General features: G+C 67.2%; 47 protein-coding genes and 1 pseudogene (2 of these 48 running past the window's edge). 27 read left to right on the top strand and 21 right to left on the bottom strand.

The features are described from left to right. From G1H11_RS20800 to G1H11_RS20820, 5 genes are all read right to left on the bottom strand, one after another. On the bottom strand, window positions 1–363 hold the 5' end (the start) of the coding sequence (locus tag G1H11_RS20800) for an ABC transporter ATP-binding protein (protein ID WP_163820517.1). The gene continues 711 nt to the left of window position 1, outside the view; the window shows 363 of its 1,074 coding nt (coding positions 1–363); its start codon is at window positions 361–363; the stop codon falls past the left edge of the window. Continuing rightward, window positions 360–1,454, bottom strand: coding sequence for an ABC transporter ATP-binding protein (locus tag G1H11_RS20805; RefSeq protein WP_216843989.1), 1,095 nt, complete (start codon window positions 1,452–1,454; stop codon window positions 360–362). Before G1H11_RS20805 ends, G1H11_RS20800 begins: the two co-directional genes overlap by 4 nt. A 17-nt stretch (window positions 1,455–1,471) precedes the next feature. After that, window positions 1,472–2,710: an ABC transporter permease gene (locus G1H11_RS20810; protein WP_163820518.1), complete on the bottom strand. Its 1,239-nt coding sequence runs from the start codon at window positions 2,708–2,710 to the stop codon at window positions 1,472–1,474. Next, complete coding sequence (locus G1H11_RS20815; RefSeq protein ID WP_163820519.1) at window positions 2,707–3,708, bottom strand: ABC transporter permease; 1,002 nt, start codon at window positions 3,706–3,708, stop codon at window positions 2,707–2,709. Before G1H11_RS20815 ends, G1H11_RS20810 begins: the two co-directional genes overlap by 4 nt. 102 nt (window positions 3,709–3,810) lie before the next feature. Next, the gene (locus G1H11_RS20820) at window positions 3,811–5,790 is read right to left on the bottom strand and encodes an ABC transporter substrate-binding protein (RefSeq protein WP_163820520.1); all 1,980 of its coding nucleotides are present in this window, start codon (window positions 5,788–5,790) and stop codon (window positions 3,811–3,813) included. 311 nt (window positions 5,791–6,101) lie between these two features. Here G1H11_RS20820 and G1H11_RS20825 point away from each other — a divergent pair, with 311 nt between their 5' ends. The 7 genes from G1H11_RS20825 to G1H11_RS20855 all read left to right on the top strand — a co-directional run bounded on the left by G1H11_RS20825 (window position 6,102) and on the right by G1H11_RS20855 (window position 15,458). Further along, entirely contained in the window at window positions 6,102–7,568 is a 1,467-nt protein-coding gene (locus G1H11_RS20825) for a discoidin domain-containing protein (RefSeq protein WP_163820521.1), read from the top strand. Between the two features lie 207 nt (window positions 7,569–7,775). Continuing rightward, window positions 7,776–9,644, top strand: a complete 1,869-nt coding sequence (locus G1H11_RS20830) for a glycerophosphodiester phosphodiesterase family protein (protein WP_163820522.1) — start codon at window positions 7,776–7,778, stop codon at window positions 9,642–9,644. A 109-nt stretch (window positions 9,645–9,753) separates the two neighbouring features. Then, the gene (locus G1H11_RS20835) at window positions 9,754–10,788 is read left to right on the top strand and encodes an extracellular solute-binding protein (protein ID WP_174257846.1); all 1,035 of its coding nucleotides are present in this window, start codon (window positions 9,754–9,756) and stop codon (window positions 10,786–10,788) included. Next, window positions 10,778–12,010 (top strand): ABC transporter ATP-binding protein, encoded by a 1,233-nt coding sequence (locus tag G1H11_RS20840; RefSeq protein WP_163820523.1) that lies wholly within the window; start codon window positions 10,778–10,780, stop codon window positions 12,008–12,010. The genes G1H11_RS20835 and G1H11_RS20840 overlap by 11 nt, the downstream gene beginning before the upstream one ends. After that, entirely contained in the window at window positions 12,007–13,785 is a 1,779-nt protein-coding gene (locus tag G1H11_RS20845) for an ABC transporter permease (RefSeq protein WP_216843990.1), read from the top strand. Before G1H11_RS20840 ends, G1H11_RS20845 begins: the two co-directional genes overlap by 4 nt. Before the next feature lie 44 nt (window positions 13,786–13,829). Beyond that, window positions 13,830–14,636, top strand: a complete 807-nt coding sequence (locus G1H11_RS20850; protein ID WP_163820524.1) for an HAD-IIA family hydrolase — start codon at window positions 13,830–13,832, stop codon at window positions 14,634–14,636. A gap of 9 nt (window positions 14,637–14,645) precedes the next feature. Further along, window positions 14,646–15,458 (top strand): DeoR/GlpR family DNA-binding transcription regulator, encoded by an 813-nt coding sequence (locus G1H11_RS20855; protein ID WP_163820525.1) that lies wholly within the window; start codon window positions 14,646–14,648, stop codon window positions 15,456–15,458. 89 nt (window positions 15,459–15,547) lie between these two features. On the opposite strand, the gene G1H11_RS20860 is transcribed toward G1H11_RS20855, so the two are convergent. Then, on the bottom strand, window positions 15,548–16,411 hold the full coding sequence (locus G1H11_RS20860) for a LysR substrate-binding domain-containing protein (RefSeq protein ID WP_163820526.1): 864 nt from the start codon (window positions 16,409–16,411) through the stop codon (window positions 15,548–15,550). 135 nt (window positions 16,412–16,546) lie between these two features. On the opposite strand from G1H11_RS20860, the gene G1H11_RS20865 reads away from it, so the two are divergent. Continuing rightward, a complete protein-coding gene (locus G1H11_RS20865; protein WP_216843991.1) occupies window positions 16,547–18,175 on the top strand; it encodes an MFS transporter in 1,629 nt (542 codons plus the stop codon). A 98-nt stretch (window positions 18,176–18,273) separates the two neighbouring features. Continuing rightward, complete coding sequence (locus tag G1H11_RS20870; protein WP_163820527.1) at window positions 18,274–18,690, top strand: nitroreductase family deazaflavin-dependent oxidoreductase; 417 nt, start codon at window positions 18,274–18,276, stop codon at window positions 18,688–18,690. Between the two features lie 4 nt (window positions 18,691–18,694). On the opposite strand, the pseudogene G1H11_RS20875 reads toward G1H11_RS20870, so the two are convergent. Then, window positions 18,695–19,539 (bottom strand): annotated as a pseudogene (locus G1H11_RS20875) (SDR family oxidoreductase). Between the two features lie 119 nt (window positions 19,540–19,658). Between G1H11_RS20875 and soxR the strand changes: the two are divergent. Further along, a complete protein-coding gene (soxR, locus tag G1H11_RS20880) occupies window positions 19,659–20,114 on the top strand; it encodes a redox-sensitive transcriptional activator SoxR (RefSeq protein WP_163820528.1) in 456 nt (151 codons plus the stop codon). Window positions 20,115–20,144: 30 nt separating this feature from the next. On the opposite strand, the gene G1H11_RS20885 is transcribed toward soxR, so the two are convergent. From G1H11_RS20885 to G1H11_RS20900, 4 genes are read right to left on the bottom strand one after another with little or no spacing between them, the layout of a single operon-like run. After that, window positions 20,145–21,146, bottom strand: coding sequence for an ABC transporter substrate-binding protein (locus tag G1H11_RS20885; protein WP_163820529.1), 1,002 nt, complete (start codon window positions 21,144–21,146; stop codon window positions 20,145–20,147). Further along, the gene (locus G1H11_RS20890) at window positions 21,143–21,997 is read right to left on the bottom strand and encodes an ABC transporter ATP-binding protein (RefSeq protein ID WP_163820530.1); all 855 of its coding nucleotides are present in this window, start codon (window positions 21,995–21,997) and stop codon (window positions 21,143–21,145) included. Before G1H11_RS20890 ends, G1H11_RS20885 begins: the two co-directional genes overlap by 4 nt. Next, the gene (locus G1H11_RS20895) at window positions 21,997–23,049 is read right to left on the bottom strand and encodes a FecCD family ABC transporter permease (RefSeq protein WP_216843993.1); all 1,053 of its coding nucleotides are present in this window, start codon (window positions 23,047–23,049) and stop codon (window positions 21,997–21,999) included. Before G1H11_RS20895 ends, G1H11_RS20890 begins: the two co-directional genes overlap by 1 nt. 30 nt (window positions 23,050–23,079) lie before the next feature. Then, window positions 23,080–23,658 carry a putative glycolipid-binding domain-containing protein gene (locus G1H11_RS20900; RefSeq protein ID WP_343074895.1) on the bottom strand — a complete coding sequence of 193 codons (579 nt, stop codon included), beginning with the start codon at window positions 23,656–23,658 and terminating at the stop codon, window positions 23,080–23,082. A 137-nt stretch (window positions 23,659–23,795) separates the two neighbouring features. On the opposite strand from G1H11_RS20900, the gene G1H11_RS20905 reads away from it, so the two are divergent. Beyond that, window positions 23,796–24,332: a CGNR zinc finger domain-containing protein gene (locus G1H11_RS20905; RefSeq protein ID WP_163820532.1), complete on the top strand. Its 537-nt coding sequence runs from the start codon at window positions 23,796–23,798 to the stop codon at window positions 24,330–24,332. 17 nt (window positions 24,333–24,349) lie between these two features. On the opposite strand, the gene G1H11_RS20910 is transcribed toward G1H11_RS20905, so the two are convergent. From G1H11_RS20910 to G1H11_RS20920, 3 genes are read right to left on the bottom strand one after another with little or no spacing between them, the layout of a single operon-like run. Continuing rightward, window positions 24,350–25,519, bottom strand: coding sequence for an aminotransferase class V-fold PLP-dependent enzyme (locus G1H11_RS20910; protein WP_163820533.1), 1,170 nt, complete (start codon window positions 25,517–25,519; stop codon window positions 24,350–24,352). A 52-nt stretch (window positions 25,520–25,571) separates the two neighbouring features. Then, window positions 25,572–26,054 carry an anthrone oxygenase family protein gene (locus G1H11_RS20915; RefSeq protein ID WP_163820534.1) on the bottom strand — a complete coding sequence of 161 codons (483 nt, stop codon included), beginning with the start codon at window positions 26,052–26,054 and terminating at the stop codon, window positions 25,572–25,574. A 20-nt stretch (window positions 26,055–26,074) separates the two neighbouring features. Continuing rightward, the gene (locus G1H11_RS20920; protein WP_163820535.1) at window positions 26,075–28,147 is read right to left on the bottom strand and encodes an MMPL family transporter; all 2,073 of its coding nucleotides are present in this window, start codon (window positions 28,145–28,147) and stop codon (window positions 26,075–26,077) included. 199 nt (window positions 28,148–28,346) lie between these two features. Between G1H11_RS20920 and G1H11_RS20925 the strand changes: the two genes are divergently transcribed. From G1H11_RS20925 to G1H11_RS20965, 9 genes are all read left to right on the top strand, one after another. Next, on the top strand, window positions 28,347–29,531 hold the full coding sequence (locus tag G1H11_RS20925; RefSeq protein ID WP_425501266.1) for an ROK family transcriptional regulator: 1,185 nt from the start codon (window positions 28,347–28,349) through the stop codon (window positions 29,529–29,531). Window positions 29,532–29,799: 268 nt separating this feature from the next. Then, a complete protein-coding gene (locus G1H11_RS20930) occupies window positions 29,800–30,753 on the top strand; it encodes a sugar phosphate isomerase/epimerase family protein (RefSeq protein ID WP_163820537.1) in 954 nt (317 codons plus the stop codon). Between the two features lie 170 nt (window positions 30,754–30,923). After that, the gene (locus tag G1H11_RS20935; RefSeq protein ID WP_216843994.1) at window positions 30,924–34,244 is read left to right on the top strand and encodes a PQQ-dependent sugar dehydrogenase; all 3,321 of its coding nucleotides are present in this window, start codon (window positions 30,924–30,926) and stop codon (window positions 34,242–34,244) included. 201 nt (window positions 34,245–34,445) lie between these two features. Then, on the top strand, window positions 34,446–35,681 hold the full coding sequence (locus G1H11_RS20940; protein ID WP_216843995.1) for an ROK family transcriptional regulator: 1,236 nt from the start codon (window positions 34,446–34,448) through the stop codon (window positions 35,679–35,681). Continuing rightward, window positions 35,678–37,198 carry a sugar ABC transporter ATP-binding protein gene (locus tag G1H11_RS20945; protein ID WP_216843996.1) on the top strand — a complete coding sequence of 507 codons (1,521 nt, stop codon included), beginning with the start codon at window positions 35,678–35,680 and terminating at the stop codon, window positions 37,196–37,198. The genes G1H11_RS20940 and G1H11_RS20945 overlap by 4 nt, the downstream gene beginning before the upstream one ends. Then, complete coding sequence (locus G1H11_RS20950) at window positions 37,195–38,277, top strand: ABC transporter permease (protein WP_216843997.1); 1,083 nt, start codon at window positions 37,195–37,197, stop codon at window positions 38,275–38,277. Before G1H11_RS20945 ends, G1H11_RS20950 begins: the two co-directional genes overlap by 4 nt. A gap of 54 nt (window positions 38,278–38,331) precedes the next feature. After that, window positions 38,332–39,423, top strand: a complete 1,092-nt coding sequence (locus G1H11_RS20955) for a substrate-binding domain-containing protein (protein ID WP_163820539.1) — start codon at window positions 38,332–38,334, stop codon at window positions 39,421–39,423. 107 nt (window positions 39,424–39,530) lie between these two features. Continuing rightward, on the top strand, window positions 39,531–40,745 hold the full coding sequence (locus G1H11_RS20960; RefSeq protein ID WP_163820540.1) for a Gfo/Idh/MocA family protein: 1,215 nt from the start codon (window positions 39,531–39,533) through the stop codon (window positions 40,743–40,745). 268 nt (window positions 40,746–41,013) lie between these two features. Beyond that, window positions 41,014–42,117 (top strand): fatty acid desaturase family protein, encoded by a 1,104-nt coding sequence (locus G1H11_RS20965; RefSeq protein WP_163820541.1) that lies wholly within the window; start codon window positions 41,014–41,016, stop codon window positions 42,115–42,117. On the opposite strand, the gene G1H11_RS20970 is transcribed toward G1H11_RS20965, so the two are convergent. Then, window positions 42,044–43,471 carry an acyltransferase family protein gene (locus tag G1H11_RS20970; protein ID WP_163820542.1) on the bottom strand — a complete coding sequence of 476 codons (1,428 nt, stop codon included), beginning with the start codon at window positions 43,469–43,471 and terminating at the stop codon, window positions 42,044–42,046. The two genes, G1H11_RS20965 and G1H11_RS20970, sit on opposite strands and share 74 nt — an antisense overlap. A gap of 218 nt (window positions 43,472–43,689) precedes the next feature. On the opposite strand from G1H11_RS20970, the gene G1H11_RS20975 reads away from it, so the two are divergent. The 7 genes from G1H11_RS20975 to G1H11_RS21005 are packed head-to-tail and all read left to right on the top strand — an operon-like array spanning window position 43,690 to window position 51,860. Beyond that, window positions 43,690–45,078: an ABC transporter substrate-binding protein gene (locus G1H11_RS20975; RefSeq protein WP_163820543.1), complete on the top strand. Its 1,389-nt coding sequence runs from the start codon at window positions 43,690–43,692 to the stop codon at window positions 45,076–45,078. A 9-nt stretch (window positions 45,079–45,087) separates the two neighbouring features. Beyond that, entirely contained in the window at window positions 45,088–46,020 is a 933-nt protein-coding gene (locus G1H11_RS20980) for a carbohydrate ABC transporter permease (RefSeq protein ID WP_163820544.1), read from the top strand. A 7-nt stretch (window positions 46,021–46,027) separates the two neighbouring features. Then, window positions 46,028–46,981 (top strand): ABC transporter permease subunit, encoded by a 954-nt coding sequence (locus G1H11_RS27240; RefSeq protein ID WP_163820545.1) that lies wholly within the window; start codon window positions 46,028–46,030, stop codon window positions 46,979–46,981. A 23-nt stretch (window positions 46,982–47,004) separates the two neighbouring features. After that, on the top strand, window positions 47,005–48,108 hold the full coding sequence (locus tag G1H11_RS20990; protein WP_163820546.1) for an arabinan endo-1,5-alpha-L-arabinosidase: 1,104 nt from the start codon (window positions 47,005–47,007) through the stop codon (window positions 48,106–48,108). Window positions 48,109–48,133: 25 nt separating this feature from the next. Continuing rightward, a complete protein-coding gene (locus tag G1H11_RS20995) occupies window positions 48,134–50,059 on the top strand; it encodes a family 43 glycosylhydrolase (RefSeq protein ID WP_163820547.1) in 1,926 nt (641 codons plus the stop codon). 44 nt (window positions 50,060–50,103) lie between these two features. Continuing rightward, a complete protein-coding gene (locus G1H11_RS21000; protein ID WP_216843998.1) occupies window positions 50,104–50,955 on the top strand; it encodes an IclR family transcriptional regulator in 852 nt (283 codons plus the stop codon). Window positions 50,956–50,966: 11 nt separating this feature from the next. Then, window positions 50,967–51,860 (top strand): U32 family peptidase, encoded by an 894-nt coding sequence (locus tag G1H11_RS21005; protein WP_163820548.1) that lies wholly within the window; start codon window positions 50,967–50,969, stop codon window positions 51,858–51,860. Between the two features lie 136 nt (window positions 51,861–51,996). Here the strand turns inward: G1H11_RS21005 and G1H11_RS21010 are convergent, their stop codons facing one another. From G1H11_RS21010 to G1H11_RS21035, 6 genes are all read right to left on the bottom strand, one after another. Beyond that, window positions 51,997–52,725, bottom strand: coding sequence for an anti-sigma factor domain-containing protein (locus tag G1H11_RS21010; RefSeq protein WP_163820549.1), 729 nt, complete (start codon window positions 52,723–52,725; stop codon window positions 51,997–51,999). Then, window positions 52,712–53,293 carry a sigma-70 family RNA polymerase sigma factor gene (locus G1H11_RS21015; protein ID WP_163820550.1) on the bottom strand — a complete coding sequence of 194 codons (582 nt, stop codon included), beginning with the start codon at window positions 53,291–53,293 and terminating at the stop codon, window positions 52,712–52,714. The genes G1H11_RS21010 and G1H11_RS21015 overlap by 14 nt, the downstream gene beginning before the upstream one ends. A gap of 7 nt (window positions 53,294–53,300) precedes the next feature. Further along, entirely contained in the window at window positions 53,301–53,975 is a 675-nt protein-coding gene (locus G1H11_RS26080) for a sortase domain-containing protein (RefSeq protein WP_163820551.1), read from the bottom strand. Further along, on the bottom strand, window positions 53,972–54,802 hold the full coding sequence (locus G1H11_RS21025) for a DUF4397 domain-containing protein (RefSeq protein WP_163820552.1): 831 nt from the start codon (window positions 54,800–54,802) through the stop codon (window positions 53,972–53,974). The genes G1H11_RS26080 and G1H11_RS21025 overlap by 4 nt, the downstream gene beginning before the upstream one ends. 144 nt (window positions 54,803–54,946) lie before the next feature. Further along, window positions 54,947–57,124, bottom strand: coding sequence for a DUF6351 family protein (locus G1H11_RS21030; protein WP_163820553.1), 2,178 nt, complete (start codon window positions 57,122–57,124; stop codon window positions 54,947–54,949). A gap of 49 nt (window positions 57,125–57,173) precedes the next feature. Beyond that, window positions 57,174–57,671 carry the end of an SLC13 family permease gene (locus tag G1H11_RS21035; RefSeq protein ID WP_163820554.1) on the bottom strand. The gene runs 1,035 nt beyond the window's last position, so the window shows 498 of its 1,533 coding nt (coding positions 1,036–1,533); its start codon lies beyond the right edge, outside the window; the stop codon is at window positions 57,174–57,176.

The following is a 57,671-nucleotide window of genomic DNA, read 5'->3' on the forward strand; positions in this document are numbered from 1 at the left end:
CGGGTCCTGGAAGATCATCCGGATGTCGCGCCGGTACCGCTTGAGGTCGCTACCTTCGACCGTGGCGATGTCCACGGGATCGGAACCCTTCGCGTGGTACGCGATCCGGCCGCCAGTAGGCTGGTGGGACCGGACAATGCACCGCCCGGTGGAGGTCTTCCCGCAGCCGGACTCGCCGACAAGACCCAATGTCTCGCCCTCGCGAATGAAGAAGCTCACGCCGTCGACGGCGCGCACGTGACCCGTGGTACGGCGGAGAAACCCTTCCTTGATAGGGAAGTGCAGCTGAAGCTCCTCCACGTTCAGCAGCACCCGGTCCTGTGGCCCGGCCAGCGAACCGGTGGGGAGAGTCTCGGTGCTCATCGGGTGTCCTCCTCGGCGCCGCCGTGCAGCAGGCAGCGCACCTCGCGCCGGTCGCCGAACTGGATCGGCGGCGGTACGATCCGGTCGCAGGTGCCGGGCATGAACTCGTCGCAGCGGTTGTGGAACGGGCAGCCGGCGGGCCGGTTGTAGGGATCGGGGACCATTCCCCGGATCGTGTCCAGCCGGGTCCGCGGGCCCGTGCGGGCACCGAGTCCGAGCTTGGGTATCGAGCGCAGCAGCGCCCGGGTGTACGGGTGTTGCGGGTTGTGGAAGATCGACCTCACGTCGCCCCGTTCCACCGCCAGCCCCAGATACATCACGACGACGTCGTCGGCCATCTCGGCGACCACCCCGAGGTCGTGAGTGATGAACATGATGGCCATGCCGTAGTCCGCTTGCAGCTCGTGCATCAGCTCCAGGATCTGCGCCTGGGTGGTGACGTCGAGAGCCGTGGTCGGCTCGTCGGCGATGAGGAGGACGGGGTTGCAGACCAGCGCCATCGCGATCATGGCACGCTGCCGCAGGCCGCCGCTGAGCTGGAACGGGTAGGAGTCGAAGCGCTGCTTCGGCTTCGGCACCCCGACGCGCTGGAGAACGTCGACGGCGCGGTCCTTCGCCTCGGCCTTGGAGAGGTTCTCGTGCACGTGTACGGCCTCGACGATCTGGTCACCGATGGTGTGCACCGGGCTGAGCGACGTCATCGGCTCCTGGAAGATCATCGCGATGTCGCGGCCCCGGATGTCGCGGATCTCGGCACCCTTCGGGTCCAGCTTGGCCAGATCGACGATCTCCTCCTCACCGGTGAGGGCGGAACCGTTGCGCAGCCGGCGGCGGAACAGCATCTCACCGCCGACGACGCGGCCCGGCCGGTCGACGATCTGCAGGATGGACCGGGCCGTGACACTCTTTCCGCACCCGCTCTCGCCGACGACGCACAGGGTCGACCCGCGGCGGATCTCGAAGCTGGCTCCGTCCACGGCCTTCACCAGCCCCTGGTCGACCGGGAACTGCGTCTTCAATGACCGGACCGACAGCAGCGAGTCCTGCGCGAGATCCGCTCCGACGGCGGCTTGCATGCTCTTCGTCCCCACTGGTTCACCCGAGCCCATCACTTGTTGTAGGGGTCTGCGGCGTCCCGCAGCCCGTCGCCGAGGAAGTTCAACGCCAGCACCGTGCTCACGACCGCCGTCGCGGGCACGATCAGCACCCAAGGGGTGTGCGCTATGGACGGGATGTTTTGCGCCTCTCTGAGCAGCACGCCCCAGCTCACCGTCGGTTCGGTGAGTCCCAGCCCGAGGAAGCTCAGCGCGGTCTCGGCCAGGATCATCGCCGGGATCGCCAGCGTCACCGCCGCCACGATGTGGCTGGTGAACGACGGCAGCATGTGCCGGAAGATGATCCTGGGCCGGCTCGCGCCGTCGAGGACGGCCGCCGTGACGAAATCCTCCTCACGCAGTGAGAAGAACCGGCCGCGCACGACCCGCGCCAGGGTTGTCCAGCCGACGATCGAGAGGATCACCGTGATCGCGAAGTACACCTGAACCTGTGACCATGACCGAGGCAGGGCGGCAGTCAGTGCCATCCAGAGTGGTATCTCCGGAATCGAGCGCAGGAACTCGATGACCCGCTGGATCGCCGAGTCGATCCATCCGCCGAAGTAGCCGGAGATCCCGCCGAGAATCACGCCGAGAACCAGTGCCATGACCACGCCGATCAAGCCGATGGACATGGAGATCCTGGTGCCGTAGATGACCCGGCTCAGCACGTCACGCCCCAGCCGGTCGGCGCCGAGCAGATACATAGGCGCCTCCGGATCGGTGGTCCCGAAGAGGTGGATGTCCGTGGTGAACAATCCGAACAGTTCGTACTCGTGCCCGCGTACGAAGAACCGCACCGGGTAGACCTGCTCCTCGTCGGGGCTGAACGATCGCCGCCAGGTCTCCTCGTCAGTCTCATACTCCAGGCCCTTGACGTGCGGATTGAACCGCGATCCGTCGGGGGTCTCCTCGAACAGGTGCAGCCGCTGCGGCGGCGCGTGCTGGTAGGCGGCGTTGTGGTCGGACGAGTGGTACGGCGCGATGAACTCCGCGAAGACGAGCAGCACGTAGACCAGGAGAATGAAGATCCCGCTGGCCATCGCGAGCTTGTGCTTGCGGAACCGCCACCACATCAGCCGCCACTGGGAGGCGGTGTACAGGTTCCCACCGGACCCCGCGTTGCCGGCCTCGGCGATGCCCTTCCCGGGGCCGGTGGGCGATCCCACCGGCGAGCTCGCCGGCGGCGCGGCGCCGAGCGGCGTCGTCTCCGCGAGCGGATCGGTCTGGGAAGAGGGTTCGATGTGCGTCATCGGCTCCCCACCTTGTCGTACTGAATGCGCGGATCAAGCCAGGCCAGCAGGATGTCGGAGAGCAACGTTCCGATCAGCGTCAGCACGCCGAGCATCAGGATGAAGCTGCCCGCCAGGTACATGTCTTGGCTGCGCAGGGCCCGCAGGAGCAACGGCCCAGTGGTTGGCAGGTCCAGCACCACGGACACGATGATCTCACCGGAGATCAACGTAGGGAGGGTCCAGCCGACCGTGCTGATGAACGGGTTCAGTGCCAGCCGCACCGGGTACTTGGCGATCAGCCGCCATTCCTGCATCCCCTTCGCCCGGGCCGTCGTCGTGTACGGCCGGTGCAGCTCGTCGAGCAGGTTGGCTCGCATGATGCGGATGGTGCCCGCGGCACCCGCGGTGGCGATCACGATCACCGGAATCCACATGTGCTGGAACAGGTCCCACAGCTTGCCGATACTCCATGGGGCGTTCTGGTATTCGGGAGAGAACAGCCCGCCCACACTCTGCCCGAAGTACCGGAACGAGATGTACATCAGGACCAGCGCGAGCAGGAAGTTCGGGATGGCCAGCCCCACGAACCCGACGAAGGTCCAGAAGTAGTCGCCGATCGAGTACTGCCGGACCGCCGTGTAGGTGCCGATCAGGAACGCAACGAACCACATGAACAGGGTGGACACGACGGCCAGGAGCATGGTCAGGGTCAGCCGGTCCCAGATGAGGCTGGACACCGGGCGGCGCCACTCGAAGGACTGCCCGAAATCGCCGCAGCACACGATGTTGGAGATCCATTGCCAGTACTGCACGTGGAACGGCTGGTTGAGACCGTAGCGCTCCTCCAGCGCGGCCAGATGCTCTCGCGCAACAATCGCATCCTGCGCGCCCATGCCGGCCGCGTAGGTCGTCAGGAAGTCTCCCGGTGGGAGCTGGATGATGAAGAATGACGCCAGCGAGATCAGGAACAGCGTCGGGAGCATCACCAGCACGCGCCGGGCGATGTATCTGAGCATCTGGTGCCCGTCTCCTTACTCCAGGTAGACCGCTGCGAGGCGCTGAGACGGCGCCTCGCAGCGGTTCCGGCCGTGGTGCGGGCCGGTGGGTGGACTCGCCGTCTACTCCTCGATGAAGTACTGGATGGTGTTGGACGGGCCCGGCGTCGGCCAGGACGTGGAGTTGAACATCTGGTCCGGGACGTTGTGCATCTTGTTCGTCACCACGCCGATGCCCTCCGGCGGGGAGCTGATCCCGATCGAGTAGAACTCGTCCTTGAGGATGTCCAGCAGGTCCCGCATCAACTCGACCTGCTGGTCCGGGTCCGCGGTGACCAGGATCTCGTCGTACAGCTCCATCTGCCGGCGCGGGCCCTCGGGCGGCTCCTCGGCCTTGGGGTTGTCCGGGTTCAGGTACCACTCGCCCCACGCGGAGGCGAAGTCGGCAGCCTGAGTCGACGGGAAGTACCAGTGGGTCTGCATGAACGGCACCAGCCCGCCGCTGCCGGTCCACACCGTGGCCTCATGCTCGCCGTTCTCCCGCACGATCTCGGTGTGCAGCGAGCGGCTGATCCCGTTGAGCTCCATCCGCACGCCGACCTCGTCCCAGTAGCCCTGCACGAGCTCGAGGGCGTCCGTCCAGTCGTCGTTCACGTCATTGGCGAAATCCATGGTGATGGTGATCGGCTCGCCGTCGGGACCGATCCGGCGGCCGTTGGAGTCCATCTCGTAGCCGGCATCGTCGAGGTACTGATTGGCGAGGTCGACGTCGTACTCGGTGTACTGCTTGGCCAGCTCCTCGTCGTAGAAGAGCTCGGACGAGGGCGACATCTGGTAGGGCTCACCCTGACCGTAGAAGACGAGATCGATGATCTCCTGCCGGTTGATCGCGTGCGAAAGGCCGATCCGGAAGTCCTTGTTCCGGAAGATCTCCCGCTTGGTCTCGTCCGGCGTGGTCTGATTGAGGTGGATCGCCATCGTGTTCATGTGGTCGGGCTGCATGGTGACGACGTGGTAGTCGTTCTGCTCCGCGTTCTCCATCACCAGTGCCCGGTCCGCGGGGCCACCCACGGTGCGCTGGAAGTCCAGCTCGCCACTCATCGCCTGCAGCTTGATCAGCTCACTGTCTTCCACCAGCTGGACGACGTGCTGGTCGATGTAAGGCAGCTGGTTGCCCTCCGGATCGACCTTCCAGTAGTACGGGTTGCGCTCGAACACCACGTCAGTGCCCTGGCCGAACGGCTGGGTGACTTTCCACGCGTAGATGACCGGCAGGTCTGGGTTGCGCATCGGGTCGGACTTGTCGACGAACAGGTCCACCCAGCTGCCGAGGCTGGACTCGGCGACCAGGTCGTCGAGATCGTCGTCGTTGTAGTCGGCATGGAACTGTTCCATGTAATGGCGGGGCATGGCGGTGAGCTTCTGGGTCGCCCACTCGGCGACACTCTGCAGGAACAGGCCGTGCGGCCGGCTGAAGGTGAACTTCACCGTGTAGTCGTCGATCGCCTCCACCTCGGGGGGCCCGCCGCTCACCAGGAGCCGTGGGTCCGCGTCCGCGGTGAGGTCCTCATGGAAGTAGTAGTCCTCCACCGCGAAGACGATGTCGTCCGCGGTGAACGGTTCGCCGTCCGACCAGCGGATGCCCTCGCGCAGGAAGAATGTGTACTCGGTGCCCTCGTCATTGACCTCGACGTCGGTGGCGATGTTCGGCGTCGTTTCGGACCCGCCTTCCCACTCCGGTGTCCAGTTGAACAGCCGCTCGTAGCCGATGTGCCGGCGCTCGGTGACCTCGAGCTCGTACACCTCGGACTCGGCGCGGCGCCAGGTGCCGCCGTAGACGCCGATGCGATCGACGACGTCGACCACCAGCGGGTCTGTGGGCAGCCGTTCTTCCAGGGGCGGAAGCTCGCCGTCCTCGACCATCTGGGCGAGTTCCGGTGCTTCGTGCTGCCCCTCGGCGACGGCGTCGTCTTGCTCAAGAGGAGGCAGGCTGTCGTCGCCGTCCCCGCCCGTACCCGGACTGCAGGCGGCGGCGAGAAGCGCTGCGGCCGGTATCAGCGCCAGGACGCGATACCAGCGTTTCGTGAAGGTCGTGGTCGTCATGGGCGTGCTCCTTGCCGATATGCGTCGGGGACGAGTTGAAGAAACCGGACGACTCTGACGACATCGTCCTGTCGATCATGCTAGATGTCAATCGTTTGGAGAGATTTTCACGCAAAAACGCTCACCCGGTGATCAGGAAGTGGTCGGTCGATGGCCGCCGCGTTAACCGTGGATGACATGCGTTGACGCATGTTGTTTACGGGATGTCCGGTGGTGGGGCGCGTACGTGCGCCGTACTGGTCGAAGTGATCACTATCGTGCATACTGTGGGCGAACGGTGACCGTTTCGAGACGTGCCGCAGGAGGCTCTCATGATCACTGGAACCGTCCTCGATGTGATGGCCTTCAACATCTGGCACGGAGGCAATCTCGACAAGCTGCACGCGCACGGTTTCGCGGAACAGAACAAGAGCGAGCTGCTGGACTTCCTGGCACACGAGCGGCCCGACCTGATCTTTCTGGTCGAGACGTACGGGCTCGGGGAGCGCATCGAGAAGGCACTCAACCGCGACACCGGGGACGGCCGGGTCTTCACCGGCGTACCGATCACCCGCGAGGCCGGCCAGGCGGCTGATCGAGACAATCTCTGGCTGTTCACCTGGCTGCCGGTCGAGGAGGTCTACCCGGTGATCAGCCAGCCTCCGGTGACCTCGTTCAATTTCGGGGGCGCCCGGCTCGTGCTTCCTGGCGGCGGCCACCTCCACGCGTTCACGACGTGGATCTCGCATCTCGCCAACTCCTGGGGGCCGCTGAACCAGACCGCGCTCGAAGCCGCCATGGGGCTGGAGCGCACGTACACCGACGCCGACCTCGCCGCCAGTGACGACGAGCGCCGGCGGGAGATGGCCAGGATCATCCTGGAGGACCGGTTGCCGCGCTACGTTCGCGACGACGCTCCGGTGCTGCTCGGCGGTGACTTCAACACGCAGACGTCCCTGGACTGGACCGAGGCGCATGCCGGCGCGCCGCGCCACGAGGGTCTCGTCCTGCGCTGGCCGGTGATGGAGATGTTCGCCGAGGCGGGCTTCGCCGACACCTACCGGACGGCGCATCCCGACGCTGCGCGGTATCCGGGGCGCACCTGGACGGCCGGCCACTCGTTCATGTACGCGCCCATGCGGCTTGACTACCTGCTGGCCCGCGGTGACGTGGACGTGCTGGCGTCGTGGACCCGGACTCGCCGCCTGCCCGGGCACCGCGGTGGCGACCTCGACGAGCTGTATCCCTTCTACTCCGATCACGGCGCCGTGGTCTCGCGCCTGCGCTTCGGCGGCGACCGGCAGGGCTACGAGCCGTCGCGTGAGCCGCTCGTCGAGCCGCCGGCACCGGAGATGGAGGCGATTCCCGCGCCGCCCGCCGGTACTCCGGTGCCCGTCACGGAGATGTCCGCCGAGGCGTCGAGCGCCGCGCGCGAGCATTCGGCAGCACTGGCCGTCGACGGTGACCCGAGGACCTACTGGCATTCCGGCGCAGGCCCCGAGACGCCGGAGCCGCACCCACACCACCTGACGCTGGATCTCGGGCGTGAGCGGACCATCGCGGCCGTGCGGTACCGCCCGCCGATGAGCACATACGAAGGGATCGTAACCCGGTACCAGTACCTGGTGAGCACGGACGGCACGACCTTCGAGCCGGTGGCGTCGGGTTCGTGGGCTCGTGACTCACTCCCGAAGGACGTGACCGTGGCCGGCGGTGTGCGGGCTCGCTACCTGCGTCTGTCCGCGCACGCGGGAGTCGCAGGATTCACCGCGGTGGCCGAACTCACCACGTATGAATGACTGGTGGTCACGCGTCACTTGGACATTCGTTGACAGGTAGTGAGTGGTTTCGCTCGCTTACGCTCATCCAACCCTTGACCGATCAGAAAACCGCTCGTAGACTCCCGAGCCAACACCCGAAAGTGAGTGTTTCTGCTCAGTAGCGACTGGATTCCGTCGCCGATCGACCCTGTGCGGAAAGCGCTCCACCGGTACGAGGAGGTACCCGTGCGGCTGCTTCGCGTTACGCTCCCCGCCCTCGCTGTCGTACCGCTGGCCGCGGCATTCGTCGCCGTCGCGCCAGCACCGGCAGTCACCGAAGATCTGGAGAAGCCAGAGGTGATCCTCGAGGAGGACTTCTCCGGCGACGGCATCCCAGAAGGCTGGAACCCAGTAGAAGGCGACTGGGAGGTGGTCGACGGGCGCCTGGTGGGGCACAGTCAATCATCCTCCCAGCAATCCCGGATCACGTTCGGATCGCACGAGCGGAACTTCCGCGTGGACGTGACGGTCCGCTTCGAGCAAGTGGTGAACGCTGCGCGCTGGACCGCCGTGGCGCTAGACATCGCGCCAGACGGCTCGACACCGTGGTGGATCGCGACCATGCGCAGCGGGACGTCGGCGCACAACGGCCTGGAGTTCGGCCAGCGCACCACGTCGGACTCGTGGAATGTGACCAACACGGCGCCAGCCCCCTTTGACGCGGGAGTGGGACAGGATGTCCAGGTGGCTGTCGAGGTACGTGGTAGCCGTGCCACCTGGATCTTCGATGGCGTCCCGGTGATGAACACCTCGGCACTCCGACGATCGGAGGACGGCGTGCTGGGACTGATAGCGAACGGAGCAACAGTGTCCTTCGACGACGTGGTCGTGACCCAACTGGACGACGAGCCGATCACTCGCCCCATCGGACCGGACTCCGTGCCGGCGGTTGTGGCCCATCGCGGCTACTCCGGCGTCAGTCCGGAGAACACGCTCGCGGCGATCGAGTCCGCGCTGCGCACGGGTGCCGAGTATGTGGAGATCGATGTCCACAGCAGCGCCGACGGAGTGCCTCTGCTCCTGCACGATGCCACGTTGGACCGCACGACCGACGGTAGCGGAGTGCTGGCCGAGGTGGACTCGGAGTACGTGTCCGGTCTGGACGCCGGTTCCTGGTTCTCCTCCGCGTTCGAGGGCCAGCCGGTCCCGACCTTCGCCGATGTCCTCGACTTGATGCGGGGCCGGGCGCCGACCCTGCTTCTGGAGATCAAGGGCCCTGAGACCTACGACGAGCTGGTCACCATCATCGACGTCATCCGGGAACGGGACCAGCTCGACCAGGTGATCCTGCAGAGCTTCGACGAGCAGGTGCTGCGGGACTCCAGGGACATCGAGCCGGAGCTACGCCTTGCCCTGCTGCGCTCCACGCTGGACGCCGACCCCGTGGCGGTTGCCGAGGACTTCGGCGTGGTGGCCTACAACCCGTCGTGGGCGCGGCTGCAGGAGCGGCCCGAGGTGATCGCTGATCTGCGTGAGGCGGGCATCGCGGTCATGCCGTACACGATCAACGATCCACACCAGTGGGAGATCCTGCGCGACCTCGGGGTCGACGGTGTCATCACCGATCATCCGGGCCGCCTGGTCGGCTGGAACGCGCGCCATGTGCAGACCGTTCCCGACGAGCCGTCAGTTCAGATCGCCTCTCCGGCGGACGGAGCCACCCTGACCAGAGGTGACGTCATCGTTCCGGCGGTGATTGCCGAGCGCGCCGACCACGTCGAGATCACTCTTGGCGGCGAACCGGTCACCGAAGGCGCGGCCGTGGACGTCAACACTCTGGATCTGGGGGAACTCGTCGTCGCTGCCGAAGCGCGAGGCGTCGGTGGAGTGGCCGAGAGTTCGTCCTCGGTCACCATCGAGGCGTCGCCCGCTGGCCTGGTGCACCTTGTCACGGGCCCGGACATCCCCGCGCAGCTGCGTGACCAGCTCCTGCGAGCGATCGATCGTGAGGACTGGGCGCGGGTCGCGACATTGGCCGAGAACGGTCAGGGCGGCCATCGGCTGCCAGAGGACATCGCGGAACTCGTCGCCGGCGACGCCCGCGCACTCGGCTGAGTCTGGCGATCGTCGCCGCGTAGAGCGCCCTGAGCCACATGCCCAACGCGGCAACGACCACCAGAACACGTGACTTTCCGGCTGACGATTACCAAGAGGTAGGAGCCCCATGAAGATCACACGTACGCTGCCGGCCGCGGCCGTCGCAGCAACCATGGGCCTGCTGCTCGCCGCCTGTGGCGGCTCGGGCGGCGGCGACGACGACATCGGCACCATCAGTTTCTACTCGCCCGAGACCGCGGACATGACCGAGGAGATCGCTGCCGCATTCGAGGATCAGGTCGGCGGGAACGTGACGGTCACGTCGGGGGGAACGAACGAGATAGTCAACCGGATGCTGGCCGAGCAGGACAGCCCGCGCGGCGACGTCTGGTACGGCGGCGGCGGGTTCATGCCGTTCGAGTTCGCCAAGGAGAACGGCCTGCTGGAGCCGTTCACTCCCGATGTCGTCGGGGATCTGGAGTTGTTCGACGGTCCGATCCAGATGCGCGAAGACGAGTGGCATTGGATCGGTGCCGACATCTTCGTGCTCGGGCTCGCCTACAACACCGAACTGGTGAGCGCGGACGAGTTGCCTCAGACCTGGGAGGAGCTTGCGGACCCGCGGTGGAACGGCGAGATCCAGCTGCCGAACCCGGCAGCCTCGGGCACGGCCACGCTCTTCGTGCTCAGTCAAGTGATGTCGCAGGGCGAGGACGCGGCATGGGACTACTTCGACAGCGTCGTGGAGAACGCCAGCGCTATCCCGGACTCCGGAGCCGGTCCTACCCAGGCCGTGGCGCAGGGTGAGGCCTCGCTCGGGGTTGCCTTCGAGTTCATGCCGTACCAACTGCAGGAGCAGCAGGGCGCGCCGGTGGATTTTCACATCCCCGAGAACACTCCCGTCCTGGTCAACCCCATCGCGCTGATCGCCGACGGGCCGAACCCCGAAGGCGCCCAGCAGTTCGTTGAATGGTTCCTCAGCACTGAGGGGCAGCAGATCCGGGCAGACTGGCATTACCTCGTCGCCAATGACGAGGTCGATATGCGCATCCCGCTGACTCCGGCGGATGTCGCAGGACATGCGATGGATCTCGACGTCGACTGGGTGTCGGAGAACTACGACAGCATCCGCAACGCCTGGGCGGACCGGTATGGCGGCTGATCGCGCGCTAGCCGTGGAGCCGGTCGGGGACATGAGCGCAGCGGACGCCGAAGGCTTCCTCGACTTGCGGAGGCTGACCAAGAAGTTCGACGACACGCTGGCCGTGGACGACGTGAGCGTCAGCATTCGGCGGGGTGAGTTCTTCGCGCTGCTCGGTCCATCTGGCTGCGGAAAGACAACCACGATGCGCTGTGTGGCCGGCTTCGAGGAGCCGACGTCGGGTGAGGTGCGCATCGCCGGGCGCGGTGTCACGGGCCTCTCGCCAGCGGAGCGGGACACCGGCATGGTGTTCCAGAACTATGCGTTGTTCCCGCACTACGACGTCTACCGCAACGTCGCGTACGGCTTGCTCATGGATCGGCTCAATGGAGGTGGCGCATCTCGGAAGCTGAGTGCGCTGGGGAGCCTGGCGAACAGCCGGCTGGCGCACCGGCAGCCGGAAGTCCGTGACGAGGTGGCGAAGGCCCTGGAGCGGGTCGATCTCACCGGCTACGAGCGACGCAAAGTCAGTCAGCTCTCGGGTGGCCAGCAACAACGGGTGGCTCTCGCCCGGGCACTGGTCAAACGGCCGTCCGTGCTGCTGATGGACGAGCCGTTGTCCAACCTGGACCGTAAGCTGCGCACCCAGATGCGGTACATGATCCGGGACATCCAGCAAGAGGTCGGCATCACGACGATCTTCGTCACTCACGACCAGGACGAGGCCATGAGCATGGCCGATCGGATCGCCTTGATGCGGGACGGCCGTATCGTCCAGATCGCCGAGCCGACACAGCTCTACGAACGCCCGGCGACCCCGTGGGCAGCAGACTTCGTGGGCACGTCGAACCTTCTCCCGGGAACCGTTGCCGGCCGGGACGACGCTCTGACCGTGGTCGACGTGGCCGGGTCGACGCTGCGATCCGAGGACGCGTGGGGAGGCGGCGGCACATGTGAGGTGCTGATCAGGCCCGAGGCGTTCATCGTGTCCCGGGCAGACAGCGGGTCCCGGGCAGACAGCATGGAGCCGTCGGTTCCCGCAGGAAACCGGATCGGAGGCAAGGTTCGCCACGTCGGTTTCCTGGGTGCCATCGTGCAGTACGAGGTGGAGACCCGGGCCGGCCTGGTACGGGCCGAGCACTCCTTTGCCGGGGCGTCGTCGCTGATGGGCATCGACGAGGACGTCGTCCTCGACGTTCACCCTTCCCGGGTTCGGCTGCTCACCCCCGAGGCGCCGTCGTGAGCGGCGTGGACACCCGCCCGGCCCCCGCGGCGGCCGACAGTGAACAACGCCGCCCGGGTGGCAGGGCAACTGGCTGGTTGCGCGCCAAGCTGGACACACTCGGTATTGTCCGGCTACTGGTCTGGGCGTTCTTTGCGGTCTTCTTGCTGGTCCCCTTAGTGTCACTGGTGGTAGTCAGCCTTACCGGTCAGCCCGCGAACCTGCTCGGTGCGCTCATCGACGGTCAGATTCGCGCCACGAACCTGGACCGGCTCGGGGACGCGTCGTTCGCGACGTTCATCGACACCGTCACCCGGCCGGCATACGTGTCCGCACTACGCAACAGCCTGGTGCTGGCGACGTGGGTGGCGGTGATCACCACACTTCTGGCGATGCCGATCGCGTATGGGATCGCCCGGACGGCCATGCCGTTCAAGCGCGTGCTGATGGTGCTGTGCACGGTGCCGATCGTCATTCCGACGATGGTGGGCGCGGGCGGCCTGATCATCATGTTCGGCCGTTCCGGCTGGGCCACCGCGCTGTATCAGCGGCTGGGCGGCGACGGAACGATCTTCAACGTGAACTCGATGACAGGCATCGTCTTGGCCATGGTGTTCTTCCTGTTTCCCTTCGTCCTGTGGCCGATGGTCGCGGCGTTCCGGGTCGCTGACGTCTCGGTCGAGAACGCCGCAACGAACCTGGGAGCCAGGGGGCTGACACCGTTCTTCACCGCGACTCTGCCGCTTGCCCTACCCGGTGTGATCTCAGCAGCGCTGCTGATCTTCGCGATCGCGTTCTCCGACTTCGGCGCGGCGATCGTGCTGGCGCCGCCAGATCTCAACCTCATCGTGGTGCAGGCATACCGGGAGATCGCCGGATTCTTCAACTGGGCGGGCGCGTCGGTCCTGGTGATCGTCATGACGGCCGTCGTCGCGGCCTTCTTCGGCCTGCAGAGGCTGGTGCTGCGCGGCAAGGGCTATGGCACGCTGACCGGCCGGGGCGCCGTGGTGGAGCTCAACCGGTCGAAGGGGCTGTGCCGAGGATTGGCGATCTACACCTCGCTGGTGGTCCTGCTTCCGACCCTGGTGCTCGCGTCGGTCTTCGTCATGTCCTTCGCCCGGCGTTGGAGCTCGAGCCTGGTGCCGCAGCAGTGGACGCTGGCCCACTACGAGCGGGTCTTCGGCCGGGGATTCGACAATGTGATCAACAGCCTTGTCCTCGGCGCTGGCGCGCTGCTGGTGTGTCTGGTGGCAGGCACGTTCATCACCTACTTCGTGCACCGGAACAAGTCGACCGGACTGGACTTCCTGACCACCATCCCGCTGATCGTGCCGGGCATCGCCTTGGGCATCGCGCTGATCCAGTCCTTCAACGCTGCCCCCCTCATGCTGACCGGCAGTGCTTTCCTCCTCGTGGTGGGGTACGCGATCCGCCGGTTGCCTTACATGTTGCGATCCACGGCGGGGAGCATGCAGGCGATCGGCAACGAGGTCGAGGAGGCCGCCGGGAGTCTGGGCGCGTCCCGGTTCGTGGCCGTGTCGACAGTCATCTTCCCGCTCCTTGCGCCCGGTCTGCTGGCGGGCTCGATCCTGGTGTTCGTCACGGTCATCAAGGAGACCAGTCTCACCGTGCTGATGGCGCCCGCCGCATGGCAGCCGATGAGCTACCGGATCTTCGAGGCGCTGCACCGAGGGGAGATCTTCACCGCCTCCGCATTGTCCGTGCTGCTGGTGGTGATCGTCGTGGTGCTCCAGCAGATTGCTTACAAGTTCAGCGGCGGCATGGGCAACCGTTGAGTTGGTGCTATCAGTGGAAACAAAGAAAAACGGGGGTTTGACAGATGAATATCGTCGTTGATCTGGACGGCACGGTCTACCGGGGCGACGAGGCGATACCCGGCGCCGTGGCGGGCCTGAAGTTGCTCGCCGAAAACGGCCACCAGTGCGTCTTCGTGACGAACAACTCGCTGTCGCCGGGTGCGTATTACATGGCGAAGCTACAGCGCCTCGGCGTCACACTCGAGGCGCATCAGATGCTCACGGCCAGTGAGGCGATCGCGACCCGGCTGCTCGAGCTCTACGGCGCAGGCGCGGCGGTGTTCGTCGTGGGAGCGCCGGCGCTGCGTGCGGAGATCTCCGGGGTGGGGCTGCGAGTGGTCGACGACCACACCCAGGCGGAGGTGGTGGCGCTCGGATGGGATCGCGAGTTCACGTACGCGAAGCTGGACGCGATCTGCGCGGCCGTATGGAACGGCGTCCCGGTGCTCGCCACCAATCCTGACCCCACCTGTCCCTTGGTGGATGGGCAGGTGCCGGACTGCGGTGCCCTGATCGCGGCGGTCGAGACAGCCACCGGCCGGCCGATCGACGAAGTCGTGGGCAAACCGTCGGCCCGGATGGTGAAGCTGGCCCTGGCCCGGTACGGTGGCACGCCGGAGGAATGCTGGGTGGTCGGTGACCGGCTGGAGACCGACGTGAAGATGGCGGCCGACTGCGGGGTGAGCTCCGCACTGGTACTGAGTGGCGCCACGTCGGCGCAAGCCGCTCGGGTTGCGGCGCTCAAGCCGACTATGGTGTGTGCAGATCTCAACGCGTTCGCCACGATGATCGTCGAAGGTGCGGAGGAAGCGTCGTACTCAGGCGGTTAGCGCACGGCGATGAAGAAGAGGACAGGCAGGCCCACAGTGATCCCTGAAGAGCGTCGCCAGCGGATCTACGAGCTTCTCGTCGAGAACGGCGCCGTGCGCGTGTCGGATTTGAGCAGGGAGCTCGGCAGCTCGGAGACGACCATCCGTCGCGACCTGGCGCGGATGGAAGCCAAAGGCTTGCTCGAACGCACCCATGGCGGTTCTATCCTCACCCGGCGGATGAGTTCCGAGCCCCAGTACGACGACAAGGACGAGCTGGAGGTCGGCGCCAAGGCGGCCATCGGCCAGGCGGCGGCCGATCTGGTCGAGCCCGGTGAGGTGGTCTTCGTCAACAGCGGCTCGACCAACCGTCAGGTACTGCGCTGCCTGGCGATGAAACAGGGCATCCGGGTGGTCACCAACAACGCGGCGGCGCTGGAGGGATGGCGCGTGGGCAACGAGCTCGTGCTGTCCGGCGGGCGGTACCGGCAGCGATCCAACTCCTATGTGGGCCCTTTGGCCGGGCAGGCCGTCCGGTCGATGTTCGCGGACCGGTGTTTCATCGGGGTGGACGGTATCAGTCTCCGGCACGGCCTCACCACACCCAACGAGGGAGAGAGCGAGATCGCCCGGTTGATGATCGCGGGCACCCTGGGATCGGTGGTGGTGGTCGCGGACCACACCAAGATCGGCACCGTGGCCCGGTTCGTCTCCGCTCCGCTGGAGCGGGTGTCCGCTCTCGTCACCGACCGGCCGCTGGCCGCGGACTTCGAGGACGCGCTGGCCGAGCTCGGAGTGGACGTGGTCTACGCCGGCGAGCACCCGCCGCCTTCCCCTGAATGATCATGTAAACCATGTTTCCTCGTGCTTCACCATGCCTGCAGCCCTGGTGAAGCACGAGGAAACATGGTTTACATGATTATTCAGGGGGATCAGGACGGGGTGGGGCGGGGGACCACGGGGCCGCCGACGATCGCGTCGATCAGCGCGTCCACGGGCTGGCGAGGGGCCTGCGGATTCGCGACGAGGGTGATGTCAATGTCCCCGAGCTCCGGGAGCCCCAGCGACGCCGGCAGCGCCTCGATGTCGGTGGGGATCAGGCTGGACGGGAAGACGGCGATGCCGATCCCGGCCCGCACCGCGGCGAGCACGCCGTTCACCTCGAGCGTCTTGCAGGTGACCCGCCAGCTCCGCCCGACGTCGGACAGCACCCGCACGGCGGTGGCCCGGCTCAGGCTGTGGGTGGCGTAGGTGATCAGGGGGATGGGCTCGTCCGGTGAGAGCTGGGTGCCGGGCAGGCCGATCCACACCAGCCGGTCCCGGCGGACCACCCTGCCTTCGCTCTGGCCAGGAGGCTCCTTGATGAAGATCAGGTCGAGCTGATTGGCCGCGAGGCGGCGTTGCAGGGCGGCAGTCTGGGTGACGGTCAGCTCGAGGTTGAGCCGGGGATGCAATTGCCGGAAGTCACGCAGGATGCGCGGAAGCTGAGCCAGGGCGAGGTCGTCGGCCGCGCCGAAGCGCAGCCGGCCCTGCATGGCAGAGCCGGTGAAGTAGCTCACCGCCTCGTCGTGCGCGGCGAGGATGCTGCGAGCGAACCCGGCCATCGCCTGACCGTTGTCGGTGAGCACGACGGTGCGGGTATCCCGGTTGAGCAGCTGCCGGCCTGCGCTCTCCTCCAGCCGGCGGACGTGCTGGCTGACCGTCGGCTGACTGATGCCGAGCTGGGCGGCGGCACCCGTGAAACTCAGCGTCCGGGCGACGGCGAGAAATGTGCGCAGGTGGACCGGATCGAACACGGCGAGGGCTCCGATGGGTGGTCTGGATTCATTACGTTCACTGATGACATTAATAGCAGCAATTTATTTTGCGAATTCTAACGAATCAATTACGGTGAAGAAGACCGTCCCCTCCGACTTGTTCCAGGAACCACTGTGCCCACGGCAACCGCCGAATCCCGTCCCGTCCCTTCGAGCTCTTCCCAGGACCGCTCGCCCTCCTCATCGCCCGCACGCAAGCCGTCGTCGCTGCGTGCCACCCTGGCGGCATTCCGGGTCCGCAACTACCGGCTCTACGTCACCTCCCAGGTCCTGACCAACAGCTGCGGCTGGATGCAGCGCATCGCCCAGGACTGGCTGATGCTCACCCTCACCGGTGACGTCGCCATGGTGGGGCTCACCGTCGCGCTGCAGTTCACTCCCATCCTCGCCTTCGGCCTCGTCGGCGGCATCCTTGCCGACCGCTACGACAAACGGCGCATCCTGATGATCACCCAGTCGGTGATGGGGCTGGTGGCGCTCACGCTCGGTGTGCTGACACTGACCGGCGTCGTCGCTCCCTGGCATGTGCTGGCGATGGCAGCAACGCTGGGATTCACCACCGTCGTCGACAATCCGGCGCGGCAGTCGTTCGTCCCGGAGCTGGTGGGGATGGAGCATCTGCGCTCAGCCATCTCGGTCAACGCATCGGTGTTCCAGCTCGGCGCCCTGGTGGGTCCGATGTTGGCGGCGGTGTCCATCGAGCTGGTCGGTGAAGGCCTGTCCTTCGTCGCCAACGCCGCCGCCTGCTCGGTCGCGGTCGTCTTGCTGGTGGCGATGCGCCCGGGCGAACTGAAAGCACCGCCGGTGGTAGCGCGGGCACGTGGTCAGCTCCGTGAAGGGCTGGCCACCGTGCGGAGGGAGCCACAGCTGCTGTGGCCGACCGTGCTGGTCGGATTCGTCGCCGTCAGCGGCATCAACCTGGCAACTGTTCTCACCGCGTACGCCGACCGGGTGTTTCACAGCGGCGCCGGCGGCTACGGCCTGCTCAGTGCGATGGTGGCCGTCGGCGCCATCATCGGCTCGCTGGCCACCTCACGGCGCCACACTCGGCTGCGTCAGCTCGTCGTCGGTGCCGCGGCGATCGGTGCCCTGGAGATGGTGGCTGCCACGATACGCAGCCAGGTGTTCTTCGCGGTGCTGCTCGTCGCCATCGGCGTGGCCGTCCTGACGTATCTGACCTCAAGCAACGCCCTGGTACAGACGACCACCGCGCCCACCATGCGCGGCCGGGTGATGTCGCTCTACATCATGGTCCTTCTCGGTGCGCAGGCTTTGTCCGGTGTGCTGATCGGCTGGATCGCCTCGACGTTCGGCGCACACGCCGCCATGGCCGCCTGTGGCTTGGGCCCGCTGCTCGGTGCCGCCGTGGTGGGGACGGTCCTGGCGAGGCGGGGGCAGCTGAGCGCCAGGGTGATGATTCGTGACCGCCCGGGACGCGGCTTCGTGTATATCGTTCCGCAGCGCGATGTCCGGCCGTGGCTGCGCCCTCAGCCGGCGGCGTGGTGGGCGGCGCGCCTGGCACCGATCCGGCGGCGACGCCACGCGGCCGGGCACCATGAAACGCGGCCGGTACCGGCGCAGTGCGCGAAAACGGCCCTCAACCCCGGTCGAGGGCCGTTCACGGCATCGCCTGGCCGGGGCGACGCAAGTGGAACTCTCAACGTCGGCCGGGTGGGTAGTACCCACGGCCTACTTGACCCCAGGTTAGCATCGCGCGTGCCTCCTGGTACACGGCCACGATGACTGTTCCGGCCATCCTGTGAAAGGGAATGTAGACCTCTGGTCCGTGGTTGCAGCGAAGGCAAGGGATAGTCGACCACGAGAGATGAACGAGGCTACGCATGAGCGACGACAAGAGCTTTAACGAGCAGATCATCAAGGAGTTCCGAGCCAACGCAGGGAGCGTGGGCGGCGACTTCGAAGGCACCCCCATGGTGCTGGTGACCACCACCGGAGTGAAGACCGGTCTGCCCCGTACAAGCCCGCTGGTCTACACGCGCGACGGGGACCGGCTGGTCGTGATCGCGTCGAACGGCGGCGCCGACAAGCACCCCAGCTGGTACACCAACCTCCGGGCCAACCCGATCGTGACGGTCGAAGTGGGTGAGGACACGTTCGAGGCCAAGGCGATCGTCGCCGAGGGTGCCGAGCGCGACCGGTTGTTCGACGCGCAGGCCGAGCTGATCCCCGGCTTCCGGGACTACGAAGCCGCCACCAGTAGGGTCATCCCGGTTGTCACGCTCGAGCGCCTCGGCTGACGCATTACGCCGCCCGGAAGTCGTCCGCGTGGTCGAGCGCCCATTGGCGAAACGTGCGCGCGGGCGCACCGGTGATGTCGCGTACCGCCGTGGTCACGGCTTCCGGCGTGCCGACCATCGACGCCCAGCCGTCCAGAGCCTTCTCCACGAACGACGGGTCACCCCACATGTTCAGAAGGACCACACGTGCCTCGGCGACCGGCATCTCCTCCCAGCGGACGGGTATGCCGATCGCCTCGCCGATGATGCGTACTTGTTCTGCCTGGGTCAGCTGATCCGGGCCGGTGACGTGGTACGCGGCGCCGTCGTGACCGTCCTCGGTGAGTGCGCGGACGGCTACCGCGGCGAGGTCCGCCTCGTGGACGAGGGCGCGAGTGGCCGCACCGTAGGGCCAGCGCACCACGCCGGTACGGATCTCGCCCGCCCATCCGAGGGTGTTCGCCGCGAATCCTCCTGCCCGAATGAACGTCCAGTCCATCCCTGACCGTTCGACCAACTGCTCGATCTCGCCCCAGAAGCCGTCTGCGCGCCCGCCGTCATCCCCGGCGGCGGACAGATAGACGACGTGGCGGGCTCGCTCGGCGATCAGATCGACGACGGCCGGCGCGGCGTCGATTGAGAACAAGGGCCAGAGGAGGAAAACCGACCTTACGCCGTCGAGGGCGGGTCGCAGGGTCTCCGGCGAAGTCAGGTCGCCTGGAACGAGTTCGACCCCGGCCGGCAGGTTCGCCATGCCGGGATCGCGAACCATCGCTCTGACGGTGGCACCTCGGTCAAGAGTTGCACCACCAGCTGCCGTCCGACGTTGCCGGTGGCGCCGGTGACGAGGATGGGTTGCGATGGGTTCATTGTGGTCTCCGCTCGTGTCCTGGTGACCGCCGCGGTGGCACGACGGGCGAGCCCGAATTCCGGCTGCGTCACAAGCGTCGAACTTAAACGTTGGTTTAAGTCAAGGTAGTGTGGCGTGAATGACATCGGGAGCACCGGGTTCAGACGATCTCACCATCGGTGAGCTGGCCGAACGCAGTGGCATCCCCGCGTCGGCGCTGCGGTTCTACGAGCGACAGGGTCTGATCCGAAGCCGGCGCACCACAGGCAACCAGCGACGCTACCACCGGTCCATTCTCCGGCAGGTGGCCTTCATTAGAGCGTCGCAGACCGTCGGCATCCCGTTGTCGGACATCGGTGACGTCCTGGCGTTGTTGCCGGAAGGCACGGTCCCCACGCACGAATTCTGGGTCAGGGCCTCGCAATGCTGGCAGGACATGCTCAACGCGCGCATCAAGAAGCTGCAGCGGATGCGCGACCTGTTCACCGAGTGCATCGGTTGTGGGTGCCTTTCGCTGGAGCAATGTCACCTGATCAACGCGGGCGACAAACTGGGGAAGCTGGGCTCCGGGCCTCGTCGGCTGCTCAAGGACTAGAGCCCGTCCCCTTACTGCTTCCGGCGGAGCTCAGGAGTAGTGCTCGCGAAGGTAGGCGGCGAACTTCTCCAGGCCGTCGATGTTGCGGGGACTGCTGATGCCCTCGTTGTAGTCGAGCACGAAGAACCTGTCGGCCTTCACGGCGGGAAGTTCGGCCGTCACGGGTGAGGTGCGTAGGAACTCGATCTTGTCCTCCGCGGGCTGGTCGCCGTAGTCGAGGATGATGATCACCTCCGGCTGCGCCTCGACGACCGCCTCCCAGCCGACCTGGGTCCAGCGGGCGTCGAGGTCGCCGAAGATGTTCTCGCCGCCGGCGAGGCGGATGATGTCGTTCGGAGGGACCTGGCTGCCCGCGGTGAACGGCTGGTCTGTTCCGGAGTCGTAGAGGAAGACCGGTGGTGGGTCGCCGGCCGGGGCCTGGTCCTCCACCTCGGCGACGCGCTCCTTGAACCCGGCGACCACCTCGGCGGTAGTGTCCTCGACACCGAAGATCCTCCCGAGGCGCTCGAGGTCGGTGTACAGGCCGTCGAATGGAGTGACGTTCTCCGGGAAGCCTGGGTAGTTGAAGCAAGACTCGGTGTGCATGAAGCTCTGGATGCCGAGCCCGTCGAGGATCGCCGGGGTGATACCCCGCTGGTCGCTGAAGCCGGAGTTCCAGCCGGCCACGACGAAGTCCGCCTGGGCGTCGACCACGAGTTCACGGTTGAGCAGGTCGTCGCTGAGGAACTCCACCTGGGCGTACTCCGCGGCCCATGGCGACTCCTCGACCGGCGGGTTGGCCGGGGGCATCACGTAGCCGTGCACGTGCTCGGTGAGACCGAGGGCGAAGAGCTTGTCGGCGCTGCCGCCCTCGTACACGACGGCCCGTTGCGGAGTGGTGTATTCGACCTCCTCGCCGCAACGAGGGACCGTGACGGACTGGATATCGTCGTCGGACTCCAGCTCAGCGCCACATCCGGCCAACAAGACGCCCACGCCGGCGAGAGCAAGGGCGATAGCCGTGGCCGGACGTCGTCTGGGTGTCGTGGTCATGCGGTCTTCCTTTGCCGTTCGGGGGCGGATGAGGGACTGGAGGAGATGCTGTCCGCGGGTGGCCGGCCAGGGGAGTGGCCCGGATCCGGCGCTAGCGTGTAGAGCAGCTGAGGATCGCCGGTCAGGGGATGGGGGACGATCGTCGCTTCCACCCCGAAGACATCTCGGATCAGCGCCGGCGTGAGGACCTCCGGCGGCGAGCCGGAGACGACGAGCCGGCCCTCGGCGAGAACCCCAAGCCGGTCGCACGCTGCAGCGGCGAGATTGAGGTCGTGCAGCACCACGAGGACGGTGAGCCCGGAGCCCTTGAGGAGCGAGAGCAGTTCGATCTGATGCCGTATGTCGAGGTGGTTCGTGGGCTCGTCCAGGACCAGGACGCGCGGCTCCTGGACGAGCGCACGGGCCACCAGCACCCGCTGCCGCTCGCCTCCGGAGAGCTCGAGCACGCCGCGGCCGGCAAGGTGGGTGATGTCGAGCTGCTCCATCGCCTGCCGGCACAGCTCACGTTCCCGGTAGCTCAGGGGCTCGTTGCCGCGCAGGTGAGGGGTTCGCCCGAGCGCGACGATCTCCTCGACGGTGAAGTCGAGATCCGATCCGCTCTCCTGGGTCAGCGCGGCCACAGCCTGGGCACTGCGTCGCAGGCTGAGCGACTGAAGGTCGTCCTTGCCGATCCAGACCGATCCGGTGGTGGGCTTCAGCGCCCTGTACACGCAGCGCAGGGCGGTGGACTTCCCGGAGCCGTTCGGGCCCACCAACCCGACGACCTGCTCGTGGCCGACGTCGAGGGACAGCTCGCGGACCAGATCGGTGCCGTCGACGCGGACGGATACGGCATCGAGGCGAAGGTCCATCACCGGCTCCCGAACAGGTAGGCCTTGCGGCGCATCAGGGTGATGAACACCGGCACGCCGACCAGTGCCGTGATGACGCCGAGAGGAAGCTCGCGAGGAGCCACGAGGGTGCGTGACGCCAGATCGACCCAGACCATGAAGATGGCGCCGACCAACGGCGCCACGGCCAGGACCCGGTGGTGGGCGGCGCCCAGCACGATCCGCACGATGTGCGGGATGACGAGGCCGACGAACCCGATGGCGCCGCTGACGGCAACCATCGCGCCGGTCATGACCGCTGTGAGGACGAACAGGCCGCGGCGTACGCTGCTCGCGTCGACACCCAGGCTGGAGGCGGTTTCGTCACCGAGGGTCAGCACGTCGAGCGGGCGACCGAAGCGACGCAGGACGACGGTGCCGCCAACCACGGCGACCGCGACGACGGGGAGTGCGCCCCAGGTGGCGGCACCGAAGCTCCCCATCGACCAGAAGAGCACGGTACTCGTCGCCTCGCTGCTCGGTGCGAGGTAGATGATCACGCTCATGACAGCCTGGAACCCGAAGGACATCGCAACGCCGGTCAGGACGAGGCGAAGTGGCAGTACGCCCATCCGCGAGTACGAGATCAGGTACACGAGGAACGTCGCGCCGAGCGCCCCGAGGAACGCACCGGCCGAGACCGCGAAGACGCCGAAGACGGCCAATACCCCGAAGACGCTGACGACCACCGCGCCGACCGATGCCCCGGAGGAGACGCCGAGGATGAACGGGTCGGCGAGGGCGTTTCGCACGAGCGCCTGGATCGCGACGCCCACCACGCTCAGGCCCGCGCCGACGATCACCGCGAGCAGCACCCGGGGGGTCCGGATCTGCCAGATGATCTGGTATTGGGTGGTCTCTTCGGCGCGGATGATGCCACCGGTGAACCCGGACCACAGATAGCGGGCCGTGTCGCCCGGCGACACGACGGCGGTGCCGAGTCCGATCGCCACCACGGCGGAGGCCGCGAGCACCACCGAAAGTGCGACGACGGGGACGAGCGTCGTTCGGCTGGGAGGCGCGGCGATGTGCACGGCGCCGACGATATCAGGAAATGAGAACCATTACTTATTGCGGTGTCGCGTCCACAGTCCCGGGTAGTCGATGACGATGCCGTCCTGGTCCACCTGAAGGTCTGTCCTGAAGGAACCGGACTCGTACCTGTACGCGGCACCGGACTCATGCGTGTTCGCGGCCCGGTCAGGGGTGTCTGTTCGGGTGTACCGCTGATCCAGGGTGCTGATGTCCAGCTCGGCGCCAGGCTGGATGTACACCGCCCGCGGCGACGCCGATTCACCCGGCTGCAGGCGGAGCCTGCGAATCGGCAAGGTGTTGGTGAACGGCGTGAGTGCGATGTCCACGTCGATGCATCCGGCCAATTCGGACATCTCCGATTCCGGGTCGCTATCCAGGTACCAGCGGCGGTCATCGTCACTGGTCAACGTCATGAGCGGGTGTCCGTGCAGGTTCAGGGAGACGTGCCGGGTGTGCCACGCGTCGTCGCATGCGATCTGGTAGTGGAGCCGGGCGGGTATGCCGTCCTCGGTGGCGATGACCATCCCGTCGGCCCTGATACCCCCGGCGACCGAGCGCACCTGCACGAGCTCACCGCCGGCCCAGCGGTTCGGCGTCCACACGATCACACGGTCCAATGGTTCCTCCTTAGGCGGCCGGGTGGCGACGACCGGTAGTCCCAGGCGTGCCGGGGTTGTTAACCATCTAACGTGTAACGAAGGTTAGCGAAGGCGCCATGACCTATGCAACCGGTAAACTCTTTTCAATGGTTAACGCATCGCGCGGGCAGGCGGCTCCGGGAGCGTTGGAGTCCGTGCGGGAGCTGCTCAATACCTGGAGCATCCCGAATCAGACTCGACGAGCCGAGGACCGCCTCGAGGAGTTTGCGCAGGATCGTGGCGTTCCGCGCGGAAGCCAGCGCACAGTGCTGGCAGAACTGCGGGATGACCTGCGCGGCCTCGTGGAGGGCTCGGCCGGCGCCGACGCGGTACTCAACGACTGGATAGTCCGGCTCGACGTCCGCCCGCATCTGGAGGCGGCCACCATCGGCTATCGGTCCGGTCCGGAGCCGGCCGGCGAGTTTCTGGTGGTGGTGCTGGACGCAGTCGCGGCGGCGACCTGGCCGCGGCTCAAGGCGTGCCCGGACTGCCGATGGGTCTTCTACGACCACACCCGCAACGGCAGCAAGAAATGGTGCCTGATGACCGCAGGCGGCCCGGACGGACGCTCGTGCGGGAGTATCGCCAAGGTCCGGGCGCACCGGGACCGGGCGCGGGCGGCACGCCCCGGAGCGAGCCGCTGACGAACGTCACGCCGAGGTCACCCAGTGCTGGTTACTGCGTCGACGAGCCGCTCCATCTCGTCCTCGGTGTTGTAGTAGTGCGGCGACGCGCGGACGGCCTCCTTGGCTGCCCTGGAGTCGTACTGTTGCTCGTCGCCGTGGGTGACGCTGACGTTGATACCTTGCTCCAGCAGCATGTCGCGGATCTGCAGGGAATCGCGGCCGTCGACGGTGAACGTCGTGATCCCGGACTTCTTCTCGCCTCGGTCCCACAGCTCGACGCCGGGTTCGGCGGCGAGCCGCTCGCGCAGCATGGCGGCCAGGTGAGTGATCCGCTCCTCGATGGCGTCGACGCCGAGTGCGGCGGCGTAGTCGGCGGCCACGCCGAGCCCTATCTGACCTGCGACATAGCGCTCCCAGGTCTCGAATCTGCGCGCGTCGTCGCGCATCTTGTAGGTGTCGGGCGCCGTCCATTCGGCCGACCGCATGTCGAGGAACGGTGGTTCCAGAGTGGTGACGACGTCGTGGCGCACGTACAGGAATCCGGTGCCGCGCGGCCCCCGCAAAAACTTCCGGCCCGTGCTGGAGAGCATGTCGCAGCCGATCTCGGTGACGTCGATGGCCAGCTGTCCCACCGACTGACACGCGTCCAGGAGGTACAGCACGTCGGATTCGCGGCACAGGCGGCCTACTTCGGCCGCCGGATTGACCAGGCCGTTGTGGGTAGGAACGTGGTTGATGGCGACGAGGCGGATGTCACCCTGGCGTAGCTCTTCGGCGAGATGTTCCACCGACAGCTGGCCGTGCTCGTCGTCCGGGACGACGTCGACCCGCACGCCGTACCGGCGGGCCACCTGCTGAAAGGCGATACCGTTGCTCGAGTACTCCGTGGTGGTGGTGAGAATGCGATCGCCGTCGCGGAGCGGGATCGAGTAGAAGGCCATGTCCCACGCCCGGGTGGCGTTCTCGACGAACGCGATCTCCCCGGGCTGGGCTCCGATCAGACCGGCGACCGCCGGATAGAAGCGCTGCGTGCGTTCGGCGGCGCGATGGTAGGCCTCATAGCCGCCGGTAGTGGCCTCCAGCTGGAAATGCTCCGACACGGCATCGATGACCGGCTGCGGCATGAGCGCGGCTCCGGCATTGTTCAGATGGACGACCGTGGCACAGCCAGGGGTCTCCGCACGCACCTTCTCCACGTCGATCACAACGGCGCCCTCCTCGTCGGCTCATGGACCGGTGTACCCACTCTGGCTGACGCTACGTCGCCAGGGCGACAGTCAGCAGGGCGGCCGCGGCGAGACAAGCGGCGGCCCGGAGATGATTGCCCGTTGTCCAGCTGGACAGGTAGCCGGCCCAGCGCTCCTGCGCCTCCGGTGCCTTCGGGTCCACATCGGCCAGGGCGTTGTTCCGTGGCACGTGGAAACCGGCCGTCAATGCGAAATTGCCGGCCAGGAACACCACACTCCCGGCCAGGACGAGGGCCGCGGCGTCCTCGCCCCAGTTCGCGACGGAGACCACGATCAGCACGAGGCTGAGCACGGTGGGGAGGAAGAACGCCGTCATGAACCACGGCCTGACCGCGGCGGCGTTGATGGCCTGCATCGCCGCGACGGCCGATGCGGACGGAAGCCGTGCGAGCGCGGGCATCACCATCACCGAGAACACGAAATAGGACCCTGCCATCAGACCGGAAAGCACAGCCGTGACGAGGGTCAACGCATAGACGAAGCCATCCATCATCGGGGTAGCTTCTCACGAAGCTAGCTGGTGCGGGACATGCTCGACGGCCACCAGGCTCGGGCGCCGATCTCGTAGAGCAGGCCGGGCACGACGAGCGAGCGCACGATGAGCGTGTCGATCAGCACGCCGACGGCGACGATGAAGGCCAGCTGGACGAGGAAGAGCAGCGGAATCACCGACAGCGCCGCGAACGTCGCGGCCAGCACGATCCCCGCCGAAGTGATCACGCCTCCGGTGACGCGCAGCCCCTCCAGGACGCCCGGCCGGGTGCTCCGGCGCATGCTTTCTTCGCGGATGCGGGTGGAGAGAAAGATGTTGTAGTCGATGCCGAGCGCCACCAGGAACACGAAGGCGAACAGGGGCACCACCGGATCCGCGCCCGGGAAGCCGAAGACATGGTTGAACGCCACGGCGGAGATGCCGAGGGTCGACAGGTAGGAGACCACCGTCGTGGCGACCAGAAGCAGTGGCGCCACCACCGAGCGCAGCAGGAGCATCAGGATGAGCGTGATGACGACGAGGACGATCGGGATGATGGTCCACAGGTCGCGGGTGGCGGTGGTGCGGGTGTCGAGGTCGGCGGCGGTCTCCCCACCCACGAGCACCCGCGGGTCGGCCTCCGTCAGCGCGTCGCGTAGCCGCTCGACGGTGGCGATCGCCGCGTCCGAATCCGGCGCCGCCGTCAAGGTGGCCTCCAGCTCGCTGATCTCACGCCCGTCGACCACGGCCGTGTCGTCGCCCACGGACACCGAGGCGATTCCGTCGTCGGCTTCCAAAATGCTCTCGAGCTCGGCCGCGCGATCAGCGCCGCCGATGACCACGACGGGGCTTCCTGAACCGGCCGGAAAGAGCTCGCCGAGAGCGTCCTGGCCGGTGACCGATTCGGGGTTGCCGAGGAGGAACTCCGACTCCGGGACGCCGGACGCCTTGAAGGTCGGCGCCAGGGCGGCCGCCACCACCAGGACGAGCAGGCTGGAGAGCCAGAACCGCCGGGGATGGCGGCCAGTAGCGGCCGCAAGCCGCGCCCAGCCGCGATGGTCCTCGCTGCGGGCGGGCGCGCCTTCTCCGCCGGCTTCTCCGGCCGGCCGCGGGACGAACGGGACGAACGCCAGCCGTCCGGTGAGCGCCAGCAGGGCTGGGAGGAACGTCAGCGACGCCAGCACGGCGCAGACGATGCCCACGCTCGCCACCGGGCCGAGTGCCTTGTTGGAGTTGAGGTCGGAGAGCAGAAGACACAGCAGACCGGCGATGACCGTGCTCGCGGATGCGAGAATCGGCTCGACGACGCCCCGCACAGCGCGCCTCAGCGCGGTGATCACATCTGATTCGTGGCGTAGCCCGTCGCGATACCGGGCGATGAGGAGCAGCGCGTAGTCGGTCGCCGCGCCGATCACCAGGATGAACAAGATCCCCTGGGCCTGCCCGTTCAGGGTGATCCAGCCCGCGTCGGCCATGGCGTAGACCGCGACGACGGACGTGGCGAGTGCGCCGATCGAGCTCATCAAGACGAGCAGGGGGAGGAACGGGCTGCGGTATACGACGAGGAGGATGACGAAGACGGCTGACACGGCAACGACCAGGAGAATCCCGTCGATGCCGGAGAAGGCCTCGGACAAATCGGCCGCGAAGCCGGCTGGCCCGGTCACCTGAAGCACGATCCCCGGTGGGCCGCCGGCCAGGACGGCGCGGATCTCGCCTACCACCTCGCCGGCGTCACCCTGGACGGCGGCGAATGCCTGCACCCCGGCAGGTGAATCGTCCACCATGCGCTCCGACGGAATTGGCGGGGAGACCTCACCCACGCCCTCCAGTTCGCCAACCTGGCTGAGCAGCTCTTCCAGGGACCGCAGATCGGACGGCGTGAGGCCGTCGTCCGCGGTGGCGACCACGATGGCGGGGGGCGCGGCGTCGTCGTCGAACCGCCGCTGGATCTCGGCGACCTGAGTCGATTCCGCGCTGTCCGGGAGGAAATCGGCTTGCGACTGGGATTGCACCTCGGAGAGCTTGCCGAAGAACGGGCCTCCGGCTCCGGCAAGGGCGAGCCAGGCGAGAATCAGGATGGCCGGGAACAGCCACCGCGTTGTCCACCGCATGTCTCGCCTCCGTCGATGGCCAGCCTACGCCACGTGAACGGTGAGCCGGGCGGCCAATGTGCTGACGGAGCACGGGACACCGGACAGCCGTGCCGCGGTGCGCTGGGAGGCGAGCCGGCGGGGGATGATGTCTATGGCGCGCCCGGCGCCGTCCCGCATCCGGCGGCTGACGTGGCAAGATGAATGAATGGCACATACCCTGGCCGGCCGGGCGGAGACCCCCACTCAGGCAAAGGTTCTGAAGCTGCTCCGCGACGAAGGACCGTTCTCCCGTGTTCAGCTGGCAGACCGCCTCGGCGTGTCTCGCACCACGATGGCCAGTGAGGTGAACCGGCTCACCGAACTGGGGCTGGCCGAGGGCGCGGGACCGGCGGCGTCTCGCGGCGGACGCCGCTCGACACTGGTGGATCTCTCTTCGGACCTGCGGTTCGTGGGTATCGACATCGGTGCCACGTCGATCTCGGTGGCGGTGACCGACGGACGGCTCGCGGTCCTCGGTGATCGGCAGCACGTGGATATGGACGTGCGGCTCGGACCCGAGCATGTGCTGGGCGCCGCACTGGAGCTGACACGCAAGCTGCTGGCGGAGCACCGCATCGATCGCCCGTCTGGCGTGGGCGTCGGCGTCCCCGGTCCGGTTGACTTCCACAGCGGGGTGCCCGTCTCGCCTCCCATCATGCCCGGCTGGGACGGGTATCCGGTGCGCGACGCCGTGGCACGCGAGCTCGGCTGTCCGGCGCTACTCGACAACGACGTGAACCTCATGGCCCTGGGGGAGGAGCACTCCGGTGTCGCCAAGTCGGTGCCGTCGTTCCTTTTCGTCAAGATCGGGACCGGTATCGGCTGTGGCATCGTGATCGGCGGTGAGCTCTATCGAGGTGTGGACGGCTGCGCCGGCGACATCGGGCATATCCGGGTGGAAGAGTTCGGCCCTACGTGTGCGTGCGGGAACAGCGGCTGCCTGGAGGCGTACTTCGGTGGCTCGGCGCTGGCGCGGGACGCGATGGCGGCCGTGCGCGGCGGGCGCTCCCCCGCGCTGGCCGCGCTGCTGGAAGAGAAGGGAGAGCTCAGCGCCGAAGATGTCGCACTGGCCGTGGCTCAGGGCGACGCGCACGCGGTGCAGATCATCCGGGACGGCGGTCACCGGGTCGGCTGGGTGCTGGCGAGTCTGGTCTCCTTCTTCAACCCGGGCCTGATCGTCATCGGCGGACGGGTGGCGCGTCTGGGACACCCACTGCTGGCTGAGATCCGGGGGGTGGTGTACCGCCGTTCGCTTCCATTGGCCACGGGAAATCTCCCGGTGGTTCTCAGTGAGATGGGCGACGACGCGGGCGTCGTGGGCGCGGCCGCGATGATCAGCGAGGCCGTGTACGCCGCCGCTTGAGTTCGCCGGCATCCACCAGGAACCACCCTGTACATGTGACGTACGCGGACCTTCGCGTGCCCGACAAATGACGAACCCCAACAGTCTTTCGAAATTATCTTGCGAAAGATGCACGGAAACTATTGACCCGGCGTCCACGCAACTCTATGTTTCATCATCATCCAGACAAGCGGGGCGCTGGTTGAAGGGGGGAAGTCGACACACTCGCGTATTCGCTCCCACGCGTCGTTCCTTGCGTCTTCGGTCTCACTCAACGAGGAGAACCCACATGGCACGTCCGGAGATCAATCGACGGCAGTTCCTGCGTGCGGTCGCAGGCACCACAGCGGCAGTCGGCGCCGCGGCACTGGCCGGACCCGGGTTGGGCGTCGCCAACGCGGCCAACGGTGTGCTGATTCCGCGCGGCAAGATCGGCATCCAGCTGTTCACCATCCGCAATCTCGTCAGCTCGCTCGGCTTCCGGGCCGTGTTCGAGGAGTTGTCCCGGATGGGGTACCGGCAGATTGAGTTCGCCGGCTACACCTCGCCGGCGGAGCCGGGAATCACACCGGCGCAGATCCGTCAGCTGCTCGACGACAACGGCCTGCAGGGCATCGGCGGGCACCGCGGACTGAACAACTTCCGCAATGACATGCAGGCTGAGCTGGACATCGCGGAGACACTCGGCTTGCCGTACATCGGCACGGCGAACGAGCCCGTTTCGTCGGCCAACCGGACTGTGGCCGGGTACCAGGCGGCCGCCGAGGAGTTCAACCGGTTCGGTGCGGCGGCGGCCGAACGCGGCATCAAGTGGTACCACCACAATCACCAGAACGAGTTCCGCTTCGCCAACGACGACCCCAGTGTGCGTCTGTACGACCTGCTGCTGTCCGAAACCGACCCGAAGCTGGTCTACCTGGAGATGGACATCTACTGGGCGCACGTCGGCCAGCACATCGCCCCGGGTTTCGAGCCGGCCGACTACGTCCGGAACAACATCCGTCGCTATCCGCTGTTCCACGCCAAGGACGGCGAGCGGGCACAGAACACCAACGGCTACAACATCGTCGAGTTCGGCGCCGGTGACATCGACTATGCCGGATTCTTCCGGAGCATCGGCGCCAAGGGCCCGCACTACTCCCTGTACGAGCAGGACAACGCCCCGAATACGCCGGCGGAGCTCGGTGGCGCGTTCGGCGCCGCGGAGCGCAGCTACCAGGCCATGTCGGGCCTTCGCGGCTAACCAGACGGCGATTCCGCGCGACCGCTCAGATACCGGTAGCGCGCGACGAACACCTTCAAGTGCGGCTCACTGCGACCGCGGCCCGTTTCCGTTTCCAGTCAGCACGTGAACGCGGCCGCCGTGAGCCGGCTTCTTCTGCATGCAGCCCTCATCGATGAGAGGACCACACCGTGCATTCTAGACCGTCCCTGCTCGCCAGAACCTTGCTGGCAGCGCTGCTGCCTGCGGCCGCGCTCGCGTTCGCCGTCCCGGCGGCGGCTCACGAAGGCCACGAGCACGCTCTGGACTGGAACAACTACGAGAAGATCCTGCTGACCAAGGACACCGGCGAGCCGATCGATCTGGCTGTGCTGCCGGACTCGCGGGTGCTGCACACCGCGCGCAACGGCGATATCCGGCTCACCGACCCAGGAACCGGCATCACGAGCGTCATCAACACCATAGACGTGTACGCGAACTCGGAAGACGGCCTGCAGACCATCGCCCTGGACCCGGACTTCGAAGAGAACCAGTGGGTCTATCTTTTCTACGCTCCGCGGGCGATGGACGCGCCGTATCCCGAGACCACACCGTCGGGCAACGCGCCGACATCCCTTCCCGCAGGCCAGACAGAGGCGTTCTGGGAGCAGTGGAAGGGCTACAACCTCCTGGCCCGGTTCAAGTGGGACGAGGAGACGAATTCGCTGGACCTGTCGTCCCAGCAGGACATCATCAAGGTCGAGGTGCAGCGGGGGCAGTGCTGTCACGTAGCGGGCGACATCGCTTTCGACGAGGACGGCAACCTGTACCTGGCTACCGGCGACAACACGCCGGCCAGTGCCCCCGGCGCGAACGGCTTCGCACCCAACAACGACGCTCCGGGCGTCAACCCCGGGATGGACGCTCGTCGCGGCGCGGGCAACAGCAACGATCTGCGCGGCGCGATCCTGCGGATCAATGTTCAGGAAGACGGCTCCTACACCATTCCCGACGGTAACCTCTTCGAACCAGGGACCGAGGGTACCCGGCCCGAGATCTACGTGATGGGCCTGCGCAACCCATTCCGGATCGACTACGACGCCCAGTCCGGCGCCCTGGTCTGGGGCGACTACGGTCCCGACGCCGGATCGCCGAACGCGCAGCGCGGCCCGATGGGCTTCGTCGAGTGGCAGAGCACCACCGATCCGATCAATGCCGGCTGGCCCTACTGTCACGGCCCCAACGCGAACTACAACGAGTGGGACTTCGCCACGGCTACGCCGGGCGAGTGGTTCGACTGCGACGCGGGCGCGGTGAACAACTCGCGGTGGAATACCGGCTTGAGCCAGTTGCCGCCCGCGACCGCACCGCAGCTCTACTACGGCGACAACGACACGCACCAGCCGTGGCCCGAACTGACCAACTTCGGGGCCGGCAGCGGGCAGGGCCCGATGGGCGGACCGGTCTACCGGCACGACCCGCACAACGAGTCCGCGTCCGCGTTCCCCGAGTACTGGGACGGTAAGGCATTCTTCGGCGAGTTCTCTCAGGACTACGTGGCCACCTTCACGCTGGACCTCGCCGCGAACGGGCCGGTGACGGAGATCATCGACTTCCTCCCGAACTCGCACCTCAACTCGGTGGTGCAGCCGCCATGGGACAACCCGATGGATCTGGAGTTCGGCCCCGACGGCTCTCTGTACGTCCTGGAGTACGGCGACGGCTTCTTCCGGCAGAACCCGGATGCCGGGCTCTACCGCGTCGACTATGCGGAGGGAAACAAGTCGCCTCAGGCGCACATCTCCGCGGACCCGATCTCCAGCAGTGAGGCGCCGCTGCCGGTGAACTTCGACGCGTCGCGGTCGCGCGATCCGGAGGGTGCTCCCCTCACGTATGACTGGGACTTCGACGGCAACGGCACGTATGACGCCGCGGGTGTCACGGTGAGCCATACGTACACCGACCTGGGACGGTACGACGCCAGGCTGCGGGTCACCGACCCGTCCGGCAAGTTCGGTCTGACCACCGTCCAGATCTCGGTCGGCAACGTCGCTCCCGACGTGACTCTGAGCACTCCTGACGGCGGCTTCTTCGACTGGGGCCAGGCGGTTCCGGTGACTGTGGGCGTCAGCGACCCCGAGGACGGTGACGAGCCGGTCTGCTCGCGCGTGAACTGGGCCTTCGGCCTCGGGCACGACGAGCACGCACACCCGTTGAGCTCCGGAACCGGGTGCACATTCGGGGTGCCGACACCGGTGGACGCTCCCGAGCACGGCGAGACGGAGAACATCTACGGCGTACTCGTCGTCGGCTACACCGACGAGGGCCACAACGGGGTTCCGCCGGCCCGCGGCGAGGCGTCGCTGATCCTCAACCCGAAGACGCAGCAGGCCGAGTGGTTCGACGATATGCAAGGCGTCGAGGTCACCGAGGACGAGACCGCACGTGGCCTGCGCAAGGTCACCTCGTTCGGCGCCGGCGACTGGATCGCGTTCGACCCGGTGAACTTCGAGGGCATCGACGCCATGGTCACCAGGGCCTCCGGCCGCGGCACTCTCTCGCTGCGCTGGAACGACCCCAAGGCGCCGGCGTTCGCCACCGCGACGTTCCGGGATGGTGGCGGCTGGACCGAGGTGGAGACGGCCTTGTCCGGCGCACCGGAGGGCAGTGGCCGTCTCTACGTCACCTCGACCAGCGGCGTGGAGGTTGACGAGTTCGCCTTCACCGGTGACGGCATCGCCGATCTCACGCCGCCCGAGGTGAGCGTCACGCTCAACCCGGCCGAGCCGGACGGCGCCAACGGCTGGTACACAAGCAACGTCTCGGTCGCCGTCAACGCCACCGACAACGGCACGGTGGCCAGCCGTCAGCGCTCGACCAACGGCGGCGCCACCTGGTCCAACGCCAACAACCCACTGACGGTGAGTGCGGAGGGCATCACCACCGTCCACTACCGCGCCACGGACAACGGAGGCAATGTCTCCGAGGTCGGTGTGGTTGAGGTGAAGATCGACAAGACCGCTCCGACGGTTACGGTCAGCGGCGTCGACGACGGCGCGGAGTATGCGGCCAGCGAGACGGTGGAGCTGGAGTTCGCCGCCAGTGATGCCACGTCGGGGATCGCCGCTGTGGAGGCGGAACTCGATGGCGAGCCGATCGAGGCGGGAGAGCTCGACCTCTGGACGCTGGCTGTCGGCGCGCACGAGCTGGTGGTGACGGCGACCGACGAGGCGGGGCACACGGCCGCTGAGACGGTGGAGTTCACGGTGACCACATCCTTCGCGGATCTGGCGGCCATTGTCGACGGCTACCGTGCTGCAGGCGCCATCGAGCGGGACAGCGTGCCGGTGCTCCTGCACGCCAGGCTGGACAACGCCGCCAAGCACGCTGACGCCGGCCGTACCGCGCAGGCGGTCAGCGAGCTGGAGAAGGTCATCCGGACCGCCGGCGACCGCCGGTACGTGGTGGACGGCGATGCCCGCGACGTGCTGGTGCATCAGGCCGAGGCGCTGATCGGGCAGCTCTCCGGCTGAGGTGCCCCGAGGGCGGCCGGCACGCAACCCTGCATGCCGGCCGCCACCGGGTGATGTTTGTCCAACAAGTTTGCAAAGTAGTGTCACAAATCGGTGAAACTCATGCATTGCGTCTTGACCTGATGCGAAACACGCACTTAGTTTGTTCAATCAACGGACAAAGATTGTGACCTGGCTTACATGTGGAGGGGGGTGGCGGCCATGGACGTCGTTGTCGATCAGATCTCGTTACGCCGGTACAACCTCAGTGCCGTTCTGCGTCACCTCTGCGGGGCCGGACCGCGCTCGCGTGCCCGAATCGCCACCGACCTGGGCTTGAACAAGGCCACGGTCTCCAGTCTCGTGGCCGAGCTCGGTGAGCGCGGCCTGGTATTGGCCGGGGATGTCGAGCGAGGCCAGGTCGGCCGGCCCGGCCAGGTGGTCGAGGTCGACGGGCGGGTGTGCGGCCTTGGGCTGCAGCTCGGCGTCGACCACGTCGCCGCCTATGTGCTCGACCTGCGCGGTGAGATGGTCAGCTCACATCACCGCCGGCTCGACATCCAGGACCTGGGCCCCGCCGGCACACTTGCCATGCTTGCCGAGCTGATCGGCTCGATCGTCGGCGGGGCAGCTCAAGACGGACGGCACATCGCCGGAGTCGGAGTGGGCGTCCCGGGGCTGGTGGAGAGCGCGGCTGGGTCGCTACGCATCGGCGCCAACCTCGGCTGGCGCGACACCCGCGTCGTCGACGAGCTGGTCACCCTGCTGGGAAATCCCGAGTATCCGATCCATCTGGACAACGACGCCAACCTCGCGGCCATCGCCGAGCGTGCCACCGGATGCGCGGTGGGCGCCGGAAACCTCATCTACCTGACGGGTGACGTCGGCATCGGCGGCGGTGTCATCGTCGACGGTCGGGTGCTGCGCGGCGCGGACGGCTTCGCCGGCGAGGTGGGGCACATGACTCTGGCCGGCGACGGCCGCTTGTGTGGATGTGGGCGCAAGGGATGCTGGGAGACCGTCGCGGGGATGCCCGCCCTGCTGCGCGAGATCGCCGATCCCGGTAGCCCCATCGCCGATCCGGCCATGGAGTTGCAGGAGCGACTGGCGGAGATCCGCCGCCGGGCCGAACTCGGCGACGCCCGGACGCTACGGGGCCTCGACGCCATCGGCACCGGCATCGGCCTGGGCGCATCGGTCCTGGTCAACATCTTCAATCCGCAGGTCCTCGTCCTCGGTGGCTTCTTCTCCGTGCTGGGCGATCTCCTCATGCCGGCCATCCAGGGTCAGCTCTCCGGGCAGGTGGTGTCCGAGTCGCTCAGCCAGTGCCGGGTGGAGCGTTCCGCGTTCCCTTTCACGGCGGCCGCCCGTGGGGGTGCGCACGTCGTCCTCGAATCCGTCCTCGCCGATCCCACTCGCGTACCGCCCGGTCTAGCCCGGGCAGGAGGTAGCCGATGAGCACGTCCACCACCAGCTTGCCGTTGCTGCAGATGCGCGGGATCGTCAAAGAATTCCCCGGTGTTCGCGCGCTGGACGGCGTCGACCTGGATGTCGTTGCGGGCGAGGTGCACTGCCTGCTGGGACAGAACGGCGCCGGCAAGTCCACACTGATCAAAGTGCTGGCCGGGGCGCACCAGCCGGATGAGGGCGAGGTGTCCTGGCTCGGCGAGGAGACCCGCATCTCCGATCCGATGTCGGCGATGCGCCTCGGGATCGCCACCATCTATCAGGAGCTCGACCTGGTGGACGGGCTCACGGTGGCCGAGAACATCTATCTCGGTCACGAGATGGCCACAACTGGATTTTTGCACCGCGCTCAGGCGGCCCGGTCGACGCGGGCACTCATGGAGCGGCTCGGCCATCCGGAGATCTCGCCGCACACGGAGGTCGGCCGGCTCTCCGCCGCGGGGAAGCAGATCGTCAGCATGGCCCGCGCGCTGTCGCACGACGTGCGGCTGATCGTCATGGACGAACCCTCGGCGGTCCTGGACCAGGAAGAGGTCGCTCGCCTGTTCAAGGTGATCCGGGACCTGGTGTCCGACGGCGTGGCGGTGGTCTACATCTCGCACCGGCTGGAGGAGATCCGGGAGATCGGTGACCGGGTCACGGTGCTCAAGGACGGCCGGACAGTGGCCACCGGGCTGCCTGCCCGCGGTACGCCGACCGCCGAAGTGATCCGGCTGATGACCGGCCGCTCGATCGAGTACGTCTTCCCCGAGCGGAGCTTCCGGCCGACAGCGGGTGAACCCGCGCTGGAGGTGCGTGAGCTGAGCCGGGCGGGCGAGTTCTCGGACGTGAGCTTCGAGGTCGCGCCCGGCGAGATCGTCGGGTTCGCCGGCCTGGTCGGATCGAGTCGCTCGGAGATCCTCGAGACGATCTACGGTGCGCGCAAGGCGACCTCGGGCTCGGTCCTCGTGCACGGCCGCGAACTGCGGCCCGGCTCGGTCGGCTCGGCGGTCGCCGCAGGGGTCGGGCTGTGCCCGGAGGAACGTAAGAGCCAGGGCCTGCTGATGACCGAGTCGATCATCAGAAACGTGAGTCTCGCATCGTTGTCCAGGTTCGCCCGCGGTTCGTTCATCAACCATGGTGCCGAACGCGCGGCGGCGGTCGAGCAAGTGAAGGGGCTGGACATTCGCCCGCACGACCCGAGCCGGGAGGTGCGGACCCTCTCCGGCGGCAATCAGCAGAAGGTGGTACTGGGGCGGTGGCTGCTCAAGGGCTGCGACGTGCTCCTTCTCGACGAGCCGACCCGCGGTGTCGACGTGGGGGCGCGCAGCGAGCTCTATGCGCTGATCCGGGAGCTCGCCGACAACGGCGTGGCGATCGTCCTCGTCAGCAGTGAGGTGCCCGAGGTGCTCGGGCTGGCCGACCGGGTCCTGGTGATCCGTGAGGGCCGGGTGGTCCATACCGGGCCGGCGGCCGATATCGACGAACACCAGGTCCTCGACCTGGTGATGGAAGGGAGCGTCACGTGACGGAGAGAATCACCCCGGCGACGCAGGCTGCCGGCCGGGCGACGCCCCCAAGCTCGGATGAGCACCGGCGCGTCGAGGAAGCCGCCGCGCGCGCCGGGCAACGGGAGTCGACGTTCGCCCGGATCATGGCCAGTTCGGCTGGCCGGAACATGGGCCTCGTCGTCGGCCTGCTGATCATCATCGCCATCGGTGTCATCACCGCGGGAGACCGGTTCGCCACGTTCGACAACATGATGACCATCCTGCGGTACGCCTCGATCATCGGAGTGGTGAGCATCGGCATGACGTTCGTCATCGCTGGTGGCGGCATCGACCTATCCGTGGGCGCCATCGTCGCATTGGCCTCGGTCTGGGCCACCACCGTGGCCACGCAGACCATGGCGGCGGACTCCCACTGGATTGTGATGGTGTTCGCGGCCCTGGCGGTGGGCGCCGGCTGTGGCCTGGTGAACGGGGTACTCGTCGCCTACGGGCGGATGGCGCCGTTCATCGTCACGCTGGCGATGCTCGCGGCGGCGCGCGGGCTCGCCGAGATCATCTCGCAGCGGCGCACCCAGATCGTCGACGTGCGAGATTTCCTCAGCTTCTTCGGCGGCAGCGTCCTCGGGGTCCCGGTGCTGGTGATCATCTTCGCGCTGGTCGCCGCCGCCGGCTGGGTGCTGCTCAACCGCACTACGTTCGGCCGCCGCACGCTGGCGGTGGGCGGCAACAGCGAGGCTGCCCGGCTCGCGGGGATCAAGGTCCAGCGGCACACCATGATGCTTTTCGTCCTGCTCGGTGTGGCCTGTGGCATCGCCGCGGTCATGCTTATGGTCCGAACCACCACAGGCACTTCCACCCACGGCTTGCTCTTGGAGCTCGACGCGATCGCGGCCGTGGTGATCGGAGGGACGCTGCTCTCCGGCGGGCGGGGCACCATCGTCGGCACGGTCTTCGGCGTGCTGATCTTCGCCACGCTCACCAACATCTTCACCCTGAACAACCTCGACACGTCGACGCAGAACGTGGCGAAGGGCGCGATCATCGTGGCGGCCGTCCTGCTGCAACAGCGGGTGGCAGCTCGCAACGGGGGGACCTAACCGGCCCGCCACCACATCACATCCCGTTCACACCTCGATTCCAAGGAGATCTCGATGTCCAGCTCGATCACCGTATTCAGCGCGAAGCGCAGGCTGCTCGGCACGGCCGGCGCCTTCGTCCTCGCCGGCGCGCTCATCGCCGGCTGCACCAGTAATGAACCCGAGAGCACCGACGACGGCGACGAGAACACGGCGGAGGAGTCCGGCGACGACGGTGCGGCCTCCGGCGGCAACGCCAACGACGAGACCGGTGAGACCGTCACGATCGGCTTCTCCGGACCCGAGGCCGACCACGGCTGGCTCGCCGCGATCAACAGCTCCGCGCTCGCCGAGGCGGACAAGTACGACGACGTGGAACTGCGCGCGGCTGAAGGCACCAACGACGCGAGCCTGCAGATCCAGCAGGTCGAGACGTTCATCAACGAGGGCGTCGACGCGATCGTCCTGCTGCCCACCGACGGTGCCGCGCTGACCGACATCGCCACCCGTGCCATGGACGCCGGCATCCCGGTGGTCAACGTGGACCGGGAGTTCTCCAGCCCGTTCGCCGCCCGCACCACCATCCTGGGCGACAACTACGGCATGGGCGTCTCGGCCGGCACGTACGCGTGCCAGCTGATCGAGGAGAACAACATCGACGACCCGGTGATCGCCGAGATCGCAGGGATCGACGCGTTGCCGCTCACCCAGGACCGCTCGCAGGGTTTCGCCGACGCACTTGATGCGTGCGGCGAGGACGTCGACAACCGGGTGGCGGCCGAGTTCACCGTCCAGTCAGGGGAAGCCGTGACGTCGAACCTGCTCCAGGCGGCTCCGGAGATCGACATCATCTGGAACCACGACGACGACCAGGGCGTGGGCGTGAAGGCCGCGTTCGACAACGCCGGCCGGGACGAGTTCTTCTTCATCGGCGGCGCCGGGTCGTCCAACGCGATGGAGTGGATCCAGCAGGGCGAGATGGAGGCCACCGTGCTCTACCCGCCGACGCAGGCCGCTGACGGCATTCGGCTGGCGCGCCTGCTCGCGCAGGGCAAGGGCATGTCCGACCTGGTGCAGGTCGAGGTGCCGCGCCGGATCGTGCTCAACGCGCCGGTGGTCACCGCCGACAACGTCGACGAGTACATGCACCTGGGCTTCGACTCCTGACGAACGAGCGCGGGTGCCCGCCGGCGGCGAGCCCGGGCACCCGCGCTGGCAACCTGTCACAGTGTGGTCAACACGGCAACCTGAACCGAGCACGAGGGAAACCTTCGATGACAGATGACACCAGCCCGACGGAGCCGACCCTAGGCATTGGGATGGTGGGTTACGCCTTCATGGGCACGGCCCACTCCCAGGCATGGCGCAACGCCGTCAGCTACTTCGACGTGCCGCGGCCGCCTCGCCTCACCGCCATCGCCGGGCGCAATCACGACGCCGTGCGCGCGGCCGGCGCCAAGTTCGGCTGGCAGCACGTGGAGACCGACTGGCGGGCATTGATCGCCCGTGACGACGTCGACCTCGTCGATGTCTGCACGCCGGGCGACACCCATGCTGAGATCGCCATCGCCGCCCTCCAGGCCGGCAAGCACGTCCTCTGTGAGAAGCCCCTGGCCAACACGGTGGCCGAGGCCGAGGAGATGGCGGCGGCCGCGGCGGCCGCACGATCCCGCGGGGTCCGCTCGATGGTCGGCTTCACCTACCGGCGGGTCCCGGCGATCGGCCTGGCCCGCACCCTGGTGGCCGAGGGCAGGATCGGCGAGGTCCGGCACGTGCGTGCCCAGTACCTGCAGGACTGGCTGGTGGACCCGAACGCGCCGATGTCCTGGCGGCTGGACAAGGACAAGGCCGGGTCCGGGTCCCTGGGCGACATCGGCGCCCACATCGTCGACCTGACCCAGTACATCACCGGGGACCGCCTGACGGGGGTCAGCGCGATGGTCGAGACGTTCGTCCCGAGAAGGCCGCAGGCCGAGCCGTCCGCGGGTTCCGGAAGCAAGCTCGGCGGTCACGTCGACGCCGGTCGGGACGTGGCCATGGGGGAGGTGACTGTCGACGACGCCGCCGTGTTCCTCGGCAGGTTCGGGGGAGGCGCCCTGGCGACCTTCGAGGCCACCCGCTACGCCACCGGACGCAAGAACGCGATCCGGATCGAGATCAACGGCTCCACCGGATCGCTGGCGTTCGACTTCGAGGACATGAACCTCTTGCACTTCTACGACGGCACGGAACCCGCCGCGACGGCCGGGTTCCGCCGGATCGTGGTGACCGAGCCCGAGCACCCGTACGTGGCGGCGTGGTGGCCGCCGGGCCATCTGCTCGGTTACGAGCACGGCTTCACCCACCAGGCGGTGGATCTGGTCACCGCGATCGCCGAGGGCCGGGATCCGGAGCCGTCGTTCGAGGACGGCCTGCAGATCCAGCGGGTGCTCGCGGCCGTGGAGCAGAGTGCCGCAAAGGACAGCATCTGGACGCCGGTGGCCGGCTGAAGGCGACCCGGACGCGTTCAGGGCCAGGCGGAAACCAGATCGTCAGGGTCGAAGGACGCCAATCCTTGAACCGTGCTTCCGCTCCGTGACACGGCCACGAGCGGCGTCGATGCATCGGCCCCAGGCATCCGGTCGCGGTGGGCCGCGAACGTTAGTAATGCTCGGTAGCGCAATCCTTGCCCGCCCATGTCATTGGGGGTAGCCCCACCCCGGCTTCTAGCGCCAGCACTGCTGTTCTTGGAGCTCGTCGTCCGTAGCGTCGTGAGACATGAACACGATCACCGCCGAGACCGGCACCGTACGTCCAGATGCCGCTCCACGGAAGCGCTATGTCAGCGACTACACGGAACTGGCGAGGGAGGTGCGCGAGGCGGGCCTGCTGCGGCGTCGGCCGCTGTACTACTTGCTCCGCTCGGCGATTCTCGCCGTGTTGCTGGGGGCATGTGTCGCGGCGGTGGTCGTCGTCGGCCAGTCCTGGTGGCAGCTGGCGTTGGCGGCGATCCTGGGTGTCTTGCTGACCCAGGTGGCCTATCTCGGGCATGACGCCGCGCATCGCCAGATCTTCGCCTCGGGCAAGCGCAACGAGTGGCTAGCCCTGGTCATGGGCAACGTGGTGGTGGGCCTGAGCCACGGCTGGTGGATGTCGAAGCACACCAGGCACCACGCGAATCCGAACAAGGTCGACGTCGACCCCGACGTGGAGCCGGGAGCGCTGGTCTTCACCACGGACGTCTCGGCCGAGCGGCGCTGGAAGCGCGGATTCGGCGGCTGGTTCGTAGCCCGCCAGGGCACGCTGTTCTTCCCGCTTCTGCTGCTTGCCGGGCTCAACATGCACATCTCCGGCATCCGCACCGTGTTCGGTCGCGGGCCGGTCAAGTACCGCGCGATGGAGATCCCGCTGCTGCTCTTCCGCCTGGTGCTCGTGCCGGCGGCGCTGTTCTTCTTCCTGTCGCCCGGCCTGGCTGCCGCCTTCCTCGGCGTCCAGCTGGCCGTCTTTGGATTCTGCATGGGGGCGACGTTCGCGCCGAACCACAAGGGCATGCCGATGATCCCCACGGACGCCAGCGTCGACTTCCTCCGTCGGCAGGTGCTGACCAGCCGGAACGTCCGCGGCAGCCGGGCGATGGATGTCGCGATGGGCGGGCTCAACTACCAGATCGAGCATCACCTCTTTCCGAGCATGCCCAGCCCCAATCTGCGCAAGGTCCGGCCGCTGGTCCGGAGATACTGCGCGGAACGGGACGTCCCGTACGCGGAAGCGAGTCTGCTGGAGTCCTGGGGGATCGTCGTCCGGCACCTCAATCAGGTGGGCCTGGGCGACGCCGACCCGTTCCGGTGCCCGCTCGCCGCCCAGCTCCGTTCGGGCGGGTGAGGCCTGCCTGGCGGATTCGCGCCAGTCGGAGGAGCCCGGCACCGGTCAGGTAGGCGGCGAGTGCCCAGAGGGGGAATCCGGTGACGTCCTCGTAGTCGCGGTCCGCCATCGCGATCGAGAGCAGCCCGGCGACAACACTCACGAGGCCCAGGGTGGTGATGACCCGCCACGCGGCTGCCGTCAGCTCGAACCCGCCGGCGAGCACGGCGTCGCCCACCGCGTGACCCCGGCCCGGTCCGCCGCCCGAGCGCACCTCAAGCCGAGACGTGGCCGTCACGAGCGCGGCGAGCACCACCGCGCAAGCGGCCAGCCAGGGGATGCGCAGCAGGAGCCAGGCACCGGAGTCCACGTCGGGCTCCGGCATGACGCCAGTGCCATACAGCACCACGGCGGTGGCGACGGCCGCGGCCATGTGCCACAAGAAGACGGTGAGGATGACCGCGTTCACTGCCACGACGGCCGTCCACGGGCGTCCGCGCTGGAGCAGGCGGTTGGCTGGCCCGCGGAGAGCGAGCGCGACAGCTGTCTGAATCAGACCGAGGAGCACGAGGGCGAAAGACGGCGGAGAGGTGTTCTGAAGTTCTTCACCCGGAACGCCGACCATGCTGACCGGGTACGGGCCGAAAGCCGTGAGCCAGACAAGGAGCCCGAGACCCGCCGCGCCCGCCGCGGCCGCGTACGCCGGGCGCGGCCGCAGCGAGCCGTCCTGCCAGGAGAATCCCAGCTGGTGAAAGATGAGCCACACCAGCAGGAAGTTCGCAGACCCGATGAGGGGCACACCGTACCCGAGCCGAGCCACGTCGAGCAGAAGGACCACCGCGGCAACAGCGGCCGGAAAGGCCAGCCCGTAGCGGCGATGGACGGCGTACAACAGTGGCGCGAGGAAGACCAGGCTCAGATACGCGGCGAGGAACCACAGCGGAATCGAGGCTGCCCAGATGCCCATCGCCACGAGGTCGGGGTCGACGCCGAACGCACGTGCCGTGAAACCGGCGGCAGTGACGGCCACGAGAAAGAACGTCGTGGGCCGGAGCAGGCGTGCGCTTCGGTTCAGCAGCCACCCGGCCGCGTCACCCCCGGACCGGTGGTGGGAACCGAGTGAGGCTCCGTTCGCGAATCCGCCGACCAGGAAGAAGATCGGCATCACCTGCAGGGCCCATGTGACCGGGTGTGACCAGGACAGCTGAGAGAGGGCGTTGGACCCTTCGACGCCGTCGTCGGTGGTGACCACCACGGCCGTCCAGTGCCCGGCGACCACCACCGAGATCGCGAGAGCCCGTAGCAGGTCGACGTGGCGGTTGCGGTCGTCCGGCGTCTTCTCGGCCGCTTGTTGCACGCCTCGGGTCAGGCTCATGTGGCGGTGTCACTCTCCCTGTGGTGGCCCTTTGGTTTCTGCCGTTACCCAGATTGGCGGCAGATTTCCGCGCTGTGTCTTGACGGTGACCTGGGCCACAACTACGATCCTTCGGATCCGGTATATCGAACACGATCCGAAATTTCGGACGCATGGCCGGTGAGGCAATTCTGTGTGACCCGAGGACCACGGCTACACGGGGGCGAGAGGAGCACCAGATGTTAGCGTTAACAGCACGCGGATGGCGACAAGGCGCGGCGTTGATCGTGGCGGCAGGCCTGCTGGCCGCGACGGGATGTTCGGGCGGCGACGGCGGGAACAGCATCGCTGATCTCGACAGCGCAGAGGCTGACGGTGGCGCGACGGATCAGCAGACGATGGAGGCTGACCCAGGACACGAGGGTGAGGACGTCGAGCTGGAGTTCTGGACCTTCGTCGACGCCCACACGGACTTCATGATGGCGCGAGCCGAGGAGTTCAACGAGGCGAACTCCGATTACAACATCGTTCTCAACGCGTCGACCGCGGACTACGAAGAGATGCACGACCGGCTCCTGATCGCGTTGCAGTCGGGTACCGGCGCGCCGGACATCGTCGACATCGAGATCCAGCGGTTCGCCACCTTCCTCCGTGGCGAGGTCCCGTTGCACCCGCTCAACGACATCGTGGACAACCATCGGGACCAGCTGGTGGAGGAGCGGCTGGCACCGTACCAGTCCGACGGCGTGGAGTACGGGATCGACTACCACCTTGGCACGTGGGTCATGTATTACAACAACGCCATCCTCGAGGAAGCCGGCGTCGACGTCGACTCCATCGTCACCTGGGACGATTACATCGAGGCGGGCAAGCAGGTGGTGGAGAACACCGACGCCATGATGACGTCGGTGGAGACGACGGACCGCTTCTCGGTGATCGGGCCGATGCTGCAGAACGGTGGCGGCACCTATGACGAGAACGGCGAGATGATCCTCGACAGCCCGGAGAACGTCGAGGCTCTCCAGCTGATCTCGGACATGGTCCACGAACACGAGATCGCCGTCGTGAGCGAGGGCGGCATGCACCACGAGACCGCGTACTACGAGGCGTTCAACTCCGGCAACTACGCGTCGGTGTGGATGCCGCAGTGGTACGTCACGAGGTTCAAGGACTTCATGCCGGAGACCGAGGGCGACATCCTGATCCGGCCGATGCCGGAGTTCGAGCCCGACGGCTTCATCAGCACCATGGGTGGTGGCACCGGCACGGCCATCACCACGCAGATCGACGAGGGCAAGCTGGATGCGGCGAAGCAGTTCCTGGAGTTCGCCAAGCTCACCTACGACTCCCAGGTCGCGCTGTGGACCGAGCTCGGATTCGATCCCTTCCGCGAAGACGTCTACGACGACCCTGCCCTGACCGAGCCCGACCAGTGGTTCGGCGGCGAGCAGGTGATGACCAACCTGCGCGACATGTTCGACCGGCTCGCGCCCGAATACACCGGGCCGAGGTACCCGGAGATCATCCTGCAGCTGCGCGACATCGTCGCCTATGAGGTCATCCAAGAGGGCGGCTCGCCCCAGGAAGCACTTGAACGGGCGGCCCAGGAAATCCGGTCGATGGACTGATCGACTGTCATGGCGACGCTGACGACGGCCCGCGCGGACCGCGCGGGCGCGAGATACAAGACTCCGTTCTTTCACCGCCCGTGGGTGGTGGCGATGGTGTTCCTGCTCCCGTTCCTGGTGCTCTTCGGGGTGTTCCGGGTATACGCGGTCGGCTACGCGGTGGTGCTCAGCTTCCAGGACATCGAGGGCATCGGACTGACTGAGTGGGCCGGCCTCGGCAACTACCGGAGGCTGTTGACGGACAGCACCTTCTTCACGGCATTGCGCAACACCACCCTGTACACGGCGGGCACGCTGCTGGTGCTGATTCCGGTTCCGTTCATCCTGGCGGCCGTGCTGCAGTCCAAGCTGGTGGCCCGGCAAGCGATGTTCCGCTCAGCGCTGTTCCTACCGGTATTGACGTCGCTGGTCGTCGTCGGCGTCGTGTTCTCCCTGCTGTTGACCACGAACGGTCTGGTGAACAGCTTCCTCGGGCTCTTCGGTGTCCCGGCGCAAGGTTGGCTGGAGACGCGGAGCCTGGCGATCCCGGCGATGATCCTGATGGCCACCTGGCGGTGGACCGGTATCAACATCATCTACTTCACCACGGGGCTGTCCAACATCCCCCGGGAGCTCTACGAGTCGGCCTCGGTCGACGGCGCCGGTGCGCTGCGTAAGTTCTGGCACCTGTCGGTGCCGTTGTCCAAGCCGATCATCCTGTTCGTCACCGTCCTCACGATCTTCGGCGGCTTCCAGCTTTTCGTGGAGCCGCTGATCCTCTGGGGCACTGGCGGGGGTCCCGGCCAGGGCGGCCTGAGCGTGGTGGTGCATCTGTACCGGACGGCGTTCACCTCGTTCCAGCTGGGATACGCCTCGGCGATCGGCGTCGTGCTGGCCGTGATCATCATGGCGTTGTCCCTGGTCACACTGAAGCTCTTCGGCTTCTTCAAGAAGGAGGAGTGAACGAGAAGTGACCCCTGAGAAGAAGGCACAGACCGGCAGGACACGGGGACCGGAAGTACAGGTGACGGAGTTGTCCGAGGATGGCACGGAGCGCTCGTGGCCGAATGGCCTGCACCCGGACGGCCGTCGTCGCCGGCTCCAGGGCGGGTACAAGAAGGTGGTGGCGACCGCCCTGGTGGCCGTCGTCGCCATTCTCTTCCTCATCCCGTTCTACTGGCTTCTGGTCAGCGCGTTGCGGCCGGCGAACCGGATCTTCGCCGACGCGGGGAGCTTCTGGCCGTCGACCGTCACACTCGACAACTTCCGGGCGCTGTTCGACCTGACGCCCATCGGCACCTGGTTCGTGAACTCCGTCATCCTGGCAGCCGGATCGGCCATCGGTTCGCTGATCGTCGTGACGATGGCGGCATATGCCTTGGCCAAGATTCGTTTCCCGTTCCGCAACACGATCTTCGTCGGCATCCTGGCCTCGCAGATGCTCCCGTTCCACCTGCTGCTCATCCCGTTGTTCCTGCTGATGATCGACCTGAGCCTCATCGACACCCACCTCGGCGTGATCGTGCCGATGCTGGCCCACCCGTTCGGCCTGTTCTACATGCGGCAGTACATGCTGGGTCTGCCTCAGGACGTGTTCGACGCCGCCCGGGTGGACGGGGCGTCGGAATACCGGATCTTCTTCGGCGTCGTGGTGCCCATGGTCAAGCCGGCCCTGGCGACGCTGGCGATCATCTTCTCCCTCGAACAGTGGAACGATCTGCTGTGGCCGCTCATCGTCATGCGTTCCGAGGAGAACTTCCCGCTGGCCGTGGGGATCACCACGCTGGTCGGTCTCTACCGGCCCCGCTGGGACCTTGTCATGACCGCGGCCGTGCTCGCGGTGATTCCGATCATGATCCTGTTCTTCCTCATGCGTAGACAGTTCATCAACGGCCTCGGCCAGTTCGGCACCGGCAGCAAGTAGCCCCCTGCGGAAAGGAGCACGACATGGTCATGTCCGAAGGCGCCCGGCACGGTGGCAGATCCCGCTCCTGGCGCACCGTCCGTGCGCTCTTGCTGTCCGGATGCCTGCTGGCGTCGGTGGGCCTGGTGCACTCCAGCGCCAGCCCGAACGCTCAGGGGCCGCCGCCGCGCGGCACCCTGGAGATGACGGGTGACATCGGCGACTTCATCCCCGGGGTGGTCGACGACCCGGTGCACGACCCGGCCGTGATCAGGGACGGCGACACGTACTACGTCTTCTCCACCGGGATCCTGCGCAACCCCGGCGATCCAGGCGGCATCTTCGTGCGCCGATCCACCGGAACCCTGGCCGGCCCGTGGGAGTCGCTGGACGAGATCGCGGTGCCCGAGTGGACCCGGGAGTACGGCCACAACCACCTTTGGGCGCCCCAGGTGGTCAAGCGGGGCAACACGTTCTATCTGTACTACGCGGCGTCGTCGTTCGGCCGGAACACGTCGGCGGTCGGGGTGGCGTCCACCACCACACCCGGCGATCTGGACAGCTGGCAGGACCACGGGCCCGTCGTCACCTCGCAGCAGGGCGTGCACGACTACAACGCGATCGACCCGCACGTGTTCACCGCGGGCGGCCGCTGGTGGATCGCGTTCGGCTCGCACTGGACCGGGGTCAAGCTGCAGGAACTGGCGTCCATGACGGAGCCCACCGGCCCGGTGTACTCGCTCGCCGACCGCGGAGTACCTCCGAACGCCGTCGAGGCACCGACGATCTTCAAGCGAGGACGCTACTACTACCTACTGACCTCGTGGGACCGCTGCTGCGCCGGAACAGACAGCACATACAAGGTGGCGGTGGGCCGATCCCTCGACGTCACCGGCCCCTACCTGGACCGGGACGGCGTCCCGCTGCTCGAGGGCGGCGGCACCGTCGTCCTGGAAAGCCACGCCGACCAGATCGGACCGGGCGGGCAGGACGTCATCCTCGACCGCGGCATCCACTACCTGATCCACCACTACTACGACGCCGGCGCCGACGGCGTGATCCGGATGCAGGTCAGAAGCATCGACTGGCAGGACGGCTGGCCCAGCTTCGATCTCGAACAGCGACGGGGCGCGTCCACAGGCAGATGACCCACACGATGGAAGGTGCACGCGGATGAGATGGTCGCGCAGGCCGGCCGAGACGGCACGTTCGGCACAACGACGATTCCTCCCTGCCCTCGGGGTGACTGCGGCGGTCGCGCTGCCGGTGTCGCTGCTGGTTCCCCAGGCGGTGGCGGAGACCCCGGGCGACGCTCCCGCCTCTGGCCAGGTCCCCCTGACCGGCCAGGTGGCCGTGCACGATCCGACGCTGTTCACCGACGGTGAGCGATACTACGTGGCTTCGACGCACAACTCGGTGCGCAGCGCACCCACGCTAGAGGGGCCGTGGACCACCCACGGGAACGTCCCGAAGGCAGACTGGACCTGGGACGTCAGCGGGGGAACGCTGTGGGCGCCGCATGTGGTGGAGATCGACGGCACGTTCCACTACTACTACTCGCAGTCCAACTTCGGCTCGAACGACTCCGCGATCGGCCTGAAGACCACCACCACGCCCTGGGACCCGGACAGTTACGAGGACCATGGCGCCCCGATCATCACCTCCGGCGACGTCGACCCCGGCGGCGCCACCCACAACGCGATCGACCCCGTGGTCCACCAGGACGAGAGCGGCGTCTGGTGGATCATCTGGGGCTCCCACTTCGACGGCATCATGGCTCAGCGTCTCGAGGACGACATGGTGACCGTCACCGGCGAGATCCATCTCCTCGCCCACCGCGGAAGTGATCGGTTCCCCGTCGACGAGCCCGCGTTCAACCGGATAGAAGGCCCCGCCGTCTTCGAACGCGACGGCTACTACTACCTGCTGACCGGCTGGGACTGGTGCTGCCGCGCCAACGGCGACGACAACACGTACAAAATCGTGGTGGGCCGCTCGGAGAACATCCACGGCCCGTATGTCGACAAGAACGGCGTACCGCTCGCCGAGGGTGGCGGCAGCATCATCCTGAACAGCCGGGTGGCGCAGCCCGGGGCGACGCCCGCCGGGCTCTACCGGGCGCCCGGCGGGCCGGACGTCTTCACCGAGGACGGCGTCCACTACCTCGTCTACCACGCCTACCGGCCACAGAACACGATGGCGATCCGCCCCATGGACTGGCACGGTGGCTGGCCGTACTTCGACGAACCGGGCGGCGGCCCCTACGACCTCGACGACCGCGCCTATTACCGGCTGGTCAACCAGGACGGGATCATCACCGATCCGGACAGCCTGCAGAATCCGGTGCCGAGCGAACGCTGCCTGACCGCGGCCGGGGACGGCGACGTCGTCCAGAGTGACTGCGACGACGGTTCCCTGGACCAGATGTGGGAGTTGCAGATGGACGTCGACGGCTTCTGGCGGTTCCGGAACATGGGCCAGACGTCAGGGCACTGCCTGGCGATGGCCGACGGCTCCGGCGACGAAGGCACCGACGTCGTGGTTGTCCCCTGCGAGGACGAGGGTGACGGCGAGCGCGACGCGCCTCGGCGCTGGTACCTCGACGACACTGGGCACGGATTCCACCGCCCGGTGGCGGAGCGTGCCAACCTCGCCCTGGAGGTACAGAATGTCGACGGCGTCATCGGGACCGACGTCGTCGGCGGCTACCGGCGAGACGGTGACCACCAGGCCGGCAACCTCACCCAAGCCGCGAAGTGGCCGCCGCAGCAATGGCAGCTCGACAGGCAGCCCGTCGACGCAGCCCTTCTTCTCGCGGCCTTCGACGGCTTCGTCGCCGACGGCAGGGTCGTCGGCCATGCGCCCGGCCGTGCCGAAGCCGATGCCGGCGACCGCCGGCTGACCGCCCTGGGGAACATGCTGACGAGGGCCGCTGGCCTGATCGAGGCCGAAAGCTATGACGAGGCCCGCACCCAGCTGACCGATGTGCGCAAACGTATCCACCGATCCGGGGAGGTCCGGCCGTACCACTTCGCCACCGGTGAGGACGCGGCCACGCTGTATGCACTGATCGAGGAACTGGAAGATGCGCTTCCCTGAAAGAAACGTGTGTTGTGAACCGGAGCGCTGAAGAATGGGTTGCTGTGAAGACCAATGGTGGCGGGGGAGCGGACGACGGAACGGCGCGACCGGAGCGGCAAGTGCCGGCGGTGAGCCGGGCGATCGACATCCTCGGGCTGTTCCTCGACGGGAAGGGGCCGCGATCCGTGCCTGAGATCACCGCGGAGCTCGGCCTGCCCCGCAGCTCGGCCTACGAACTGGTCCAGACGCTGGTGGCGAAGCGGTGCCTGCGCCCGGTCGACGAGAACGTGCACCGATACCAGCTCGGGTTGCACCTGTTCGAACTCGGCAGCAGTTACATCGAGGGCATCGACCTTGCCGAGCAGGGCGGCGAGGTGGCCCGCGAGGTGGTCGCGCGCTGCGACGAGACCGTGCACGTGGCGATGCTCGACGGCGCCGACGTCGTCTATGTGGTGAAGGCGGACAGCTCGCAGGCGGTCCGGATGGTCTCGGCGGTGGGTCGCAGACTACCCGCGCACTGCACCGCCGTGGGCAAGGTGCTGCTCGCCGGACTCCGGGACGAGGAGGTGGCACGGCGATACGAGCAGGTGACGCAGTGGGTGCGGATGACCCCCGGCACCATCGCCGGCCTGGACGAGCTCCTTCGTGAGCTGGACGTCATCCGGGAACGCGGTCTCGCCTTCGACGAGTTCGAGTCCAACGTCGACGTCCGCTGTGTGGCAGCACCGGTCCGGGACGCCAGCGGGGCCGTGGTCGCCGGGCTGAGCATCTCCGTGCCCGGGCAACGCTCCGATCAGATCGACGGAGAGCTCGCCCGGCTCGCGGCCGAGGCCGGCCGGGCATTGTCAGCGCGGCTCGGTCACCGGGATCCCGGCGACGTCAGGACCGCGGCCGGTGGTTCGAACTCATGGTGAAGGAGTCCTCTATGCACGCCACCCGATCGTTTCTCACCTCCCTCGGCCTGCCCCGAGGCGACGTGGGTGAGCTGCCGACGTCGGACACGCGCTTCGCCGACGGGGCACAGTACCGGGTGGAGATCCCGTCGGTCGAAGGGCCGGAGGCCTTCGAGACCGTGCTGGCGGCGGCCGAGGAGTATGGCGTCCGAGTGCACCGGATCAGCCAGGGGAGCGGCATCATGCTGCTCACCGACGCCGACATCGAGCGGATGGTGACGCTCGGCCGCGAGCACGACGTCGAGGTGTCGCTGTTCACCGGCCCGCGCGCCGCCTGGGACGTGGGCGCTCAGGCCGGATCCAGTTCTGGACGCGTCCTGGGGTCCAGCCTCCGAGGCACCGATCAGCTGGTCTACGGCATCGAGGACGTGCGGCGCGGGTGCGAACTGGGGGTGCGCAGCGTGCTGGTGGCCGATGTGGGGCAGCTGTGGGTCCTGGCGGAGATGAAGAGGGCCGGTGAGCTCCCGACCGACCTGGTGCTGAAGGTTTCGGTCTCACTGCCGGTGGCCAATCCCGCGACGGCCCGGGTGCTGGAGGACGTCGGCGCGTCCACCCTGAACCTCCCCGTGGACCTGACGCTGCAGGACATCGCCGCCATCCGGTCCGCGGTGTCGGTGCCGCTGGACATCTACATCGAGGGGGCCGACGATTTCGGCGCCCCGGTCCGGCACTACGAGCTCCCGGAGATCGTCCGCGTGGCCTCACCCGTCTACGTGAAGTTCACCGTGCGAAACGCGCCGAATCTGTACCCGTCCGGAGGCCATCTGCGCAGACTCGCGCTCGACACGGCCCGGGAACGGGTCCGTCGCGCGGCGATCGGCCTGGCGATGCTCAAGCGGTACTACCCCGAGGCCGACGGCGGCTGAGGCGCGCCCCACTTCCGAATGATCATGTAAACCATGTTTTCTCGTGCTTCACCAGGGCTGCAGCCCTGGTGAAGCACGAGAAAACATGGTTTACATGATCATTCGGAAGGACGTGTAAGCGGAGGGGTGATCCGGTTCAGACGTCGGTGCTCAACGCTCCGCGGACCACACTGTTTCCGGAGTGGGACGGGTCGCCGTCGAACGCTTCGACCGACACGTCCACAACCGGGAACTCGTCGAGTTCCAGCCCGTCCGGGACGGCCAGCGTGATGGTGTCGCCATGGAGGACGCCCAAGGACACCAGGCCGGTGGCATCCGGAGTGAGCAGCCATACCTGGAGGAAGCCGTCGACCACGGGGGAGGAATCGAGCTGTACCTCCAACTCCCGCTCGCCGTTGACGTCGATCACCGACGCACTGCCGGCGATGGTGTACTCGGCCAGCGGATCCAATTCCGCCCGTGCGACCACGGCAGGCTCATCGTCGGGCTGTAGCGCCTGCCAGCCGAGCACTCCGCCGATGCCGGCCGCGATCCCGGCGACGGCGGCGGCCAAGACCCACGCCATCCGTCCACGCGGGCCGCGGGATTCGGCCTCCGGCGCTGGCGCCGGCTCGGCCGTGGTACTCGGTGCCCGTTCAGCTGGCGGTTCCGCGCTGGTCTGCGCGGCGATGTTCTCCCACACGGCAGGCGGTGGTGCGATGAGCTCGTGATCGGGCCCGAGATCGCGACCGACAGCGACGACGTGGCGCAGCGATTCAAGCTCGCGGGAACACTCCGTGCATTCCTCCAGGTGACGAGCAGCCTGCTCTGGGATCGTCTCACCGAGTGCACGCAGGGCGATGAGATGGGAGTCAACGTGTGGCACCGTCCACCTCCAGCCTGCTGCGAAGTCGCTTCAACGACCGCCGGATGTGGCTTTTCACGGTGCCGACCGGGAGGTCGAGGGATTCGGCGATCTCGGTATGGGTCAGCTGTCCGTAGAACGCCAGCCGGACGATGCTGCCCTGGGGTTCGCCGAGCTGGGCCAGCTCGTCGGCGAGCACCAGGCGGTCTGCCAGCGAGTTGATCGAATTCTCCTGATCCTGGCTTCCAGTGGCCCTCGCCGCGGTGGCGGCGAGTCTGCGGTCCCGTTCCCGGGCAGCCCACGCGTCGGCGATCTTGTTCTTCGTGATGCCTACCAGCCAGCCTCCCAGGGAGCCGCTGCGGGGATCGTACCGGGCACGCCCGCGCCACGCAGCGATGAAGACCTGCTGCGTCACATCGGCCGCCTCGTCGGCGTTGCCGAGAGCCCGCAGGGCCAGCGTATGCACCAGGGGACCATGTCTCCGGTAGACGTCGGCAAGTGCTGTCTCGTCGCCGCCGGCGAACCTCTCTGCGTGAGCGTTGTCCGCCGAGAACTGGTCGGCTTGGCCTGGGTCTTCATCCGGTCCCACGGCGCGCTCAGGCGCGTACGGCCGTGACGACGGTGTTCTCGGAGTAGCTGCCCGCGCGCTCGTCAAAGTCCCCGCCGCAAGTGATCATGACCAGCCTTTCCTCGCCGCCACGGTGAAAGATCTCGGCCGTTGGCAGCTCGGACTTGGCGAAGCTCTCCACACGATCGACTATATACCGGACATTTCGGTCGTCGGTGGTCTCGATGACGACCTCGTCGCCGGGTGCCGCCTCGCCCAATCGAGCTAGTTGCCCCAGGCCGTACCCGGCCGAGTCGACATGTCCGGCCAGCACCACCGACCCCTGTTCGTCGCCCGCGGCCGCGCCGTACATGTACCAGCCGAGGACGTCGGGATTCTCGGGAAGCTCCATCTGCCCGTCCGGTTCGACACCCACCGGCACGACCTCCGCGTCGATTCCCGCCGCCGCGAGCGTGACGCGTTCCGGTGGCCGCACATCGGGCAGCGGAGGCGGTGTCGCCTGGTTGCGCTCGATCACCGGACGGTTCTCGGCGGGTTCCAGGGCTTCGGCGCCCGGCCGCACATCGGCGGAGATGCTCGCAACGGTCTTGCCGGCGGTTCCGGTGGGCTCGGTCCACGCGGTGAGGCCGGCCGCCGTGATCGTCGCGATCACGGCAGCCAGCCCGGTCACCGTAGCCGGCAGCCACAGGGTTCTCCGGTTCACCTGGAGGCGTGTCCGGCGCTGCTGCGGCGGCGGTGGAAAAGGCTCAGGCCCACGACGCCGAGGAGCGCGGCAGCGCTGACTCCCCACCAGAGTCCGGCCGAGCCACCGCTGTCGAGCAGTCCCGCTTCGCCGGACGGGACTCCGTCGGGAGCGCCGTGGAGACCGTCGATGGTCTGCACCGCGAGGTCGAGGTTCTCGTCCTCCGCGCTGCCCCAGGCGTAGACGATGGTGCTGGTGCCTTCGGCCAGGTTCAGGTCGGCGGGGCCGAGCACGACGTCGTCGGTGCCCGCCAGCACGACGTCCGCGGAGACCGACCCAGCGTCGACGTCCGCTGTCGCCTCATCCGGATTCGCCAGACCTTCGAACGTCGGTGTCTCGTTCACCCGGACGTCCACCTCGGGAGCGGCGGCGGTGTGCCGGACAGTGACCCGTGCCTTCCCCGCGGCCAGGTCGCCGGTGTCGTTGACGAAGACCGAGGCCGTCGGAGCTCCGCCTTCGTCGAGATGAGCCACGATGGTGGCGTTGGCTCCGGCTGGCACCTCCACGCCTGAAGCGTCGATGGCCGGATCCCCTTCCGGCCCGTCACCGTCGGCGAAGACAGCGATGTCGTAGGTGCCGGCCGGCAAGCTCAGCGGATCGGTGAGCGTACCAGGCTCGAAATCCGGGATGAGCTCATCGCCGTTCGCGTACACGTCCACGGTGAGACCAGGGACGGCGTGCAGGACTGAGACCGTCGCCTCGTCGTTCGGCTGGGCACCCGCACCGGTGGCCGCCAAAGCGACGGCGAGCGGTGTGGAGACGGCGATGGCCGCGATACCTCGGCGCATGGTGTTCCTCCTTCGAAGAGCGTGAGTGTTCTTACTCCTCACTTCAGAAGAAGGAGAGCGTTCGGATGCACGGCTCGCCATTTTTCTCAGCCGGATGGGGCGAGACAAGCCGGCTGCCTGTCCCGCCCCATCGTCAGGGTCGCGTCAGAAGCGGAGCCAGGTGCCGATCAGGCCCTGCTGCTCCACCCCCGCGACGCTGTAATCGCAGACGCCGCCGGCAAAGATCTCCGTCAGCCGCTGCCACTGCCCGGCGGTGAAGTCGGTCGCGTAGTCGGCCGGGTCCGGCTCCTTGAGCTGACATTTGATGATGTCCGCCGCGATGCTCTCGCCTGCCACCTCCCGGGGGAAAGACGCCGACGGGTAGAGCTGCTCACACTCACTGGCCGGGTCGCGGTCCAACGGCTGGGCGATGAACTCCGGATTGGCGTCCCGGGTGTTGCACCCTTCGACCAGTTCGGCCGGGCGGGCGTCGGCGATCTTGTCGATCTTCGGCCGTGCCGTTGTGTCCTCGGAGATGCCGGCCAGCCACCGGTCCATCTGGGTGATGGCGTGCCGCAGCAGCGGGCTGTTCGTGCTGAAGTTGCCGTAGCGCCGGTCCTCCAGCAGGCTGACGTGGTTCACGGCGGTGCCGTTGGCGTTCTCCAGCCGCTCGCGCATGGAGAACGTGTGGTAGCGGACGTGGATATCGCCGTTCGGGTTGTCGTCCTGGTAGGCGCGGTAGTCGATGATCGGCGTCTCGGCGAGGCCGCCGCCACCGTTGGTGAGTCGTCCGGTCTGGTACGCCGCCCGGGCAGCTAAGAGGTCAGCCTCGGAACGTTCGGGGCGCATGTTGGCGTCGTTGTCGAACCCGCCCACGTCCTGATTGAGGTCGAGGAACTGGTCAACGGAGATCACGCCGTCGTTGAGCGCCGCCAGCCCGTACTGGATGCCGACGTTGTCCAGGGGGCGCCGGGCGAACCCGGTCTCCGGGTCGGTGCCGTACACGTTGACTGCGTGGTCGTAGACGCCGCAACGTACGCCCGTGGGGTTGGTCTCCGGGTGGTACCGCTCGGTGATGGGTACGATCGCGCAGAAGTCGGTCGGTGAGATACGCCGGGCGCCGTTGGAGACGTTCGGTGCGGTCGCATAGGTCTCGAAACCGGTCACGGCCCGTTTCTGCTCCTCGGTCCACTCGTCCGTCGCGGTGTTGCTGAAGTACGTGTGCAGCAGCCACGCGTCGGTGATGAAGTTGACCGTGCCGAATCCCACCTCGGGGAAGGATGCCCCGACGACGATCCCATCGAAGATGCCCGGGTAGTTGTCACTGATCTGGTGCCCCTGGTACGCCCCGCCCGAGGCACCGTGCCCGATGAGGTGATCCACCGGGCCGTAGCTCTCGACGAAACGTTCCTTCACCATCATCGCCGACTCCGCCGCCGTCAGGTCGGAGCAGTTCACCCCGAACACGTTCAGCGATGACGACATCACCGCATAGCCCTCACCCAGCATGAACGCGTTGGTGACGCCACCGGTGCGGTTGCCCTGCTGGTACCAGCCGGTGGTGCAGCCGCCGCCGAGGGTGTAGATCGCCGCACCGTTCCATCCTTGGGGCCGGGTGGTGAAGTCCGGCTCCGGCTCACCGATGGGGTCGTGCAGGATGGTGGTCTGGTAGATCGCGCGATTGACCGTTCCGGTCTCCATCCGCACGATGAACGGCACCTCCGCGCCGTCCCGGGTGGTGGTGGTCGCGAGGTTCTCCGGGTACGACGACGCACCGTCCGGCCAGGGCGTGAAGCCGCCGCTTGTCGTCCGGTAGAAGTAGTCCACCCGGGTCTCGATCGAACAGTCCTCGTCGATCGGCTCACCGAGGTCGCCACCGAGCACCGGCATCTCGAACAATGTTGTCCGGCAGGCGAACGGCTGCTGGTGCGGTCCGGAGAACACGGGGCCCTGGCGGGGGTGGTTGGTGACCGTCAAGGATGTCCGCCGTGTGCTGTTGCCGGGCCCGCGAGCCTCGATGGCGGTGTCGCCTTCGGCCAGCCCCGTCACCAGACCGGTGAGGGTCCGTCCGGACTGGTCGGCGGTGAACGCGTCAGTGATGTCGGTGCCGCCGGCGGCGACCGTGACCCGGTGCATCGGCGTCGCGGCCGGCACGTCGATACGCACCAGCGCGTCGCCGCCGGTCACCATGTCGGCGCGACCGGACACGACTGAGATGCCCAGCTCGGGCCGGGCAGCCTCCTCAGGGCTGCTCGTGGCGGCGAGGGGAGCCGCGAGCGCCGCGGTGAGCGTGACGACCAGCGCGCCGGCGAGTAGGTGTGATCTGGATCGGTGACGGGACATGGGCGGATCCTTTCTGATGGGGGGCAACAGAAGGCTGACCAGCAGGCGGTCAGAGACTCAGGCCGAAGACCCACGTGGCCAGGCCGTACATGGCGAACAGGACGAGCACCAGCGACACGACGTTGAGCCATACGCCGCCGCGGATCATCTGGGCGATGGTGACGTGGCCGGAGCCGAATGCGATGGCGTTGGGTGGTGTCGCCACGGGGAGCATGAACGCCAGCGTCGCCGCCAGCGCGGTCGGCACCACCAGCGCCATCACATCCATGCCCAGGCCGACCGCGACCCCGCCCATGATCGGGAGGAACACCGCCGCCGTGGCGGTATTGCTCGTGAGCTCGGTCAGCAGCAAGACCAGCGCGGTGATGGTGAGAATCAGTACCCAGACCGGAAGCGCGTCGAGCCCTCCGACCCGCTCGCCGATCCACGCGCTCAGGCCGGAGCCGCTGAACTGCGATGAGAGGCTCAGGCCGCCGCCGAACAGGATGAGGATGCCCCAGGGCAGCTTCACCGCGGTGTCCCAGTCGAGCGCGGCGATGCCCTTCTT

The sequence above is a fragment of the Phytoactinopolyspora alkaliphila genome, from assembly GCF_010550695.1.
In the GTDB taxonomy this organism is placed as follows: domain Bacteria; phylum Actinomycetota; class Actinomycetes; order Jiangellales; family Jiangellaceae; genus Phytoactinopolyspora; species Phytoactinopolyspora alkaliphila.

What these genes read in the sequence shown, in the direction of transcription:
- G1H11_RS20810 (WP_163820518.1), bottom strand. Translation starts at nt 2,710, where the DNA reads ATGACGCACATCGAACCCTCTTCCCAGACCGATCCGCTCGCGGAGACG.
- G1H11_RS20815 (WP_163820519.1), bottom strand. Translation starts at nt 3,708, where the DNA reads ATGCTCAGATACATCGCCCGGCGCGTGCTGGTGATGCTCCCGACGCTG.
- G1H11_RS20820 (WP_163820520.1), bottom strand. Translation starts at nt 5,790, where the DNA reads ATGACGACCACGACCTTCACGAAACGCTGGTATCGCGTCCTGGCGCTG.
- G1H11_RS20825 (WP_163820521.1), top strand. Translation starts at nt 6,102, where the DNA reads ATGATCACTGGAACCGTCCTCGATGTGATGGCCTTCAACATCTGGCAC.
- G1H11_RS20835 (WP_174257846.1), top strand. Translation starts at nt 9,754, where the DNA reads ATGAAGATCACACGTACGCTGCCGGCCGCGGCCGTCGCAGCAACCATG.
- G1H11_RS20840 (WP_163820523.1), top strand. Translation starts at nt 10,778, where the DNA reads ATGGCGGCTGATCGCGCGCTAGCCGTGGAGCCGGTCGGGGACATGAGC.
- G1H11_RS20850 (WP_163820524.1), top strand. Translation starts at nt 13,830, where the DNA reads ATGAATATCGTCGTTGATCTGGACGGCACGGTCTACCGGGGCGACGAG.
- G1H11_RS20855 (WP_163820525.1), top strand. Translation starts at nt 14,646, where the DNA reads ATGAAGAAGAGGACAGGCAGGCCCACAGTGATCCCTGAAGAGCGTCGC.
- G1H11_RS20870 (WP_163820527.1), top strand. Translation starts at nt 18,274, where the DNA reads ATGAGCGACGACAAGAGCTTTAACGAGCAGATCATCAAGGAGTTCCGA.
- soxR (WP_163820528.1), top strand. Translation starts at nt 19,659, where the DNA reads ATGACATCGGGAGCACCGGGTTCAGACGATCTCACCATCGGTGAGCTG.
- G1H11_RS20885 (WP_163820529.1), bottom strand. Translation starts at nt 21,146, where the DNA reads ATGACCACGACACCCAGACGACGTCCGGCCACGGCTATCGCCCTTGCT.
- G1H11_RS20890 (WP_163820530.1), bottom strand. Translation starts at nt 21,997, where the DNA reads ATGGACCTTCGCCTCGATGCCGTATCCGTCCGCGTCGACGGCACCGAT.
- G1H11_RS20905 (WP_163820532.1), top strand. Translation starts at nt 23,796, where the DNA reads ATGGTTAACGCATCGCGCGGGCAGGCGGCTCCGGGAGCGTTGGAGTCC.
- G1H11_RS20915 (WP_163820534.1), bottom strand. Translation starts at nt 26,054, where the DNA reads ATGATGGATGGCTTCGTCTATGCGTTGACCCTCGTCACGGCTGTGCTT.
- G1H11_RS20920 (WP_163820535.1), bottom strand. Translation starts at nt 28,147, where the DNA reads ATGCGGTGGACAACGCGGTGGCTGTTCCCGGCCATCCTGATTCTCGCC.
- G1H11_RS20930 (WP_163820537.1), top strand. Translation starts at nt 29,800, where the DNA reads ATGGCACGTCCGGAGATCAATCGACGGCAGTTCCTGCGTGCGGTCGCA.
- G1H11_RS20940 (WP_216843995.1), top strand. Translation starts at nt 34,446, where the DNA reads ATGGACGTCGTTGTCGATCAGATCTCGTTACGCCGGTACAACCTCAGT.
- G1H11_RS20945 (WP_216843996.1), top strand. Translation starts at nt 35,678, where the DNA reads ATGAGCACGTCCACCACCAGCTTGCCGTTGCTGCAGATGCGCGGGATC.
- G1H11_RS20955 (WP_163820539.1), top strand. Translation starts at nt 38,332, where the DNA reads ATGTCCAGCTCGATCACCGTATTCAGCGCGAAGCGCAGGCTGCTCGGC.
- G1H11_RS20960 (WP_163820540.1), top strand. Translation starts at nt 39,531, where the DNA reads ATGACAGATGACACCAGCCCGACGGAGCCGACCCTAGGCATTGGGATG.
- G1H11_RS20965 (WP_163820541.1), top strand. Translation starts at nt 41,014, where the DNA reads ATGAACACGATCACCGCCGAGACCGGCACCGTACGTCCAGATGCCGCT.
- G1H11_RS20970 (WP_163820542.1), bottom strand. Translation starts at nt 43,471, where the DNA reads ATGAGCCTGACCCGAGGCGTGCAACAAGCGGCCGAGAAGACGCCGGAC.
- G1H11_RS20975 (WP_163820543.1), top strand. Translation starts at nt 43,690, where the DNA reads ATGTTAGCGTTAACAGCACGCGGATGGCGACAAGGCGCGGCGTTGATC.
- G1H11_RS20980 (WP_163820544.1), top strand. Translation starts at nt 45,088, where the DNA reads ATGGCGACGCTGACGACGGCCCGCGCGGACCGCGCGGGCGCGAGATAC.
- G1H11_RS20990 (WP_163820546.1), top strand. Translation starts at nt 47,005, where the DNA reads ATGGTCATGTCCGAAGGCGCCCGGCACGGTGGCAGATCCCGCTCCTGG.
- G1H11_RS20995 (WP_163820547.1), top strand. Translation starts at nt 48,134, where the DNA reads ATGAGATGGTCGCGCAGGCCGGCCGAGACGGCACGTTCGGCACAACGA.
- G1H11_RS21005 (WP_163820548.1), top strand. Translation starts at nt 50,967, where the DNA reads ATGCACGCCACCCGATCGTTTCTCACCTCCCTCGGCCTGCCCCGAGGC.
- G1H11_RS21025 (WP_163820552.1), bottom strand. Translation starts at nt 54,802, where the DNA reads ATGCGCCGAGGTATCGCGGCCATCGCCGTCTCCACACCGCTCGCCGTC.
- G1H11_RS21030 (WP_163820553.1), bottom strand. Translation starts at nt 57,124, where the DNA reads ATGTCCCGTCACCGATCCAGATCACACCTACTCGCCGGCGCGCTGGTC.